The organism is Acuticoccus yangtzensis (assembly GCF_001927245.1).
Lineage (GTDB): Bacteria > Pseudomonadota > Alphaproteobacteria > Rhizobiales > Amorphaceae > Acuticoccus > Acuticoccus yangtzensis.
This window is the reverse complement of the sequence record NZ_MJUX01000005.1, coordinates 1-57,671: the sequence shown is the minus strand read 5'-3', so window position 1 is coordinate 57,671 and position 57,671 is coordinate 1. Positions and strand designations below refer to the sequence as shown.

Annotated in this window: 48 protein-coding genes and 2 tRNA genes (1 of these 50 running past the window's edge); 27 read left to right on the top strand and 23 right to left on the bottom strand. The window is 69.1% G+C overall.

The genetic code is table 11. The features are described from left to right. A protein-coding gene (gene gatB, locus BIX52_RS13680; RefSeq protein ID WP_083660262.1) for an Asp-tRNA(Asn)/Glu-tRNA(Gln) amidotransferase subunit GatB crosses the window boundary here: on the top strand, positions 1-527 show its 3' portion. The gene continues 1,003 nt to the left of window position 1, outside the view; only the last 527 of its 1,530 coding nucleotides appear in the window; its start codon lies beyond the left edge, outside the window; it ends in the stop codon at positions 525-527. 245 nt (positions 528-772) lie between these two features. Here gatB and BIX52_RS13675 read toward each other — a convergent pair whose 3' ends face one another. The 4 genes from BIX52_RS13675 to BIX52_RS13660 all read right to left on the bottom strand — a co-directional run bounded on the left by BIX52_RS13675 (position 773) and on the right by BIX52_RS13660 (position 4,387). Further along, positions 773-1,261: a hypothetical protein gene (locus tag BIX52_RS13675; protein WP_075221651.1), complete on the bottom strand. Its 489-nt coding sequence runs from the start codon at positions 1,259-1,261 to the stop codon at positions 773-775. 243 nt (positions 1,262-1,504) lie between these two features. After that, on the bottom strand, positions 1,505-2,503 hold the full coding sequence (locus tag BIX52_RS13670) for a LysR family transcriptional regulator (RefSeq protein ID WP_075221650.1): 999 nt from the start codon (positions 2,501-2,503) through the stop codon (positions 1,505-1,507). A gap of 106 nt (positions 2,504-2,609) precedes the next feature. Continuing rightward, complete coding sequence (gene mgtE / locus BIX52_RS13665; RefSeq protein WP_075221649.1) at positions 2,610-3,980, bottom strand: magnesium transporter; 1,371 nt, start codon at positions 3,978-3,980, stop codon at positions 2,610-2,612. A gap of 322 nt (positions 3,981-4,302) precedes the next feature. Next, positions 4,303-4,387: transfer RNA gene (locus BIX52_RS13660), tRNA-Leu, on the bottom strand. Positions 4,388-4,596: 209 nt separating this feature from the next. On the opposite strand from BIX52_RS13660, the gene lipB reads away from it, so the two are divergent. Together lipB and BIX52_RS13650 are read left to right on the top strand one after the other, a co-directional pair. Further along, complete coding sequence (gene lipB, locus BIX52_RS13655) at positions 4,597-5,289, top strand: lipoyl(octanoyl) transferase LipB (protein ID WP_075221856.1); 693 nt, start codon at positions 4,597-4,599, stop codon at positions 5,287-5,289. Positions 5,290-5,419: 130 nt separating this feature from the next. After that, on the top strand, positions 5,420-7,444 hold the full coding sequence (locus tag BIX52_RS13650; RefSeq protein ID WP_075221855.1) for an NAD(+) synthase: 2,025 nt from the start codon (positions 5,420-5,422) through the stop codon (positions 7,442-7,444). A 306-nt stretch (positions 7,445-7,750) separates the two neighbouring features. Here BIX52_RS13650 and BIX52_RS13645 read toward each other — a convergent pair whose 3' ends face one another. Genes BIX52_RS13645 through BIX52_RS23275 form a run of 4 tightly spaced genes read right to left on the bottom strand, consistent with a single transcriptional unit; the run spans position 7,751 to position 11,940 of the window. Continuing rightward, the gene (locus BIX52_RS13645; protein WP_075221648.1) at positions 7,751-8,413 is read right to left on the bottom strand and encodes a hypothetical protein; all 663 of its coding nucleotides are present in this window, start codon (positions 8,411-8,413) and stop codon (positions 7,751-7,753) included. Then, entirely contained in the window at positions 8,410-9,675 is a 1,266-nt protein-coding gene (locus BIX52_RS13640; RefSeq protein WP_075221647.1) for a glycosyltransferase, read from the bottom strand. The genes BIX52_RS13645 and BIX52_RS13640 overlap by 4 nt, the downstream gene beginning before the upstream one ends. Beyond that, complete coding sequence (locus BIX52_RS13635) at positions 9,672-10,637, bottom strand: glycosyltransferase (protein WP_075221646.1); 966 nt, start codon at positions 10,635-10,637, stop codon at positions 9,672-9,674. The genes BIX52_RS13640 and BIX52_RS13635 overlap by 4 nt, the downstream gene beginning before the upstream one ends. Further along, positions 10,627-11,940, bottom strand: coding sequence for a hypothetical protein (locus BIX52_RS23275; RefSeq protein ID WP_075221645.1), 1,314 nt, complete (start codon positions 11,938-11,940; stop codon positions 10,627-10,629). The genes BIX52_RS13635 and BIX52_RS23275 overlap by 11 nt, the downstream gene beginning before the upstream one ends. A gap of 240 nt (positions 11,941-12,180) precedes the next feature. On the opposite strand from BIX52_RS23275, the gene BIX52_RS23270 reads away from it, so the two are divergent. Next, complete coding sequence (locus BIX52_RS23270) at positions 12,181-13,935, top strand: hypothetical protein (protein WP_157956261.1); 1,755 nt, start codon at positions 12,181-12,183, stop codon at positions 13,933-13,935. Positions 13,936-13,967: 32 nt separating this feature from the next. On the opposite strand, the gene BIX52_RS13620 is transcribed toward BIX52_RS23270, so the two are convergent. From BIX52_RS13620 to BIX52_RS13595, 6 genes are all read right to left on the bottom strand, one after another. Next, entirely contained in the window at positions 13,968-14,519 is a 552-nt protein-coding gene (locus BIX52_RS13620; protein WP_075221643.1) for an NADPH-dependent FMN reductase, read from the bottom strand. Between the two features lie 235 nt (positions 14,520-14,754). Next, positions 14,755-21,642, bottom strand: a complete 6,888-nt coding sequence (locus BIX52_RS13615; RefSeq protein WP_108676576.1) for an autotransporter outer membrane beta-barrel domain-containing protein — start codon at positions 21,640-21,642, stop codon at positions 14,755-14,757. A 289-nt stretch (positions 21,643-21,931) separates the two neighbouring features. Continuing rightward, positions 21,932-22,006, bottom strand: a tRNA-Glu gene (locus BIX52_RS13610). A gap of 107 nt (positions 22,007-22,113) precedes the next feature. Then, a complete protein-coding gene (locus BIX52_RS13605; RefSeq protein WP_083660260.1) occupies positions 22,114-22,782 on the bottom strand; it encodes an N-acetylmuramoyl-L-alanine amidase in 669 nt (222 codons plus the stop codon). A 101-nt stretch (positions 22,783-22,883) separates the two neighbouring features. Further along, complete coding sequence (locus BIX52_RS13600; RefSeq protein ID WP_075221641.1) at positions 22,884-23,570, bottom strand: J domain-containing protein; 687 nt, start codon at positions 23,568-23,570, stop codon at positions 22,884-22,886. 39 nt (positions 23,571-23,609) lie between these two features. Further along, positions 23,610-28,199 carry an alpha/beta fold hydrolase gene (locus BIX52_RS13595; protein ID WP_139312773.1) on the bottom strand — a complete coding sequence of 1,530 codons (4,590 nt, stop codon included), beginning with the start codon at positions 28,197-28,199 and terminating at the stop codon, positions 23,610-23,612. Between the two features lie 143 nt (positions 28,200-28,342). Between BIX52_RS13595 and BIX52_RS13590 the strand changes: the two genes are divergently transcribed. Continuing rightward, positions 28,343-28,798 (top strand): Hsp20 family protein, encoded by a 456-nt coding sequence (locus BIX52_RS13590; protein ID WP_075221853.1) that lies wholly within the window; start codon positions 28,343-28,345, stop codon positions 28,796-28,798. 93 nt (positions 28,799-28,891) lie between these two features. Here the strand turns inward: BIX52_RS13590 and BIX52_RS13585 are convergent, their stop codons facing one another. From BIX52_RS13585 to BIX52_RS13565, 5 genes are all read right to left on the bottom strand, one after another. Further along, a complete protein-coding gene (locus BIX52_RS13585) occupies positions 28,892-29,962 on the bottom strand; it encodes a threonine aldolase family protein (protein WP_108676574.1) in 1,071 nt (356 codons plus the stop codon). Continuing rightward, positions 29,959-30,504, bottom strand: a complete 546-nt coding sequence (locus tag BIX52_RS13580; protein ID WP_075221639.1) for a DoxX family protein — start codon at positions 30,502-30,504, stop codon at positions 29,959-29,961. The genes BIX52_RS13585 and BIX52_RS13580 overlap by 4 nt, the downstream gene beginning before the upstream one ends. Before the next feature lie 73 nt (positions 30,505-30,577). Then, positions 30,578-31,357 (bottom strand): HvfC/BufC N-terminal domain-containing protein, encoded by a 780-nt coding sequence (locus BIX52_RS13575; protein ID WP_157956260.1) that lies wholly within the window; start codon positions 31,355-31,357, stop codon positions 30,578-30,580. Then, complete coding sequence (gene bufB, locus BIX52_RS13570) at positions 31,347-32,369, bottom strand: MNIO family bufferin maturase (RefSeq protein WP_245803199.1); 1,023 nt, start codon at positions 32,367-32,369, stop codon at positions 31,347-31,349. The genes BIX52_RS13575 and bufB overlap by 11 nt, the downstream gene beginning before the upstream one ends. 59 nt (positions 32,370-32,428) lie before the next feature. Then, positions 32,429-32,785, bottom strand: coding sequence for a BufA1 family periplasmic bufferin-type metallophore (locus BIX52_RS13565; protein WP_075221638.1), 357 nt, complete (start codon positions 32,783-32,785; stop codon positions 32,429-32,431). A 248-nt stretch (positions 32,786-33,033) separates the two neighbouring features. Between BIX52_RS13565 and pcaD the strand changes: the two genes are divergently transcribed. The 10 genes from pcaD to BIX52_RS13515 all read left to right on the top strand — a co-directional run bounded on the left by pcaD (position 33,034) and on the right by BIX52_RS13515 (position 41,784). After that, a complete protein-coding gene (gene pcaD / locus BIX52_RS13560) occupies positions 33,034-33,834 on the top strand; it encodes a 3-oxoadipate enol-lactonase (protein ID WP_075221637.1) in 801 nt (266 codons plus the stop codon). Further along, on the top strand, positions 33,827-34,228 hold the full coding sequence (pcaC, locus tag BIX52_RS13555) for a 4-carboxymuconolactone decarboxylase (protein ID WP_075221636.1): 402 nt from the start codon (positions 33,827-33,829) through the stop codon (positions 34,226-34,228). The genes pcaD and pcaC overlap by 8 nt, the downstream gene beginning before the upstream one ends. Before the next feature lie 14 nt (positions 34,229-34,242). After that, positions 34,243-34,980 (top strand): protocatechuate 3,4-dioxygenase subunit beta, encoded by a 738-nt coding sequence (pcaH, locus tag BIX52_RS13550; protein WP_075221635.1) that lies wholly within the window; start codon positions 34,243-34,245, stop codon positions 34,978-34,980. Continuing rightward, positions 34,980-35,582, top strand: coding sequence for a protocatechuate 3,4-dioxygenase subunit alpha (pcaG, locus tag BIX52_RS13545; RefSeq protein WP_075221634.1), 603 nt, complete (start codon positions 34,980-34,982; stop codon positions 35,580-35,582). Before pcaH ends, pcaG begins: the two co-directional genes overlap by 1 nt. Beyond that, complete coding sequence (locus BIX52_RS13540) at positions 35,582-36,667, top strand: 3-carboxy-cis,cis-muconate cycloisomerase (RefSeq protein ID WP_075221633.1); 1,086 nt, start codon at positions 35,582-35,584, stop codon at positions 36,665-36,667. Before pcaG ends, BIX52_RS13540 begins: the two co-directional genes overlap by 1 nt. A gap of 77 nt (positions 36,668-36,744) precedes the next feature. Then, a complete protein-coding gene (locus BIX52_RS13535; protein WP_075221632.1) occupies positions 36,745-37,785 on the top strand; it encodes a TRAP transporter substrate-binding protein in 1,041 nt (346 codons plus the stop codon). 12 nt (positions 37,786-37,797) lie between these two features. Beyond that, entirely contained in the window at positions 37,798-38,361 is a 564-nt protein-coding gene (locus BIX52_RS13530) for a TRAP transporter small permease (RefSeq protein WP_205647829.1), read from the top strand. Continuing rightward, positions 38,361-39,698, top strand: a complete 1,338-nt coding sequence (locus BIX52_RS13525; protein ID WP_075221631.1) for a TRAP transporter large permease — start codon at positions 38,361-38,363, stop codon at positions 39,696-39,698. Before BIX52_RS13530 ends, BIX52_RS13525 begins: the two co-directional genes overlap by 1 nt. Before the next feature lie 11 nt (positions 39,699-39,709). Beyond that, a complete protein-coding gene (locus BIX52_RS13520; protein ID WP_075221630.1) occupies positions 39,710-40,831 on the top strand; it encodes a 5-methyltetrahydropteroyltriglutamate--homocysteine S-methyltransferase in 1,122 nt (373 codons plus the stop codon). A 206-nt stretch (positions 40,832-41,037) separates the two neighbouring features. Next, positions 41,038-41,784 (top strand): sulfite exporter TauE/SafE family protein, encoded by a 747-nt coding sequence (locus BIX52_RS13515; protein ID WP_075221629.1) that lies wholly within the window; start codon positions 41,038-41,040, stop codon positions 41,782-41,784. Positions 41,785-41,903: 119 nt separating this feature from the next. Here the strand turns inward: BIX52_RS13515 and BIX52_RS13510 are convergent, their stop codons facing one another. Beyond that, entirely contained in the window at positions 41,904-42,143 is a 240-nt protein-coding gene (locus BIX52_RS13510) for a sulfurtransferase TusA family protein (protein ID WP_075221628.1), read from the bottom strand. A gap of 127 nt (positions 42,144-42,270) precedes the next feature. Between BIX52_RS13510 and BIX52_RS13505 the strand changes: the two genes are divergently transcribed. The 5 genes from BIX52_RS13505 to BIX52_RS13485 all read left to right on the top strand — a co-directional run bounded on the left by BIX52_RS13505 (position 42,271) and on the right by BIX52_RS13485 (position 46,977). After that, positions 42,271-43,167, top strand: coding sequence for a formate dehydrogenase accessory sulfurtransferase FdhD (locus BIX52_RS13505; protein ID WP_075221627.1), 897 nt, complete (start codon positions 42,271-42,273; stop codon positions 43,165-43,167). Between the two features lie 7 nt (positions 43,168-43,174). Further along, positions 43,175-43,798 carry a molybdenum cofactor guanylyltransferase MobA gene (gene mobA / locus BIX52_RS13500; RefSeq protein WP_075221626.1) on the top strand — a complete coding sequence of 208 codons (624 nt, stop codon included), beginning with the start codon at positions 43,175-43,177 and terminating at the stop codon, positions 43,796-43,798. Then, entirely contained in the window at positions 43,795-44,331 is a 537-nt protein-coding gene (gene mobB, locus BIX52_RS13495; protein WP_075221625.1) for a molybdopterin-guanine dinucleotide biosynthesis protein B, read from the top strand. The genes mobA and mobB overlap by 4 nt, the downstream gene beginning before the upstream one ends. Beyond that, positions 44,328-45,572: a molybdopterin-binding protein gene (locus tag BIX52_RS13490; protein WP_075221624.1), complete on the top strand. Its 1,245-nt coding sequence runs from the start codon at positions 44,328-44,330 to the stop codon at positions 45,570-45,572. Before mobB ends, BIX52_RS13490 begins: the two co-directional genes overlap by 4 nt. 82 nt (positions 45,573-45,654) lie before the next feature. Then, positions 45,655-46,977, top strand: coding sequence for an AmpG family muropeptide MFS transporter (locus BIX52_RS13485; RefSeq protein WP_075221623.1), 1,323 nt, complete (start codon positions 45,655-45,657; stop codon positions 46,975-46,977). Positions 46,978-47,025: 48 nt separating this feature from the next. On the opposite strand, the gene BIX52_RS13480 is transcribed toward BIX52_RS13485, so the two are convergent. Next, complete coding sequence (locus tag BIX52_RS13480) at positions 47,026-47,793, bottom strand: ABC transporter substrate-binding protein (protein ID WP_075221622.1); 768 nt, start codon at positions 47,791-47,793, stop codon at positions 47,026-47,028. 418 nt (positions 47,794-48,211) lie between these two features. Here BIX52_RS13480 and rplU point away from each other — a divergent pair, with 418 nt between their 5' ends. From rplU to BIX52_RS13450, 6 genes are all read left to right on the top strand, one after another. After that, a complete protein-coding gene (gene rplU, locus BIX52_RS13475; RefSeq protein ID WP_075221621.1) occupies positions 48,212-48,529 on the top strand; it encodes a 50S ribosomal protein L21 in 318 nt (105 codons plus the stop codon). A 77-nt stretch (positions 48,530-48,606) separates the two neighbouring features. Continuing rightward, positions 48,607-48,891 carry a 50S ribosomal protein L27 gene (rpmA, locus tag BIX52_RS13470; protein WP_075221620.1) on the top strand — a complete coding sequence of 95 codons (285 nt, stop codon included), beginning with the start codon at positions 48,607-48,609 and terminating at the stop codon, positions 48,889-48,891. Between the two features lie 252 nt (positions 48,892-49,143). Further along, the gene (obgE, locus tag BIX52_RS13465) at positions 49,144-50,172 is read left to right on the top strand and encodes a GTPase ObgE (RefSeq protein ID WP_075221619.1); all 1,029 of its coding nucleotides are present in this window, start codon (positions 49,144-49,146) and stop codon (positions 50,170-50,172) included. Beyond that, positions 50,160-51,320, top strand: coding sequence for a glutamate 5-kinase (proB, locus tag BIX52_RS13460; RefSeq protein ID WP_108676573.1), 1,161 nt, complete (start codon positions 50,160-50,162; stop codon positions 51,318-51,320). The genes obgE and proB overlap by 13 nt, the downstream gene beginning before the upstream one ends. Beyond that, positions 51,317-52,591 carry a glutamate-5-semialdehyde dehydrogenase gene (locus BIX52_RS13455; RefSeq protein WP_075221618.1) on the top strand — a complete coding sequence of 425 codons (1,275 nt, stop codon included), beginning with the start codon at positions 51,317-51,319 and terminating at the stop codon, positions 52,589-52,591. Before proB ends, BIX52_RS13455 begins: the two co-directional genes overlap by 4 nt. Before the next feature lie 35 nt (positions 52,592-52,626). Beyond that, positions 52,627-53,235, top strand: coding sequence for a nicotinate-nucleotide adenylyltransferase (locus BIX52_RS13450; protein ID WP_075221617.1), 609 nt, complete (start codon positions 52,627-52,629; stop codon positions 53,233-53,235). 32 nt (positions 53,236-53,267) lie between these two features. On the opposite strand, the gene BIX52_RS13445 is transcribed toward BIX52_RS13450, so the two are convergent. Beyond that, a complete protein-coding gene (locus BIX52_RS13445; protein ID WP_075221616.1) occupies positions 53,268-54,377 on the bottom strand; it encodes a PA0069 family radical SAM protein in 1,110 nt (369 codons plus the stop codon). 81 nt (positions 54,378-54,458) lie between these two features. Further along, the gene (gene moaB, locus BIX52_RS13440; RefSeq protein WP_075221615.1) at positions 54,459-54,989 is read right to left on the bottom strand and encodes a molybdenum cofactor biosynthesis protein B; all 531 of its coding nucleotides are present in this window, start codon (positions 54,987-54,989) and stop codon (positions 54,459-54,461) included. Positions 54,990-55,063: 74 nt separating this feature from the next. Here moaB and BIX52_RS13435 point away from each other — a divergent pair, with 74 nt between their 5' ends. Beyond that, positions 55,064-57,364 (top strand): NADP-dependent malic enzyme, encoded by a 2,301-nt coding sequence (locus BIX52_RS13435; RefSeq protein ID WP_075221614.1) that lies wholly within the window; start codon positions 55,064-55,066, stop codon positions 57,362-57,364. Positions 57,365-57,671 lie beyond the last annotated feature (307 nt).

The window sequence follows — 57,671 nt, the reverse complement described above, 5'->3', positions numbered from 1 at the left end:
GCCGCGCCCGTTATATCGACACCTTGGGCCTGTCGCCCTACGACGCTTCGGTGCTGGTGACCGACGTTGCCGCCTCCGCCTATTTCGAGACGGTGGCCGAGGGGCGCGACGCCAAAACCGCCGCGAACTGGGTGATCAACGAGCTGTTCGGCCGCCTCAACAAGGAAGGCACGCCGATCGAGGATGCGCCGGTGTCGGCCGCCCAGCTCGGCGGCATCCTGGATCTGATCGGCCAGGACGTGATTTCCGGCAAGATCGCCAAGGACCTGTTCGAGATCGTCTGGGCCGAGGGCGGTGACCCGGCGGAGATCGTCGAGACCCGCGGAATGAAGCAGGTGACCGACACCGGCGCCATTGAGACCGCGGTGGAAGAGGTGATCGCCGCCAACCCGGACAAGGCGGCGCAGGCGAAGGAGAAGCCGAACCTGGCGGGCTGGTTCGTCGGCCAGGTGATGAAGGCGACCGGCGGCAAGGCGAACCCGAAAGCCGTCCAGGGCATCGTGCGGGAAAAGCTCGGCATCGAGTAGGGCGAGTCCCGCGAACCGGAAGCAGGGTGCCGGGGGCATGACCCCGGCCTCGCGATTTTCACGAAAGCGATCCGGCGACCACCGTCTAGGGCCGCCAGCGACCTAGGCACTCGCGATAGCGTCCGCCAGCGATTTGGTCGCTCGAAGATGTTCACAGGCGCCTGTTCTTGGACGCCGGTCTACCCGCCGATGCCGATTTGCGGTCCCTGCTCGCAGGCCGCCGACCTCGACCGGACGGCCCCGCCTCAGCCCTTCAGCAGCAGGGCGGCGGCGCGGCTGGCGCGGGCCGCCGAGTTCTGGCCCGCGTAGGCGACGCGGCTGACCATCTCGGTGATGCAGGCGAGCTCGGCGCGGTCCATGCGGCGGCGCAGGCTCGCCGTCAGCGCGTCCACGGTCCGTACCGCGTCTTTCTCGGCGGCATCGGCGGCCAGGCGCTCGGCCTTGGTGATGGCGCGCGCGACGTCGCGGCGGTTGCCCACTTGGCGCAGCGCGGACACGGCTTCGTCACGCGCCTCGGCCCACCCGTCGGCCGACACCAGCCGCAGCAGCAGAGCCACCGTGTCGAGAGGACCTGCCAATGCGGCGAGAGGGTCGTTCTGCGGGGCGGCGGAGACCGCGGCGAAGGCGGGGCGGCGCGGCGCAGTGGCGGGGCCAGCCAAGCCGGCGGAGCGGCGCATCAGCCACGCAGCGGCCGCCGCGGCAACGACCAGCGAAACCAGCATGAACTCCTGCATCCCATCTCTCCCAACGCAGCGCACGGCACCCGGCCATGCCCCAACACAGCGCACGGCACGCGGCCATGCCCCAACACAGCGCATGGCACGCGGCCATGCCCCCGACGCCGCGCAAAGTGCGCGGTAACGGGCCAAGCGCGAGGCCGGAACATCGGGCCCCCGCATGGTCGAAGATAGAACAGCAATCTTGCGCGAGGTGTTCCCTGGCCCCGCTCATCGGTCGCAGGGCAGAGCGCGTTGGGGTCAGCGTGCCGGCGCTTTGGCGGCGGCGGCGCGCATCGGCATCGGGTCGCCCACCTTTGGGGGCACGGCCGCATCATCCGCATCTTCAGCGATGCCGCTCGCCAGCCGGTGCGCATCGCGCGCCGCGTCCACCAGCCGCGTCACGTCCCGGTACCGCTCACGCCCCGCGCGCACGATGACGTAGAGTTGCCGTCCTTCGGTCAAGGGCTGAAGCCGCGACAGGGACAAGCCCGCGACCGCCTCCGGAGCCCCGCGCGCATAGGGCTCGGGCAGGATCGTGTCGCCGATCCCTGCCCGCACCAGGCTGACGAGGGTGGCGAAGGAGGAGGGGCCGATGCGCGCCGGACCCGCGACATCGCACCTCAACTGCGCCCGGCGGATCGCGTCGGAAACCACCTCGCGGAAGCAGTGGCCCTCCTGCATCAGGAGCAGCGGCCGGCTGATCGCATCCAGCGACATCCCGTCCGGCAGCGGATCGCGCGACACGAGGACGAGGCTTTCCTCACCCAGCGGGATCGCGGTCAGCGCCCGCGCGCGGGGCAGCGTGGCCGTGATGGCGAAGTCCAGATGATCGGACGCCACGCCCGCCTCGAGCTGGTCCGTGCGGTCCTCCACGAAGGTGATCTCGTGCCCGTCGCACATGCGGCCGAGCGCGCCGAGGAAATGCGGCGCGAAGTAGGGTGCGATCGTCGGCAGCACGCCGAAGCGCATGGGGCGGCCGAGGATCACCCCGTCGCCCTTCGTCGTGCGCTGCACGCGGTGGAAGGCGTCCAGGATCTCGCGCGCGGCGGCCAGCACCTCGGCCCCTTCGGTGGTGATGGTGGTGGCCCCGTGGCGCCGCTCCAGCAGGGTGACGCCGAGGAGGTCCTCCATCCGCCGCACCTGGGCCGACAGGGTGGGCTGCGAGATGCCGCACGCCTGCGCCGCGCGCGAGAACGATCCATGCTCGGCGATGGCGATGAAATATTCGAGGTCTCGGATGCGCAACAGCCGCATCATGGCGCGGGGTTCCCCTTCATCCCCAACACATGACGCTTTGCGCGCCAAACGCCAAGCGCCGCCGTTGCATGTGTGTCGCCCGCGGCCGCGCCGGTCGCAGCCCCGCTCACCCCAGCGTGAACCACCAGCTCGCGATGCCGAGGAAGGCGAAGAAGCCGATCACGTCCGTCAACGTGGTGAGGAAGACGGAGGAGGCCACCGCCGGGTCCGCCCCGACCCGGTCGAGCAGCATCGGCAGCGTTGCGCCGAAGAAGCCCGCGCAGATGATGTTGACGACGATCGCCACCGCGATCACCCCGCCGAGCTCAATGTTGGCGAACCATATCGCCGCGATGACGCCCACGGACAGCGCCACCGCGCTGCCGTTCATCAGCGCCACGGCGATCTCGCGCATCACCACCTTGATGATGTTGCGCTTGGAGATCTCGCGCTGGGAGATCGCGCGCACGGTCACCGTCATCGCCTGGATGCCCGCGTTGCCGCCCAGCGCCGTCACCACCGGCATCAGGATCGCGAGCGCCACCATGGCGCCGATCGTCCCGTCGAACACGGCGATGACGCCGGACGCCAGGAACGCGGTCGCCATGTTGATCATCAGCCATGGGATGCGGGTGCGCGCGACGTAGAAGGGCGTATCGGACAGCTCAGCGTCACCGGCACCGGCGAGGGCGCGGATGTCCTCTTCCGCCTCCGCCTCGATGATGTCGACGATATCGTCGATGGTGAGGATACCGACGAGACGCGAAGAATCGTCCACCACCGCCGCCGACAGGAGGTCGTAACGCTGGAAGATGCGCGCGGCCTCCTCCTGGTCCTCCTCGGCCTGGATGGTGCGCGGGTCCTCGTCCATGATGTCGGTGATCTTGACGCGGCGCTGGCTGCGCAGAAGCCGGTCGAGCTTCACCGTGCCGAGGAGGCGGAAGGCGGCATCCACCACGAAGATCTCGGTGAAGCGGTCCGGCAGGTCCATCTCGTCGCGCAGGGTGTCGATCACCTGGCCCACGGTCCAGAAGGGTGGCATCGCGACGAAGTCCGTCTGCATGCGCCGGCCGGCGGACTCTTCGGGAAAGTCCAGGCTGCGCTTGAGGCGGTGGCGCATCGCGAACGGAAGCTGCGCCAGGATCGCCTCGGACTGCTCGTCCGGCAGGTCCTCGAGGATGTAGACCGCGTCGTCCGAATCGAGGTCCGCGAGGCCGTCGGCAACATCCGTCGGGGCGAGTTCGGAGAGGATGTGCAGGCGGACGTTCTCGTCCACCTCGGTGAGGGCGGTGAAGTCGAAGGCGCGGCCGAGGATGCGCACGAACTCGACGCGCTCGTCCGGCTCCATGCGCGAGATGAGTTCGGCGAGGTCGGATTCGTGGAGGTCCTCGATCGCCGCGTTGAGGCCGTCCCGGTCGTCGGCGGCGACGAGTTCGCGCACGCGGCCGATGAGGTCGTCGGTGACGCTGGCTTCGTCGTCGGTCAACGTGTCGGACATCCGGTCGCGTTCCCCTCGATCTTTGACGCTCGGCGAACGCCGGTCCCTCGTTTCGTTCTGCTGCCGGGCGTTCTGGTTCCGTGAGGGGCTCGGCCGCCGCACGGGTCCGCGGGTCCGTCAAGCCGGGTATCCGGACCAGAATCAAAGCCTAGGCTTGCGGTGTGTGCCACGGCTCAGCGCGGCATTCCACCCAAAAGGCGGATGCCTTTTCGGCAAACTTGTGCCGCGTGCGCTACAAATCAAAGGGGAGCTGAAGAGGGGATGGGGTGAAGGCTAAGCCTTCTCCATCCTTTGCTCCGGTGCGAGACCATCATCTGTGTGATGGTGCGGTCGAGAAGACTCGAACTTCCACGGGTTGCCCCACAGCGACCTCAACGCTGCGCGTCTACCAATTCCGCCACGACCGCGCCGGAGTGGTGGCGATGTAGCACCCGTTTTCCGGGGCGTCTAGGCCCTTGGTGGAGGAAAATCAGCGCCGGACCAGCCTGTGCAAAACTTTGGTGTCCGGCCGACCGTGCCGTCGTCTGACGCCCGTTCGCTCCACGCACCACAGACGCGCGCAAGCGGAGGGACGCCGCCGCTTGCATTGAACCCGCCCGTCGCCGACATTCGCCGCATGCCGAGCACCGCACCCACCGCCTGGATGATCTCCGACCAGCGTGTCGACTACGCCGCCGCGTTGACCGCCATGGAGGCGCGCGCCGCCGCCATCGCCGACGGGAGCGCTGGCGAGGCGGTGTGGCTTCTGGAGCATCCGCCGCTCTACACGGCCGGCACCAGCGCCCGGCGCGAAGACCTCGTCGACCCGGATCGCTTTCCCGTGTTCGATGCCGGGCGCGGCGGCCAGTACACCTATCACGGCCCCGGCCAGCGCGTCGGATACGCGATGATGGACCTGCGCCAGAGGGGGCGCGACGTGCGCGCCTTCGTCGCCGAGCTGGAAGGCTGGATCATCGACACCCTGGCCGCCTTCAACGTGCGCGGCGAGATCCGTGACGGTCGCGTCGGCGTGTGGGTCGTGCGGCCGGACGGGTCGGGCGAGGACAAGATCGCCGCCCTCGGCCTGCGCGTGCGCCGCTGGGTGACGTTCCATGGCATCTCCCTCAACGTCGAGCCGGACCTTACCCACTTCGACGGCATCGTTCCCTGCGGCATCCGCGGCCACGGGGTGACGAGCCTGGCCGCCCTCGGCCGCATCGTCTCCATGGAGGAGGTGGACATGGTGCTGCGCGAGACCTTCGAGGCCCGCTTCGGTCCCACGGCGGCGGCGCCGCCCCTCGTCGTCGAGGCTCCCGCCGAGCCCGCCTGAACGGCCCGCGCGGGAAGCATTTGCGGCGGCGGTGAAAATCGGCCACCACAGCGGTGACGCCGGCCGCCCTCTCGCGCCCGGCGCACGTCATGTTTCGGGGAGCCGCCGGGTGAGCGCCAACTTCTTCGCCATGCATCGCCACGGCTTCGTGCGCGTCGCCACCTCCACGCCGAACGGCCGCCCGGCCGACGTCGCCTTCAACCGCGACGCCATCCTCACCGAGGCCCGCCGCGCCAGCGCCGCCAACGTGGACCTCCTCATCTTCCCCGAGCTTTGCCTGTCATCCTATGCGATCGACGACCTGCTCCATCAGGCAGCGCTTCTCAGCGCCGTGGAGGACGCGCTGGGCGAGATCGCCTCCGCCAGCGCCGACCTGACGCCGGTGCTCCTGGTGGGCGCCCCTCTGCGCCACAAGGGCCGCCTCTACAACTGCGCCGTGGTGATCGCGCGCGGCCAGATTATCGGCGTGGTCCCGAAGTCCTACCTGCCGAACTACCGCGAATATTACGAAATGCGGTGGTTTGCCCACGGCCGCAACGTCACCGGCGAGACGATGACGCTGGGCGGCGAGGCCGTGCCCTTCGGCGTCGACCTCATCTTCGCCGCCAGCGACCTGCCGGGCTTCGTCGTCCACGTCGAGATCTGCGAGGACGTGTGGGCGCCGATCCCGCCGTCATCCTACGGCGCGCTGGCGGGCGCCACGATCCTCGCCAACCTGTCCGCCTCCAACATCACCATCGGCAAGGCGGACGACCGGCACGCGCTGTGCCGCGCCCAGTCGCAGCGCGCCGTCGCCGCCTATGCCTACTCCGCGGCGGGGCCGGGCGAATCCACCAACGACGTCGCCTGGGACGGGCAGGGCGCCATCTACGAGCTCGGCGACCTGATGGCCGAGGCCGACCGCTTCAGCTTGGAGCCGCAACTCGCCATCGCCGATATCGACACCGGCCGCATCGAGGGTGAGCGCATCTCCACCCCCACTTTCGCCGAAGGTGCCAACGAGGCGCTCGGCGGGCCGGGGGACTTCCGCTGGATCGCGTTCGCGCACCAGCCCACCGCCGCCGACATCGGCCTGATGCGCCCGATCCGCCGCTTCCCCTACGTGCCGAACCGGGAAAGCCATCTCGACCTCGACTGCTACGAGGCCTTCAACATCCAGGTGGAGGGGCTGCGTCAGCGCTATGAGCGCACCGGGTCCGGCAACATGGTGATCGGCGTCTCGGGTGGGCTGGATTCCACCCACGCCCTCATCATCGCCGCCAAGGTGTGCGACCGGCTGAGCGTCCCGCGCGAGCGCATCCTCGGCTTCACAATGCCGGGATTTGCCACCAGCGACACCACGAAGTCCAACGCATGGCGGCTGATGAAGGCGCTCGGCGTCACCGCGCAGGAGATCGACATCCGCCCCGCCGCGCGGCAGATGCTGGCCGACATGGGCCACCCCTTCGCGGACGGGGAACCCGCCTACGACATCACCTTCGAGAACGTCCAGGCGGGGCTTCGCACCGACTACCTCTTCCGCCTCGCCAACCAGCGCGGCGGCTTCGTCATCGGCACGGGCGACCTGTCCGAGATGGCGCTCGGCTGGTGCACCTACGGCGTCGGCGACCAGATGAGCCACTACGCCGTCAACACCGGCGTGCCCAAGACGCTGATCCAGTACCTCATCCGCTGGACCGTCCGCTCCAGCCAGTTCGATGCCGACACCAACGCCGTGCTGAACGACGTCCTGGCGACGAAGTTCTCGCCCGAGCTGGTGCCGGCGAGCGAGATCGAGGAGATCCAGGACACCGAGGCGAAGATCGGTCCCTACGAGCTGCACGACTTCTTCCTCTTCCACACCATGCGCTACGGCCACCCGCCTTCGAAGGTGGCCTTCATGGCCTGGCACGCCTGGCGCGACGCCACCGCTGGGCTGTGGCCGATCGACTTCCCCGCCGACGCCCGCCGCGAGTACGACCTGGACACGATCGCCAAGTGGCTGGAAGTGTTTATCCGCCGCTTCTTCGCCTTCAGCCAGTTCAAGCGCACCGCCATCCCGAATGGGCCGAAGGTGTCGGCCGGCGGCTCCCTCTCACCCCGAGGCGACTGGCGCGCCCCGTCCGACGCCTCCGCCGAGGTGTGGCTCGCCGAGTTGAAGAAGGTGCTGCCCTGACAAGGGGCACGGCCGCGGGGCGCTGACCGACGGCCGTCGGGTGGTGCGGCGCCGCAAGGGGCTCGGGTCCCACCAAGGAACAGTCGGCCCGCCTGTTCCCCGGATCCTGCCATCACCCTGCACCGCATGGCAGAGACGGCGGCCCCTTCCCAAGGACAAGCGGCTAAAGCCGGCCTGCGGCTCCTTGGCAAGGGACCACCGTCTCCGCCAAGGGATTGGGGCGACGGCAGGCTCCAGGGAACAGGCTGCGGCGGGGCGTGTGTTCGCCGCCTCTGCGCGGGGCCGGACGCGAAGGGGCAGTGTGGGTCAGGCCTTTTTCAGCATCTCGTCATAGAGCGCGTCGGGGCGCGGGTCGGCGGCGAGCGCGTCCGCCACGCTCTGGCGCGCCGCCGCCTTCAACCCGTCACGCCGCGCGTCCGGAACGCCGACACGGCGCAGCGCGTGCTCGCCGTGCACCTTTTCGGCGCGGGCGAGGTCGCGCGCATGCGCCTTCGCCGCGTCCGCCTCAAGGTCCGCCGAGAGCGGCAGCGGGCGCGCGAGGAGGGGGTTGAGGCGCGTCAGGAAGGCGTTGAAATCGCCCACGATCTCGTCGAACGTCGCCACCATGTAGCCGTCCCGCGCGGCAAGGCCGTCATAGAAGGCCACGTAGTCGGCGACGCAGTCGGCCACCGGGCGGCCGGAATAGATCTGGTAGGACAGGATCGCATCCGCCGGGCGCCGCACCAGGATCACCGTCGGCACCCCCAGCGCCAGCCCCAGCTCCACATGATCGCGCATGTGCGTGTGGTGTGCCGTGCGCCTGTGCCCGCCCGCGCCCTCCGACAACACGTTCAGCATGTCGATGGTGAAGGTGTTGGAGCTGCGTGGGTAGCCCTCCACCAGGAGTTCCGTCTCCGCGGTGCAGATCGGGTGCGTCGGATGCGTCGTGCGGAAGCGGGCGCGGATGGCGTCGAGATCGGGGGAAGTCACGTCCAGGAACCGGAGGCAGAGAGGAGGGAGACGGCGGGGGCGGCGGGGGCACCGGCGAGGCCGGGCGCGACCGTTCGCATGAATTGCGCCGCGATGCGAGCGGGGGCGTGCGCCTCGCGGATCGCCGCAGCCGCTTCGCCCCGCATGCGCCGCGCCGCAGGCGGCATCGCCCCGTCCAGCGCGTCCGCGAACGATGCGGCGTCGTAGGCCGCGGCGACGCTGCCGAACCCGAAGGCGCGGACGAACTCCTCGCACCCGTGGCCGGGGCCGACGATGGGATAGACGCCGTAAACGCCCGCCTCCACCAGGATGTTGGGCCAGTTGTCCTCCAACGACGGGGTCAGCAGGAGGTCCGCCCGGCGGTAGATGTCCGTCAGCACCGCGTGGTTGGCGATGCGCCCATGGGCCACCGCCTCCAGCCCCGTGCGCGCCATCAGCGTCGCCGTCTCCGGATCACCGGCGCCGACGAGGTCGACGACGAGCCGCGGCCCCTCGCGCCCCTTGAGCCGCGCCGCCAGGACGGCGAGGGACTCGAGCGCGAGGCGCATGTTCTTGCGCCTTTCCGACAGCGAATCGGCGATCAGCACCAGCCGCACCAAGCCTGGGTCGCGCGGCGCCGCCGATGCCTTCAGCGGCCTGTAGGCGTTGCGGATCACATGCGCCCGGTCCGCCGGCACGATGCGGCTCGCCACCGCCCCGTCGCGCACGAAATGGCTGGGCGCCGTCAGCGCCACGTTGGGGTGCGCGAACAGCGCGGCCTTGAAGCGGCGCGCCCGCGGCGGAACCGTCAGCGGTGCCAGCCCGCGGTCGAGCTGCGGGCAGGCGTGACAGCCGAGGCCGAGATGCGTGCAGGTCGCCGGATAGTGGCAGCCGCCCGTCACATAGTGGAAGTCGTGCAGCGTGAAGACCAGCCGCACACCGCGCCGCGCCAACGCCGCCAGCTCCTCCAGCGCGATCAGGCCCAGCGCCCAGTGGACGTTGACGATGTCGTAGTCCGCCAGCATCTCCACCAGCCAGCCGCGGCAGAAGCCGGGATACTCCACGGTGAAATGCGCATCGCTGATCGTGCGGTTGGAGAAGGAGCGGGATGGGCGCGCATCCTCCGGCACGCTCTCCCCAATCCCCGCGATGTCGATGAAGTCGGCCGCAACGCCCTCCGCCGCCAGCGCATCGGCCAGCCGGCGCGCGGCGATCCCGGCCCCGCCATGCGGCGCGCTGGAGAGGACGGCGACACGCGGCGGCCGGATGCCGAACTCCGTCATCGGCCGCCGATCCGGTCGCCGGCGCGCTCCAGCAGGAGCCGCTGCGTCTCGCGCTTCTCACGCGCCACGGCGGCGAGGCGGCGGGTGAGGAGCGCCGCATCGGTCCCCGCGCCCGCAGCGTCGGCGAGATCGTCCGCCGCCGCCTTGGCGTCGTTGTAGAGGGTGACGAGCTGGCCGAGCGTCACCCCCGCCTCCGCGAACCCGCCGTGACGGGCCTGCACCATCGCAAGCTCCGCCAGCGATTCGGCCCGCTTTTTTCGCGTCTTACACTCGGCATGGTAGACGCTGTAGGCAACGTCGAGCGGGACGTGACGGAAGGTGTAGCGCGCCGCCATGGCGAGGAAGAGATCCGCGTCCATCGCATAGTCCAGTTCCTGCTTGACCGGGCCGCAGGTGCGCCACGCCTCGCGCGAGAAGAACACGCTCGGCTGCACCAGATGGTGCATCGAATAGTTCAGGAGCTTGGCGAAGGTGAGCTGTTCCGGCGCGTAGGTGAAACGGTGGATCGGCGACAGGTCCAGCTCCGTGAGGTAGGCGTTCCCCACCACGACGTGCGTCCCCGGCGCATCGCGGAACGCCGCCCGAACCGCGTTCAGCCGGTTGGGCAGGATGAGATCGTCGCCGTTCAGCCAGGTGAGGATCGGCTTGGTCGCCTTCGCCATCCCCTTGTTGATGGCATGGGACTGCCCGTCGTCCTTCTCCGACACCGCCAGCGCAAAATGCTCGCGATAATAGGCGACGACCTCCATCGTCATGTCGCGGCTGCCCCCGTCCATCAGGATCAGCTCGCACCCGGTGAGGTCGTTCATCAAGAGGCTGCGGATGGTGCGTTCCAGATAAGGCCCGGCATTGAAGACCGGCATGACGATGGAGACGCCGGGGAGGTCGTCCGCCCCCCGCTCCATGCGGAAGCCGGACTCGAACGGCAGGACGGCGGCGGGGGAGAGAGGCTCAGGCAGCATGGCGGGTGATGTCGGCGGCGGGGTCCAGAAGCGTAAGGAGCGTGCGTTCGGCCGCGTTGTCGGCCGAGGCGATGAGGTGGGCAAAAAGGTCGGCGTTGTGGAGGCCGTGGCCGCCGCGCTCGGCCGCATAAAGGCGGGCGACGGCGCGGCGTTCGGTGGCGAAATCCTGCTCCCCCGCTTCGGAGAGGCGGCGCACGGCGCGGATGTGGCGCCCATCAGTGGCGCGGGGCGCGCGTGGCGGCGGGTCCAACCCGGCGCGGGCGAGGCGGGCGAAGAGCGTCGCCAACAGCGCCTCGCGGAAGGCGGCGTGCAGCCCTGCCCCGCCGTCGAACAGGTTGAGAACGCGCTCCATGTCGGCCCGCGCGCCCGGCGGCTCGCCGCGCAGATCGTCGGCGAGCGCCGTCAGCGCCGCGAAATTGACCACCGGCGCCGCAAACGGGGCGAGCGCCAGGAACTGGGCGACGACGCGGCGGGCCTGGGGCGTCGTCTGCGCCAGCGGCTGGCGATAATATTTCAGCCGGGCGAGGCGCGTGGCCGCGGCACTCATCCGGCACTCGTGCTCGATGCGCTGGTAGAACTGGTGCGCCGCCTCCGCCGCGCTCGGCCCCTCCGCCATTTTCAGCGCCGCCATCGCCGGAACGTAGGGAAAGAAGGCGTCGACGTTGGCGTAGGTCGGTCCGTGCCTCTCGTGCAGCAGCAGGCCGGAGTCCATGATCGCACCGCCCAGCGAGAGGGTGAGCGCGCCCATCAGATAGTCCCAGCCCGGAATGCCGAAGGCCATCAGTCCCGCCGCCTCGATGCCGGTCAGCGCATCGTTCAGCGCGGCGAGGCGCTCCGCCGTCATGGCGAACACGTCGAGGCCGCCGCGGTAGGGCGCGCGCGCTGCGAAGCTGGCGCTCTCGATGCTCGCCGTATCCTCGCGCACCAGGGCGGCGATGGGCGCCTGCGCCATGAAGAGGCCGATCACCCCGGCATCACGCGCTGCGGGGTAGATGTCCGAGTTGGTGAGGATGAGGCTGCGGCCGGGGAAGCGGGTCGCGCAGCGCGCCAGCAGCGGGCGGATCAGCGGCACAGGCTTGCCGTGCAGCACCGCGCCGCTGTCGTCCGTCTGCACGGTGAGGATGCGCTCCGGCGACAGTCCCGCCGCAACGAGCCTTTCGGCCTCCGCGTCCACGTTGGCTGTGAAGGTGTCGAGGCCGAGGTCGGCCCAGCGGTCGAGGCAGCGGCGCTGCAGGCCGAGTTTGGCGAAGGGGTTCAGCGAGGTCACCACGACCGGCCCGTCCGTCGCGGCGGGGTTGCCCAAAGCGCCGCTAGAGGCAAGCGTGGAAGGGGCTAGCGGGGAAGGGGCGGCAGACCCGGTCAATCGCGGTCTCCTCGAGGACGTCGCCATCGACCTTTCGGGCCAAAAGTCATCGGATGCAAGGGCGACCCACCACGGCGCCTTCCGACGCGGCGAGCGGGGCCGTCCGCGGTGCTGTACATTGTCGGCGTCGCTGCCGGGCTTTCGCTGGACGGCGCTCAAGGCACGGCCTATCAGCGAGGCATGTCTCAGCAACACGTCGTTGTCGTGCCGCCGCAGGGCGTCGACAGTTCCCGCGATATCAAGGATCTCGTCGAGCGCCTGCGCGACCGCGGTGCCGACGTGGCCGTGTCCACCGTGCAGCACGCCAGCGCCAGCCCCTATGAAGCGCGCGTCGTCTTTGTCTACCGCACCCTCGAAAGCGTGCTCTTGGAGGCGATGGGGCGCGGCGTGCAACCCTCCGGCTCCATCGGCCCTTGGGTGACGGCGGCGACGGCGCTTCTCGCCGAATTGCGGGCCCGGCAGGCGATCGGCAAGAGCGAAGGCGGCGAACACGGCGGGGCGCTGCTGGTCGACATGGCCGAGCTCGAACTGCACCCGTCGGCCACCGCCGACCGTGCCCTCGGCCGTCAAGTCGCGGGGGAGGAAGACGCCTGGCGCCAACGCGGCCGCCGGGTCATGCGCGGCGACCCGGTGCTGCGCGCTCTGGCGCGGGTGTGCGTGGCCGCGGCCCCCAAGGCGCGCAAGCTGAGCGCGGAGCTGGCCGAGGCGGCAGGGCAGGACACGACACCCGCCGTCGACGCCGACAGTGCCTTCTTGTACTACACCGGCATCCTGCAGCGGCGCGATCCGGGTGTGGAAGACCTCGCCGCGACCGCCCTCGCCGAGATCACCGCCGAACGTGACCGCGCCCGCGCCGAGACCGCGAGCCTGAAATCGGCGCTCGCGGCGCGGCAGAACGCTGCCGGCGTCACCTCCATCAGCTTGGGCGAGACCTTCACCCACCCCGCCTTCCACGGCTTCGAGCGGACGGCGAGCGGCAGGCCCTTCCGCTGGATGGGGCTTCAGAACGAGGCCGTCATCCCGACCCACATCCCCGCCATGGCCGCGCTGAAGGTGACGGTGGTGCTGGAGGTGGTGATCGACGGCAAGGCGCTCGGCGCGCTCGACATCGGCGTCAACGGCCGCTTCGCCACGCGCACGCAAACGGCGATGCTGCCGAACGGGCAGATCGCGAAGACCGCGATCGTGGAGATGCCGACCGCGGCCGACGGCACGCCCGAGGGTGACGATACGTTGTCGATCTGGCTGCGGCAGAACCACAGTGTGGACCTCAGCGCCACGGGGGACCCGCGCTGCGTCGGCTGCGGTATCTCCTACATCACCGTGGAGCCTGCCGCGCCGCCTCGGGGCAAGGCCGCGGAGGCGCCGCCGACCGATGCCGGCGCGCCTCAACCCGCCTCCGAACCTGCTCCCAAGCCGGAGCCCGAACCGGAGGCGCCCGCGCCTTACCGCGTGCCCGGCCTCGCAGGTCCGCTCGACATCACCCGCAGCCGCGATGACGAAGGCCGCGAAATCGTGACGCTGTTCGTCCGCGGTGCCTTCGACGAAACGGCCTTCCATCCGCTGGAGACCATGGAAGACGGCACATCCTTCGCCTGGATGGGACGTGCGCAAGAGCAGGCCTTCACCATCGTCATCCCAATCGACCGGCCCGTCGCGGTGGAGGCACACCTGCCGATGGTGCTGGACGATGCCGCCGTGGACGCTCTCGAGATCGAGTTCGACCAGCACTCGCCGGATGAGACGTCCGTCGCGCGGCTGGAAGGGTCGGCCGTGGTGAAGACGGCGATCTTTCCCGCCGCCGACGCCACGCGGCCTCTCGCCGAGGCGGTGGAGGTCGTCCTGCGTACCCCCCACACGGGTGATCGGAGCGACGAGGGTGATCCGCGCATCCTCTCCGTCGCTCTCTCGAAGCTCGTCGTCCGTCAACTCTGAGCGGTCGGGCCGGTTTGGGCGTCCGCCTCGCCTCAGGCGTGCTTGGCGACCCACGCCGCGAAGCTTGAAACGATCTTGCCGAAAAAGTCGCGCGTCCCGTCCGACGTCAGGTTCCCGTCTTCGCCGAAGAGCGTATGAACGGCGCCGATATAGGCCTCGGGCTGCTGCATCGCCGGCATGTTGAGGAACACCAGCGACTGGCGCAGGTGGTGGTTGGCACCGAACCCGCCGATGCCGCCGGGTGAAGCCGTCACCACCGCGCACGGCTTGCCGTTCCAGATGCTCGCCCCCATCGGCCGAGAGCCGACGTCGAGTGCGTTCTTGATGCTGGCCGGCATCGAGCGGTTATATTCCGGTGTCACGAAGAGGACGGCCTGAGCGCCCGCCATCGCCTCGCGGAACCGCGTCCAGGGGGCCGGCGGCGTGTCGGTGTCGAGGTCGGAATTGTACAGCGGCAGGTCGCCGATCTCGACAAAGCGGAAGTTCAGCGTGTCGGGGGCGAGCGCGACCAGCGCATCGGCCACCATGCGGTTGTATGACCCGCTGCGAAGGCTGCCGACGAGGATTGCAACATCGTAGCTCATGAGATGCACCTTGCGTGACCGACCCGAAAATGGGTGTTCCCGTCACATGGCGCCCTGGCGGGTGTGAGCGTCAATCCGCTTGAGGTCGGCGGCGCCGTGCGACTTCGTCATTTCGTGTGCACCGCCGGTTGGGGGCGGTAGCGTCGCCCCGCACGGCCGCCGCCTCACTGCCGCGCGATCGTGGCGCGATGGTGGGCCGCGGCGGCGAGGAATTGCCGCCACGGCGCCGTGCGCATCAGAAACGCTTCTCCAGGCGGATCGTGCCCGAGTGGCTCTGGTAGTCGTCCCCGAACGCGCCCTCATAGGCCGCGTTGAGGTCGAACCCGCTCTTGTGGCTGACCGCGATGCCGGCGCCGATGCGCGCCAGAACGTCGGCCACCGGCAGCGTCGTCTCGAACGTTCCCGTGCCGGACGGTGCCGCGTTGAGCCGGGCCTCGGTCACCCAGTCGTCCTCGGTGGAGAGGCTGACGCCCGCGGTCGCGTAGAGCCGCGCGTCCCACTCCATCGCCATCTTCAGCCGCGCGCCGACCTCCATGGCGGGGGTCGCCACGAAGGCGAACTGGTCTTGCGAGGACACCTTGAGGTTATAGAGCCCGGCACCGGATTCGGTGTAGCCGCCGGAGTGGGCGTAGATCGCGTCCACGTCCAGGAACGGGCGGACATAGCCGAAGTCGTTGGCGACGGTGTAGGCGACGCGCGCCCGTGCGCCGAGCGAGACGATGTCGTAATCGCCGCGCGCCGTGCCGGAGAAGCCGGGAGCCACGACGCCGCGGTCGACATCGTACCAGCCGTAGCTGCCGGTGATGGCGCCCGACAGCAGGAAGCCGCCGATCTGCCGCTTCAGCGCCACCGCCGCATAGACCGTGTCGCCGGTGGAGCGGGAGAAGCCGTCCGAGGACTTGTAGCGGGAGCTCTCATAGCCGCCGGCAAAGCCGACATACCATTCCGGCTTGAACTCCACCTGCGCGCCGCCGGCAAAGCCCCAGAGGCTGCCGTCGTAGCCGGGGGCGCCGCCCTGGTCCATCGCCGCGCCGCCAGCTTCGGTCCACGCGCACGAATCTTCGGTCAGCATCGCATCGCCGCGCTTGAAGGCGGGGCAGCTGAGCGCCTTGTCGAGCCGGCCCTGGGTCAGCACCGCGTGGGACGCGGCCGCGGCCTGGGACGCGCCCGGTGACAGCGCCGACAAGGCCAGCGCATAGTCACGCCCGTCCGCGTCCCCGCCCGCAAGGCGATTATAGTCGGCCAGAATCGCGGCATAGCGTGTGGCCCCGGCATCGAACAGCGCGTCGAGGTGCCCGCCCGCCGTGGACTGGTTCTTCTCCAGAAGGTCGAAGGCCGCGTTGAAGCGGGTGCCGGCGACGGTGAGGCGAACCTCGCCGTTCTCCACCACCGTCTCGAAATCCACCGCCGGTGTGTCGATGGCGGTGATGGTGCCGGTCATCGTGCCGCCCGCGGTGACGAGGGTGGGCGACGCGCCGCGTTGCAACGTTGTCGCGTCCACCTCGATCCGCCCGCCGAGACGAACGTCGCCGCCGACGGCGAGGGCCGCCGTCTCCCCCGCGGCAAAGTCCGCCACCGTCGCCAGCGTTCCCGCCCGCGACTGGCGGAAGTCGCCGGTGATGGTCAGCGTCTCGCCGGCGTCCGTGCCGCTTCCGACCACGAGGCGGCCATAGTTGTTCACGTGCGCCTCGTAGAGCGTCGCGCCGATCAGCGAGTTGGACGAGTAGTTGTTGACGGTGATCGCGTTGGACCCGTCGTCGTTGTTGCCCTGCATGTTGCCGGAGATGGTGCCGTAGTTGTCCACGGTGAGGGTGGAGCCCTCCGTCGCGCCGTCGACGCCGAAATAGCCGACCGCGTAGCCGCCGCTCCCGGCCGTGACTGTCACGCCCTCCGCCACCGTCAACTGGTTGGCGTTACCGTTGCTGACGAAGACGCCGTAGCCGTTCTCGCCGCTGCCGCCTGTCACGTCGGCGTTCGCGGTGACGGTGACTTTCGCGGTCTGATCGGGCGCATCGCTCTGGCCGAAGATGCCGATGCTGCCTTCGCCGCTCGCGTGGACGGAGGCGTTGTTGGTGATGTCCACCGTGCTCGCCGTCGTATAGGCGCCGTCCCACATGTTGCCGGCGAGGTTGACGCCGGACGAGTCGCCGCCGAGACCGCCGCCGCCGCCGATCGACTGGCCGATGATGCCGAACGCATAGTCGCCGGTGGTGCTGATCGAGGCGTTGGTGGTGACCGAGACGCTGCCGCCGTTGCCGTTGGCGCCGCCTGCGCGGTTCACGTAGGTCATCGGGCCGCTGCCCGCGTCGCCGGCGATGCCGCCGCCGCCGCCGATGGATTGGGCGATGATGCCGTGTGAGCCGCGCCCGGTGGTGTCGATGAAGCCTGAGGTGACGTCGACCGACACCGCTTCGCCGCTGCCGCCGGAGCCGCCTGTGGCGCCCAGATTGAGGCTGGCGATGTTGTCCGCCGAGCCGACGCCGCCGATACCGCCGCCACCGCCGATGGACTGCGCCACGATGCCGAAGGCGCGATTGCCGTACGTTCTCATCTCGGTGCCGATGTCGACGGTGACCTGGCCGCCATCGCCGCCCAGCCCGCCGCGCCCGCCGACCGCGATGTCGACGCTGTAGGAATCGTCGCCGCCCTCGGAGGTGTCGGACGTGCCCGCCCCGCCGATGCCGCCGCCGCCGCCGATCGACTGCGCCACGATGGCGTGCGAATCAGCCCCGTGGGTGGTCACGACGCTGTATCCGTTGACCTCGACCGTGTTGCCGGCGCTGGCGGTGCCGCCGCTTCCGCCGGCAGCTCCGCCGACGCTGAGCGAGCCTGTTGCCGTGTCCGACCCGTCGGCGCCCTGGCCGCCGCCGCCGCCGATCGACTGGCCGACGATCGCGTGCGCCATATAGCCGTTCGTGGTCACCGCCGACCCGGGATTGTCGTCGTTGAAGCTCATGGTGACGGTGCCGGCCGTGCCGCCGCTGCCGCCCTTGCCGCCGACGCCGACGTCGATCTGGCCCGTCGCGCCGGTGGAGGAAGAGAGGGCGGTTCCGCCCGTTCCGCCGCCGCCGCCGATGGATTGGGCCACCACGCCGTCGGCCCAATCGCCTTGGGTGGTGGTGTGACCGCGATGGCTGACCGTGACGGCACCCGCGCCGCCGCCCGTGCCGCCCGACCCGCCGACCGACAGCGCCAGCGAGACGTCGACACCGTCGTCGTCGTCATCATCCTCATCGGCGGCCGCAACATCGTCCCCGTCACCGTCGCCGTCACCGCCATCGTCGGCGATGTTGTCGGACGAGCCGACCGTCCCCGCGAGGCCGCCACCACCGCCGATGGACTGCGCCAGGATGCCGTCCGCGTCGATGCCGGAGGTGTTGATCTCGGCTCCCTCCATGGTGACCGTGACCGCCTTGCCGGCGCCACCCGAACCGCCCGAGCCGCCGAGCGAGACCGTCAAGGATCCGCAATAGGTGTTGGCGCCGGTAAGGCTCGAGCAGTTGCTGTCGTCGTCATCGTCCGAGGCGTCCGCCACGGCCGCATCACCCTCGCCCTGGGACTTGAACTCGGCGTTCATCGAAAGCTCGCCGCCCTGCACCGTGCCGCCGCCGCCGCCGACCGACTGGACGAGGACACCGCGCGAGCCGTCCCCGGTCGTGGTGATCTGCGCGTCCTCGTAGAGCGTCACCGAGGCGGTGCCGCCGTCCGCTCCGCCTTCGTCCGCGTCGAGGTTGGCCGCGCCCAGGTCCAGCGTGATGCCGAAATTGCCGGCGCCGGCGATGTTGTTCGTCGTGCTCGTCGGCACGCCGGAGTTGCCGCCGCCGCCGCCGATCGACTGCACCATCACGCCGTTGGCATATTGACCGTTGGTGGTGATGGTCGTCGGCGTGGAGCTGCCCCCGCTGGTGCCGACGACGGCCGATGCCGCCCCGCCGGTGCCACCATTGCCGCCTGTGCCGCCGAGCGCGGCGTCGATCGTCAGCGTATATTGCTCGGTGGAATCCGGGAAGGTCGTCGTCGCCGTGCGGGCGTCGCCGCCGGATCCGCCGCCGCCGCCGATGGACTGGACCAGCATGCCGTGCGAGCCGGCGCCGTTGGTGGTGAGGGCCGATCCGTTCTCCAGCGTTCCCGTGGCCGTGCTGCCGTCACCGCCGCTGCCGCCGGAGCCGCCGAGTGCGAATTGGGCGCTGAAGGACAGCGTATAGTCGGGGTCTTCGGGGTCGATCGGAAAGCCGGTGGTGAGCGAGGACGCCGTCGCCGTGCCACCCGTGCCGCCGCCGCCGCCGATCGACTGGATCAGCATGCCGATCGCGTCATAGGGATCGGAATCGGTGGTGGCGGTGCCGATGGTCATGTTCGTCATCGTGGCCGACGCTTCGGCGCCCGCGCCACCGTCGCCGCCTTTGCCGCCGAGCGCGAAGCCGAGCGATATGAAGCCGGCCGACGTGCTCGACGCATTGCCGCCCGAGCCGCCGCCACCGCCGATCGACTGCACCTTGACCGCGGCCGCCTGGCGCGCCCCCGTGGTGATGGAGCCGTTCTTCAGCGTCACCGACGCGTCGCCGGCGGCGCCGCCACCGCCCGAATAGCCGCCCAAGGTGAACTGCAGGTCGTCGACAAAGGTGTCGGCGGTCGCATCACCGCCCGAGCCGCCGCCGCCGCCGACCGATTGGGCGAAGACACCCGCCGCGCCGAGGCCGCTGGTCTGGACGTTGATCGGGTCCGGGTCGCTGATCGTCACCGTGCCGCCGTTGCCCGCGGACGAGCCCTGACCGCCGATGGCGACGGTGGGAACGTTGAGGATGCCGACCGAAAAGGCGTCGCCGCCGTTGCCGCCGCCACCGCCGATCGACTGGGCATGCACGCCGTGGGCATAGAGGCCGGACGTCGTCACGTTGCCGACATTACCGACCTCCACCTCGCCGCCGCTGCCGCCCTCGCCGCCGGTGGTGCCGAGGGTGAAAACGCCGTAGTCGGTGGAACTGCTGTCGGTGCTGGGCTTGCCCGACGCGCCGCCGCCGCCGCCGCCGATCGACTGGGCGTGGACGCCGATGGCCGCATCGCCGTGGGTCGTCACCGAGCCGGCATTGTCCACCGTCACCTTGCCCGGCGGGCTGGCGGCCGCGTTGCCGCCCGTGGCGCCGAGGGAGACGATCGCCGTGGTGACGCCCGCCGCGCCGCCCGAGCCTGTGATGGCCTGCGCCAAAATGCCGGCCGCGCCATAGCCGTAGGTCTCGATCGCCATGCCCGACTGAATTTCGACGTCCACGGTGCCGGTGGCCCCGCCGTCGCCGCCGCTGCCGCCGAGCGCCACGCCGACCGCGTCGGACACGCCGCCCGAGCCGCCGCCGCCGCCGATGGACTGCGCCAAGATGCCGTTGGCGTTGATGCCGTGGGTGGTGATCGACCCGCCGAGCTGGGTGGACACGCTGACGTTGGAGCCGGTGCCGCCTTTGCCGCCCGCACCCGATTCGCCGCCGAACAAGCCTTGGAAGTCCCCGCCGTCACCGCCGCCGCCACCGATCGACTGGGCGAGAATGCCGTGCGCGAAGGCGAGGCCGGAGTCCACTGAATTGGTGCCGTCGGTGCTGATGGTGGTGGTCGCTTCCAGGGTGATGTCGACGGTGCCGCCGTTGCCGCCTGTGCCGGCCGAACCCGGATTGCCGAAGACCGCGTTGCCGTCCGAGCCGCCGCCGCCGAAATTGCCCACCGACTGGGCGACGATGCCGCGGCCGGAGTCCGAACCCGCCGAAGAGGCCGCCGCGGTGATCGCGTTGTTGTCGCCCGAGCTGTGAATCACGACTTCGCCGGCATTGCCGCCGGTGCCGCCGGGCGAGTTGTTGGCGTTCTTCAGCCCGTCGCCGCCGACGCCGCCGCGGCTGACCGCGTAGAGACCGTCGACCGCGGTGCCCTGTGCGGAGATGTCGCCGCTCTCGTTGATGGTGACGGAGACTTTGGCGCCGTCGCCGCCCGTGCCGCCCGAGGTGCCCGACTGGCCGACGCCGCCGTCACCCCCTTCCGAGATCACCGCCACCGCCGCGCTTTGGATGCTGGAGGCGCTGGTGCCGGACTGGATCACGTTCACGTTGTTCGAGATCGTGGCGTCCGCCTCGCCGCCGTCGCCGCCGTCGCCGCCGGCGGTGAAATCGGAGTCGACGCCGACATCGTAGGACCAGCCGCCATCGCCGCCGATGCTGCCGGAGTAGATCCCGCGCAGCCGCCCGCTGGAGGCCTGGCCATGGACGGTGACATTGCCGCTCGTCACGACGTTGGTGTGGCCGCCTGCGCCGCCGGTGCTGGCGCCGCCGCCGCCCTCGGTCTTCTGGTTGGAGGAATTGTAGTTGTTGGGGCCGCGCCCGCCCGTGGACAAGGCCCACACGCCGTAGACGTCGGTGCCGACGATCGGATTGCTGCTCGACCCCACCGTGATGGTCCCGGTGTTCACGAACACCTCGCCGCCCGCGCCGCCGTCGCCGCCTTTGGGCGTATAGGAGACGCTTTCATTACCACGCCCGCCATGGCCGCCGGAACTGGCCGCGCGGATGCCCGCGACGGGTCCGTTCGCCGCCTGCCCGGTCAGCGTCGTGGTCAGCGTCACATTCTGCCCGAAGCCGAAGTAGCTGACCGAACCGCCCGCGCCGCCCGCGCCGCCGTCGCTGGCATCGTTGGTATTGTTGTCGTTGCCGTCGCCACCGGTGGAGGTGAAACGCCCGACCTCGATCTCATAGGCCGTGTCGTAATATTGCAGGATGTTGAACTGCATCGACGAGGGCGGGAAAGCGCTGATGGCACCGCCGGCGCCACCGGCGGAGGGGCCGCCCTCGGAACCGTTGCCGCCGATCGAGTTCACCCAGGTGGCGTAAAGGTAACTGTCGGTATTTCCGCCGCCCGGCAGCGAAACGTCGAGGTTCGAGCCGTAGATGAATTGGGCTCCCGTTCCCGCCGATCCGTTGGTGGACCCTGAGCCTGCGGAGCCGGTCGACGTGAACAGGTAGGGCGTGGAGGACGGGTTGCCGCCGCCGTAGAAATTGCACACGCCGACTTCGACATCGCAGCCGATGCTTTGCGCGCGGGCGCCGGAGGGGATCAGAACGACACCGGATGACAAGATCGTGGAGACCATCAAGGTCCGGTGGAGGAGAGGAGAAGTCTTGAATGAAGTCATTGCATCCGCCGTCTGATCCTGCATGCAGCATCGACCCGCGGAGCGAATCATCCAAGGTACGATTTATAAGTTTTTGCAATCGGCAAAGCGCCGTTGCAACCATGTGACACTAAAACTTATGCGCCCGGCGAGTCGAACGGATGTTTAGTCTTGCAGCGCGGCAAACAAAATTAGCCTGACACGGCAGAAAGCGCGACAGATTAAGCAACGAAAGGGGAGAGGGCCTTGCGGGGCAGCCAGCCTGACGTGGCACGCCCTAGGGGAATCGAACCCCTCTTTCCAGAATGAAAATCTGGCGTCCTAACCGATAGACGAAGGGCGCAGCGGCTTGTTGGGGGCGTTATAGGCAGGCTTCCGCGGGGACACAAGTCCCCATCGGCCGCTGCGACAGGCGAACGCGCCGCGCGGCGGACTTTTCCCCAGCCCGGCTCAAGGTGCGGCAACGGCCTTCGTCTTCATCTCCGCGTCGATCGCCGCGGCGAGGGCGCGCGCCACCTGCAACGAGGCTTCGGTGGGAGGAGCGCCCGTGAGGCTGGGGACGTGGCGGCGGTGAAAGGCGTCGACAACCAGGGCGGGGTCGGCGCCGGCCGCGAAGGTGTAGCCGCAGCGCGTCAGCGGCGGGATCAGAACCGCCGGATCCACCGGGGAGGCGGCACCCGGCGCGTCGGGGGCCGGCACGTAGATCGCGTGGCCGGCAGCGGCGAGGCGCTGCCAGGGGAAGGCCTCGCCCGGGTCGATCTTGCGGTGGGGGGCGATGTCGGAATGGGCGACCACGTTGCGCAGCGGTACCCGCCAGCGGCCGCGCACGGCGGTCAGCAGCGCCAGCAAAACCGCGATCTGCCGGTCCGGGAAGATCGGCGCGTCGGGGCGATGGCCCGGACTGTCGAGCTCGATGCCGATGGAACGGCTGTTGAGGTCGGTCGCGCCGAACCAGGCGCTCACGCCCGCGTGCCACGCGCGGCGGTCCTCCTCCACCATCTGCGTCGCCGTCCCGTCCGCGGCGATGAGATAGTGGGCGGACACCTTCGCCTCGGGGTCGCACAGGCGCAGGATCGCCGCCTCCGCGCTCGTCATGTCGGTATAATGGAGGACGATCATGTCCGGACCGCCGGCCGCGCATGCCCCCTCGCGCGCATTGACGTTCGGCGATGGACGCCAGCGGACCGGTGTTCCGTCCGGCAGAGCGGGAACGGTGGCGGTCACGATGCGCGGGCAAGGGCCGCATCATAGGCGGCGTTGATGGCGGCCAACCGATCGGTGGCGATGCGGACGAACTCCTCCGGAACGCCGCGTGCGATCAGCCGGTCCGGGTGATGTTCGCGCACCAGTTCGCGGTAGCGTTTGGTGATGGCGGCCTTGTCGGCCCCGGCGGGAAGGCCGAGGACGATGAGCGGGTCCGCCTCCGGCTGCAGATGCCGCGCCTTGATCCGGTTCCAGCGCACCCCCTCGATGCCGAAGATCTCGGCGACGCTCTCCAAAAAGGCGAGTTCGTTCTCGTGGATCACGCCGTCGGCGGCGGCGATGGTGAAGAGGATGTCGAGCGTGTCCTCGTGTACCGCCGTGTCCTCCGGGAACAGGCGGACGATCTGGCGGGCGTAGGCCTCGAAGCCGGCGACGTCGCGCTGGGCGAGGTCGAACAGGCGGCGGATGGAGCGGTGCGCGTCATCCGGCACGTCGAAGCGCTTCCAGAAGCTGGCGGCCTCGCTCATCGTGACCACGCCGTCGGCCTTCGCCATCTTGGCGGCGAGAGCGACGATGGCCATCGAGAACGCCGCGTCGCGGCCCTGCGTGCCGGTGCCGGTGGCGCTGCGAACGCGCTCCAGAACATCGGCCCCGGCGGCGCCGACGGACTGGAGGGCCGAGCCGATGGCGTCCCAAACGCCCATCTCAGGCCCCGTGTCCGGGGTGGGGCCGCAGACGGGCGCTCATGGACGGCGCCTCAGCAGGCGCCCCGGTCCGATCGGCATGCGCTTGCGGCGTTCTGGCTCGGCGGCGGGTGCCTCCGGCTCCGGCTCGCCCTCATCGGCCCGGTAGGGCTCCTGCGGCAGCTTGGGGTGCTGCTCGGGGATCGGCACCCACATGGTGGTGGTGGCGCCCGAGGCCTCCTCCGTGCCCCCGCCGAAGTTCAGCCAGTCCGTGGTGAAGAGGCCGTTGTCGGCATCCATTTGGCCGAGCTCGATCGGAAGGTGGTCCGTTGCGAAGGCGCCGCCTTCGATGGGGAGCGATTCGCCGGGTGCGGTACCGAGGCTCGCGGCCCCTGTCGGCGCCTGGCCCGCTGCTGCCGTCACCTCCGCGGGGCTGTGCGGGAAGGGTGTGGGGGAGGTGGTCCCGCCGTCGATCCGGCCCTCGACGGAGCCGAGTTCCGGCGCGGCGGGCTCTGCCGCAGCGCGCACGGCTTCGTCGACCGGCCGCACCGCTGCGACGTCGGACGGCGCCGCCATCGCTGGTGCGGGCCCCGCTGCGCGCTCGCGCTCGGCCGCCCCCTGCGCCGCGGGTGCGGGCTCGCCCTCGAGTGCCCCCGCCTCCGCGCGCGTCGGCTCGCCCTCGGCTCGCGTCGACGCCGCGCCTGCGGTCGCGGACAACGTCGGCTCGGCAGGTTCGGCCTCAGCTTGCCCGGGCGTTGTGGGTCCGGCTGCGTGTTCCGGCTCGGAGGCCTCCGCCGCGGGGGCTGTCGCGCCCTCGCGTACCACCGGCGCCGCGTATGTTGGCTCGTCCTCGGCTCGTGTCGGCGTCGCGGCTGCGCTCGCAGACGGCGCCGGATCCGCAGGGGCGGGCTCAGCTTGCTTGGACGTCGCGGCTGCGGCTGAGGGTCCCGGCACGGGGGCCTCCGGCGCCGCGGGAACCGTCGCGTCCTCGCGTACCACCGGCGCCGCGTGTGTTGGGTCGTCCTCGGCTCGTGTCGGCGTCGCGGCTGCGTTCGCAGACAACGTCGGGCCTATGCCGGCGCGATCAGCTCGCGCGGGCGTCGTGGCTGCGGGTCCGGGCTTGGGGGCCCTTGGCGCCGCGGTGGCGGTCGCTGACGGCGTCGGCTGTGCAGGGACGGGCCCGGTCGGCCTCGGCTGTGCAGGTACGGGCGCGGTCGGCCTCGGCTGCGCGGCTATGGGTCCGGACGGCGCCGGTCGCGCCGGTTCGGCTGTGGGGCTGCGCTCGATCGGCGGCGGTGTAGCGGCGGGGGGTGCTGGGCGATCGGTCGCAGTGTCCGCGGCGGTGGCGACGGAGGGGCGCGCGGCCGCGGCCGGGCTGGTGCCCACCACATGAGCCGGCGGGGTCCCGGACGGCCTGGTCTCCGACGGTGTGGAGGCAATCGGCCTATTGGGGCTTGGGGCACCGGCCTGCGGCGTCTGATGCACGGTGGAAAGAGCCGCAGCGGGACCGGCCGAGAGCGACTTCGGCTTGGCGGTGAAAATGGGACGCTTGGCGGGAGGAACCTCTGCGGCGCGCGGGGTGCCGGGACCGCCGCGCAGTCTGGACCAGACGCCGCGGCGCGGCCGCGCCGGCTTTTCGTCACCACGCGGTGCGGCCGTGGGCGGGACGGCGCCCGGCGCCTCGGTGGATCGGCGCGTGCGTTCGGTATGGCTCGACGTACCGTTTTCGGCGCCCTCGGGCGCAGGCGGGGCCCTGTGGGCGGTGGGATCGACCTCCCGGGGCGCCGCGGAGGCCGCCTTTCGCTCCGTCGAGCTGTTCGCCGCGGGGATCGACGACGGGGCATGCTGCGCTTCATGCCGCATTCCGGCCGCGTCCGACACATCGGCCGCAGCGGGGCCGGTTTGTTGCTTGGGACACGATGCCGTCTCAGCGTCGCCCGCCGCCGGCTCCGAATGGTTGCCGCGAGGCTGTTGGGCGCTTTGCCGGTCGTGCGGCGGCTCCGGCGCTCTCGGCGCTGATCGTGGCGCCGGCGTGGACGCAATCTCGCGCGCGGTCTGCGCCGAAGCGGACGCCTGTGCGATGTCGATGGCACCTTGTGCTGCGTCCGCCCCCCGTTCCATCGCGCCAGCGGCGAGGCCGGGCGACCTGCGGCCGGCCGGAGCAGGGTTCACTTTCGTCGCCGCGTCTGCCTCGGGCTCCGAGTCTGCGTTAGAGCCCGCGCCGGCCTCGGTCGCTGGGCCGAGCTTGGACTCTGCGCCAACCTTTGACTCTGAGCCAGCCTTGGTCGCCGCGTCGTCCTCGGGCGCCACATCTGCTTGGGGTGCCGGGTCGGCCTTGGGTGCAGCGGCCGCCAACGGTGCCGCCTTGGCTGTGGACGTTCCGTCTGGTGCAGACGCGACGTCGGCCGGTGGCGTTGGCTTTGGCTCGAGCGGTCTGGCCGCGGGCAACGCTGCTGCCGGTGGGGCGGTATTCTCCTCAGCCGGGGTGCCCGAAGTGGCGGCGGCGTCGGGGTGCGCTGGCGTCTGCTTTGCGATGGCCGGTTGGCCGGGCGCAACTGGCGCAGTCTTGTGCGGCGCGAAATCCGAAGCAGTCGCCGATCCTCCGGTCGTGGGTCCGGTAGACGGGGAGACGGGCGCGGCGGCATACCGGCCGGGTGACGGCGAGACGCCCGTGACGTGCGGCGTCTCGAGTGCCGCGTTCGCCAAGCGCGCGGCACTCCTCGTCGCGGCGGCGTCTTCTGTCTTGACGGCCCCCTTCGTCGCGGCGGTACTTTCTGCCTTGGCGGCGCCCTCTGCACTGGCGGCGCCCTCTGCCTTTGCGGACCGCTCGGCCTTGGGTGCCTCAGGCTTTGCGTTGCGGTCGATAGGCGACGCGGGAGGATCGACGGGCTCGCGCGCATCGGCGGTTGAGCCGTTGGCCGGTGGCGTCGGGCGGCCGGACGCTTTGGCCCGGCGTGCGGCACGCGCTGCCTCCCGCCGTTTGCGTGTCGCCGGGTCGAGAGGCAGAGGCGAGCCTACCTGAGGGGTCGCCCGTGCCGGGGTACGTGGCCGGCCGGCCTTTTCGGTATCGGCTGCGGCTTCGGCCTGTTGCTTCGGCGGCGATGGTCGATCGCGCTCGGGGGTGCCGGGCTGCTCACCTTCCGTCGCTTGGGACGCGGGATCGGCGATGATTTGAAGCGTTGCCTTGACGACGTCGTCGATCGCCCGGTCGGGCTCGCTTTGCGGGTGCGCGTCCTGCCCGGCGCGGGCGGGGGCTTCCGATTCTGGCGCGGCTCCGTGCGGCTGAACCGGGCTCTCCGCGGGGGCGCGTGGCGCCGCGGGTGTCCCGGCAGTGGGGGCGGGCGGGTGGCCCGAGGCGGCGGCGGGAGCCTCGCTCGCGGATTCGGTCTCGCCGGAAATCCTCGCGCTTCGGCCGGCCAGCCGCTTGCGCAGTCGCGTGGCCCCGGCGCCGCGGCCTGCTTCCGCGTCCCCTGTGTGGGCGGCGCCCGTGTGAGCTGCCGCCGGGTGGGGCGCTTCCGATTGGGGAGCTGCCGGCGGGGCCGCCTTCGGTTCGACCGCCTCCGACTGGGGCACCGCCGTGTGAGCCGCTGCCGGCGGGGCGGCCGCGGGGACAACGCGGGGCAACGGTCGCACAGGTAAGCGGCCCGTGCCGCTGGACGGTGCGGCCTCGAAGCGAGGGGCGCGACCGATCCGCGGCGGCACGCTGCGCGCACTCTCGCCGAGGTCGGCGTGGGTGATGAACGCGTCGATCGCCGCGAAGGCGAGATCGCGCAACTCGTCCCGCTCGAGAAGGAGATGGTGGCGCGCTCCGGGAATGAGGACGCCCCCGCTCCCCGGCGCAGACCGCGCAAAACGGTCGATCACAGGCGTCGACACGATCTCGTCGCGCCCGGCCGCGATAAAGAGTGCCGGTACCGGAAGCGGCAGTCCCGTGCCTTTCAGCACCCGCCGCCCGGCGGTGATCGTGGCGCGGACCCAGCCGAGGGTGGGCGCGCCGACGGTGAGGTCCGGGTTCCCGTCTGTCAGCCGCGCCAGTGTCTCATAACGCGCGGGATCGCTGGTGATGCGGTTCTCTGCGAAGGGACGCGCGCGCGTGTCTGCCGGGCCGACGCGCTTCTTGTCGAACCCGGTCAGCCCGGCGATCGTCGTCGCCGCCAGGATCATGCCCGCCGATGCCGGAAGCTGTACGAGGTGAAGCGGCGGGGCGATCAGCACCATGCGCGCCACTTCGCCCGTCAGCCGGGGCGCTGCGACGAGCGCCGTCAGCGCCCCCATCGAATGGGCGACGACGTAGAAGGGGCGCGGCAACCCGAGGTGCGCCGCATGCCGCACGACGCCGACGAGATCGTCCGCATAATGCTTGTAGCCGGCCACATGACCGCCGCGCCGCAATCGCCGCTGCGATCCCCCCTGGTCGCGATGGTCATAGGTGACGACGGCAAAGCCCCGCCGGCAGAAATCGGCGATCGTCTCACCGTAGACTTCGATGAATTCGCCGCGGCCCTGGACGAGGAGAACGGTGCCGGGACCGTCCCCCGACGCGGCCCCCTTCGTCGTGCCCGGCCAGTGCGCCACGCGCAGCTTCGCCCCGGCGTGCAAGGTTCCGATCGTGCCGCCGAGATCGACCGATCCCCAAGTCGAAGCTGCCACGCTCACTCCGCACAAAAAACACTTGAAGCGGACACCAAGGCCCCCCAAATCTCTCGAGCGGTCGCCACAACGGGGCCGCACGAAGACCTCGGGATACTGGCCAGTCGGCAGTGTCTCAATCGTTGCTTCTCACGGAGGACATCATGCGTCAATTCGATCTCACCCCCCTCTACCGCTCCACCGTCGGTTTCGACCGCCTCTTCTCCCTGCTCGACAATGCGCAGGCCGCGAACCAGAGCCAGACCTATCCGCCCTACAACATCGAGCGTACCGCGGATGACGAGTACCGGATCACCATGGCCGTCGCCGGCTTCGCCGAGAATGAACTGACCGTCGAAGTGAAGGAGAACTCCCTCACCGTCACCGGCCAGAAGACCGAGCCGGAGGGTGACGGCGAAAACTTCCTCTATCGCGGTATCGCCACCCGTGCGTTCGAGCGCCGCTTCCAGCTCGCCGACCATGTCCACGTGACCGGGGCGAGCATGAACCACGGCCTGCTCCACGTGTCTCTGAAGCGCGAAGTGCCCGAGGCCAAGAAGCCCCGCACCATCGCCATCGAGGCCGCCGGGCAGCCCAAGGCGATCGACGCCGCGGCCTGATCGCGGCATCGGCGACGGCCGCCCGACCGGCGGCCGAACCGACACTTGCCTGACGATGGGGCGCCTCGGGACACCGGGGCGCCTTTTTTGCGTTCAGGCGCCGGCGGGAGCGTTGGTGCCGAGGGCGACGGCCAGCGCGGCGACGTCCTCGGCCGTGGTGCGGAAGCTCGTCACGAAGCGGTAGAGGCCGGCGCCCTCCGGCCCGCTGGGGACGAAGGCGGAGCGCATGTCGTTCCACGGCGCGAAGGAGACACCCGCCGCCTTCAGCCGCGCCGCCGTCTCGCCGGGGAGCCACGCGAACACCTCGTTGGCCTGCGGCGTGAAACCGAGGCCCATGCCCGCCGCGGCGAAGGCGTCCGCAAGCCGCACCGCCATCGCGTTGGAATGGCGGGCGAGGTCCAGCGCGTGGTCGTCCTCCAGAAGGGCGCACACCTGCGCCGCGGCGAAGCGGTTCTTGGAGATCAGCATCGCCGCCTGCTTCTGGCGGTAGCGGGTGTCCTCGGCGCGGTCGCCGTCGAACTGCACGACCACCTCGGCGCACCAGGCGCCGACCTTGGTGAGGCCGAGCGACAGGGTGTCCACCCCCGCGCGCCAGGTGAGATCGGCCGCCGACACGCCGAGGAAGGCGAGCGCGTTCATGAACCGCGCCCCGTCCATGTGGACCGCCGCACCCGCCGTCTTCGCAAGCTCCGCGATCCTCGCCACCTCGTCCGGGGTGTAGCACTGGCCGAGCTCGTTGGCGTTGGTCAGGCTGACGGCGGCGGGCCGCCCGTCGTTGACGTTGCCGGCGGCGTAATCGTTCAGGCGCCGGGCGAGACGGTCGGGGTCGATGAGCCCGCGCGGCCCGTCCACGCCCTCGATCATCTGCGGCGCGAAGAGGATCGGCGCACCGGCTTCGTCGCGAGCGATGTGCGCGTCGGGATGGCACAGCACCGCGCCGCCCGGACGGCTATAGGCCGCGAGCGCCAGAGCGTTGGCCCCGCTCCCCGTGGCGACGAAGAAGGCCGACACCTCACGCTCGAAGAAGGCGTCGAGGGCGTCCTTCGCCCGCCGCGTCCAGATGTCGTTGCCATAGGCCGGGGCCGCGCCCGCGTTGGCCTCGGTAAGGGTCGCCATGACCCGGTCGGACGCGCCGGCCCAGTTGTCGGAACCGAAGATGCTCAAGAGTGCCGCCTGCGGAAAAGCCGGTCCAGCGAAAGGGGGCCTGGCCCCTTGAGGACGAGCGTGAGGAGAAGGAAGATCCACAGCGGGCGCTGGTCGGCGATCGCGGCGGACGGACTGTTGTCGAACCAGGTGCCGATCGTGGTCGAATCGACCCCGTGTCCGGTGATGTCGACATAGGTCATGACGGCAACGAAGCCGATCATGCCGAGCGCGGCAAGCCGGGTGAAGAGGCCGACCACAATCATGATCGGTAACAGGATTTCGGCATAGGTGCCGAGATGCACGATGACCACCTGCAGCGTCGTCAGGGCAGCCTTGTCGTAGCCCGCCGCCTCGAAGGCCTGGGGCAGGATCTGCACATAGGCGCCGTCGCTGAGGGCGAAGAGGCCGCTGAGCCCGTCGCCGAGCTTCGTGCGCGCGCTGTCCAGGAAATAGACGAGGAGCACTCCGGCGAAGATGGCCCTGCCGAGGGTGCCGAGGAGCCAGGCGCCGAAGATGCGGTCGACGAAGGCGAAGGCGGCAGCGTGAAGCCGAGACAGCATGGCGGTGTCCTGATGATGAACGACCCTGCCGGCGCCGAGGGGTCCGAACCGGGCGCCGGGGAGGGAACGGCGGCTAGGGAAAGGTGGCGAAGGCGCCGCAGGACAACAGGACCGCCAGCACCTTGGTGAGGTCCAGACCGTCGACCGCCGCCGCCTCGCCGAGCGGCATTCCGGCGAGGAGGCGCCGGGCGAACCGCGCCCCCGGCTCCATCAAGGGCGACACCAGAACATCCATCCGCGGGCGCGTGACGACGACGGCGCGGGCGATACCGGGTTGACCGTCCCGCCAGGCGCAGTAGCCGCCGCCGGGGGTGGGGATGAAGCTGGTCGCCGGGTGCGGCGTCAGCACCAGACGGTCGAGCTGGCCGGGGGCGAGCCCGAGCCGGCCCGGGTCGAGAGGTGCCACGTCCGCCGCATGAAAGGCCTGGACGCGGGCATATTCGATGCGGGCACACTCGGCCACATAAGGAGCCACGTGGCCGCTGCGGATCAAGAAGTCCGGGAAGCCGGCGCCATAGCGCGAGAGCACCGGGGAACGCGGCTTCACCGCCACCGCGAAGGCCACCGCAGCGCCGCGAAAGTCGTCCTCCCCCATCAGGCGGGCGGTCGCCGGGAAGGTGGCCGCCAGCGCATCGGCCAGCGAGGCGACGATGGTGTTGCGGTAGACGTCGAGACGGTCGGCGGCCGGCCGGCCGGTCCCGTCGACGATACCGGCCAGAGGACGGCCCGGCGTCGTGACCGCGTCGGCGAAGGCGTCAGCTTCCGCCCCGTTTCGGGCGGGTGCGGCAGGGTGTCCGCGGCGATGGTCGGCGGCGTAGACGGGTTGGAAGGGAAGGGCGCCGTTATCGGGCATCGTGCGCCCCCGCGTTGCGCAGAGCCGCCTCGGCCCGGTCGGCTTCGGCCGCCAGCGTGGCGAAATCCGGCACATTCGCGTCCCACTCGATCAGCGTCGGGACGGGGCGGCCGATGTGCTGCAGCGCCGTCTCATAAAGGGACCAGACAGAGGTGGGGACGGGCCCGTCGTGGGTGTCGATCAGGAGAGGCGCGCCGGCGGCGTCACGGTCCTCGGCATGACCGGCGAGGTGGATTTCGCCCACCGCCTCCAGCGGGAAGGCCGCGAGATAATCCTCCGGCCGCGTGGCAAGGTTCACGGCAGACACGACGACGTTGTTGATGTCGAGGATGAGGCCGCAGCCCGTCGCCGCCACGATGCGGCGGATGAACGTGGTCTCGTCCATGGTCGAAGCTTCGAAGGCGACGTAGCTGGACGGATTTTCCAGCAGCATCGGGCGGCCGATCGCCTCCTGCACCTGGTCGATGTGCCGGACGACGCGGGCGAGCGTCGCCTCCGTGTAGGGAACGGGGAGGAGGTCGTTGAAATAGGCGCCGTCGTGGGTGGACCAGGCGAGGTGCTCGGACACCAGGCCGGTCTCGTAGCGTTTTGCCAGGGCGGCGAGGCGGGCGAGGTGCGCCCGGTCGAGTGGCGCCTCGCCACCGATGGACAGTCCCACACCGTGCAGCGAAATGGGCAGAACGTCGCGGATCGCCGCGAGGGCCCGGTGGGGCGGCCCGCCATCGCCCATATAATTCTCGGCGTGGATCTCCACGAAACCGATGCGTCCGGGATCGGCCAGGATCGCGTCGACATGGGACAGCTTCAGCCCGACGCCTGCGCGCGCCGGGATCGCCGACGCCGCGGCGAAAGCGTGCGGCGCCTCGCCTTCGCTGGACGTCGCGGTGCCCGCTACATCGCGGCGCCACTCGCCGGGCGGCGCGCCGTCCTCGGACCGCGAGGATGGCGCGGTGCCGTCACGCGGCGCGATGGGCGAGGCAAAGGGCGGGTGCAGCATCGCCGTTCGGTCCATCGGGGCCTCCCTCACGAGGATCGGCCGCCCCGGCGCGGCCGATCCTTGCGCAATTCCTGTCAGACGGGTTTCAGTCCAGCGGTATCGGTACCGGCGGGAAGATCGCGCGCCAGTCCATCGAATCCTTCCGATTTGAGCGCGTCGGCGGTGGCGCCATGGCGGCCGCCCGGTAGCTCCATCGTCGCGCAGGTGCCCGCCGGCACCAGGGACCAGGCATTGCCTTGATAGTCCACCGTCGACGTTGCGGCGCAGGTGGTACCGGGGCCGGCGGCGCAGTCATTCTCGCCAGCGAGCGAAACCCCGTAGCATTTTTCCTTCGCCTGCGCCTCGGCAGGGAGCGACGCCATCGACGCTGCGGCGGCGACAGCCCCCGCGAGGGCGGCCAGAGACAGAGAATTGGTCCGGTTATGGCTCATGCGATCTCTCCTTCGGCGGCGGGCTGTCGTTGGCGTGTCGGCTCTGCCGCCAAGCAGAAATAAAAACGCATCCTGTCACGCCATAATAAAGTCCTCGCGAGTATGAAGACACCCTCGAACACCGCGACGTGATCGAGCCGCGCCCGTCGTCGCCTACAGGCCAACGGGCAAAGCCAAGGGCGTGGATCATAAAGTCGTTTCAAATCTCGGGAATTGCGTGGCAGTCTCGGGCGCACTCGGGAGGAACCATGCGCTTCATAAGAACCAACGGCGCAACGCTGCATATTGACCACCGCCCCGCGGCGGAGGGGATGCCGACCATCGCCTTCTCCAACTCGCTCGGCACCGACTTTCGCATCTGGGACGGTGTGGTCGCAGCGCTGCCGGCCGGGCTCGGCGTCCTCAGGGTCGACACGCGCGGCATGGGCCTGTCCCCGCTCGCCCCGGCCGAGAAGGTCGCCACCCACGCCGCCGACCTCGCCGGTCTGGCCGATGCGCTGGGGCTCGACGCCATCGTTCCGTGCGGGCTCTCCATCGGCGGGCTCATCGCGCAGAAATTCGCGCTCGATTTTCCGGACCGCACCCGGGCGCTGATCCTGTGCTGCACGGGCGCGCGCATCGGCAACCGGCACGATTGGGAGGCGCGCATCGCCACCGTGCGGGCGGAGGGGATCGAGATCATCGGCGATGCCACCATGGCGCGCTGGTTCTCGCCCGCCTTCCACGCGGCGGCGCCGGACACCGTGGCCGCCATGCGGGCGATGGTGGTGCGCCAGTCCGTCCCCGGCTACGCGGCGCTGTGCGCGCTCCTGCGCGACACCGACCTCACCGCCGAGCTCGGCGCCATCACCGTGCCCACCCTCGCCATCGCCGGCGGGCTGGACCAGTCGACGCCGCCCGCCTTGCTGGAGGTGGTCGCCGCCGGGGTCGCGGACGGCACCTTGCGCGTGTTCGACCATCTCGCCCACATCCCGTGCGTGGAGGAGCCGGAGACGATCGCCGCCGCCATCGCCGGGTTCCTCGCCGAGAAGGGGCTGACCCATGGCTGAGGACGACGCGGCCCCCGGCCGCAGCGCGATCTACGACACGGGTATGGCCACCCGCCGCAAGGTGCTGGGCGATGCGCACGTCGACCGTGCGTCCGCCAACGTGACCGCCTTCGACGAGACCTTCCAGACGATGATCACCGAGGCCGCGTGGGGTCGCACATGGGCGTCGGACCGGCTGACCCTGCGCGAGCGGTCGATGGTCACACTTGCCCTTCTCGCCGGGCTCGGCCAGTGGGAGGAGTTCAAGCTCCACCTGCGGGCCACCCGCAACACCGGGGCGAGCGCGGAGGACATTGCCGAGGTGATGATGCACGTTGCGATCTATGCCGGCGTTCCGGCCGGCAACCACGCCATCAAGCTGGCCAAAGCCACCCTGGCCGAAGACCCGTCCTGACGAGATCGACAGCGATGCGTAACCACAACCCCGTCCACCCCTTCGTGCCGCGCAATCTGGGCGAGCACCCGCCGTCCTACGCGCCGGGCTACAAGACCAGCGTGCTGCGCTCGCCGCGTCAGGCGCTGCTCTCCTTCTCCAACTCGCTGACGGAGGCGACGGGGCCGGTGTTCGGCCACAACCTTCTCGGCCCGAACGACCATGACCTCACCGTCAACTATGCCGCGCCTGGGACAAGCGCGATCGGTGAGCGGATCATCGTCCACGGCTACCTGCGCGACGGGGAGGGGCGGCCGGTGCCGGGCGCGCTGATCGAGGTGTGGCAGGCCAATGCGGGCGGGCGCTATCGCCACGTGCGGGACGGCTACCTCGCCCCGCTGGACCCCAATTTCGGCGGCTGCGGCCGCGTCATCACCGACGAGAACGGCTACTACTGGTACCGCACCGTGCGCCCTGGCGCCTATCCGTGGCCCAACAATCCGAACGACTGGCGCCCTGCTCACATCCACTTCTCGGTGTTCGGCTCCGGCTTTGCCCAGCGCCTGATCTCGCAGCTCTATTTCGAGGGGGACCCCATGATTGCCATGTGCCCCATCGTCGGCACCCTGCCGGACCCCGACGCCGCCGCGCTCCTCACCGCGACGCTCGACATGGACAACACCATCCCGTTCGACGCGCGCGCCTATCGCTACGACATCACCGTGCGCGGCCGCCGCTCCACGCCGTTCGAGAACAAGCTGGAGGGCAATTGATGCCGACCTTCCGCGAGACCCCGTCACAGACGGCGGGGCCTTATGTCCACATCGGCTGCGTGCCCACCTTCGCGGGCCTCACCGGCCTCTATCCGGAAGATCTCGGCTCCGGCCCGCTCTACATGGACGGCGTGAAGGGCGAAACGATCACCATCCGCGGCCGCATCATCGACGGCACGGGGACGCCGATCCTGGACGGCGTCGTCGAGGCCTGGCAGGCGGACGCGGAGGGGCTGTACAACTCACCCGCCGAGCCGCGCGGACCGGCCGACCCGAAGTTCAAGGGCTGGGGCCGCGCCGCCACCATGGAGGGCGGCGTCTTCACCTTCGAGACGATCAAACCCGGCCGCGTGCCGTGGCCGGACGGGCGCATGCAGGCACCGCACATCGCGCTGTGGATCGTCGCGCGCGGCATCAATATCGGCCTCAACACCCGGCTCTATTTCGCCGACGAGGCGGAGGCCAACGCCGCCGACCCGGTGCTGAACCGCATCGAGCAGAAGGTCCGCCGCGACACGCTGATCGCCCCGCTGAAGGACGGCGCCTACATCTTCGACATTCATCTGCAGGGGGACGCCGAGACGGTGTTTCTCGACATCTGATGTCCATCAGCGTCTTCCAGGACCCGCTGCTGTCCGGCCTCTTCGGCGACCCGGACGTGGCCGCCGCCTTCGCCGCCGCGCGCACGGTGGAGCGTTATAATCAGGTCGAGATCGCTCTGACCCGCGGGGCCGAAGCGTCCGGCCTCGTCCCCAAGGCCGCCGCCGACGCGATCTGCGCCATGCTGGCGGATTTCACGCCCGACATGGCCGCGCTCGCCGCCGGCACGATGAAGGACGGCCTGCCGCTGCCGGCCTACGCGGCGGCGATCAAGGCCGCGGCGGGGGACAATGCGCGCTACGTCCACCTCGGCTCGACGAGCCAGGACATCATGGACACCGCGCTCGCCCTCACGCTGGTCGAGATCAACAACATCTTCGACGCACGGCTGGTGGAGATCGTCGCCCGGCTGCAAACGCTCGCGAAGGCGCATGGGCGGCGCGTCATCATGGGCCGCACGCGCATGCAGGCGGCGCTCTCCATCACCGTCGCCGACCGGATCCGCGAGTGGCAGCTCCCGCTGGAACGCCAGCGGGACCGGCTGGTCCGCCTTCGTCCGCGCATCGAAATCGTGCAGTTCGGCGGCCCCGTCGGCACGCGGCGCGGCTGGAACGGCAACGGCGACGCCATCGCCACCCACATGGCCGGAACGCTCGGCCTGTCCGACCCCGGCGCCTCGTGGCACACCGCGCGCGATGGTCTCGGCGTCTACGCCGGGTGGCTGGCGCAGATTTCGGCCGCGCTCGGCAAGATCGGCGAGGACGTGGCGCTGATGGCCCAGCAGGGCATCGGCGAAATCCGCCTCGCGGGGGGCGGCGGCTCCTCGGCCATGGCACACAAGAAGAACCCGATCGACGGTGAGCTTCTCGTCACCCTGGCGCGCTTCAACGCCGCCCAGCTCGGCGGATTCGCTCAGTCGCTGATGCATGAGCAGGAACGGTCCGGCGCCTCCTGGGCGCTGGAATGGATGATCCTGCCGCAAATGTGCGCGGCCTGCGGCGCCTCCCTCTTGACGGCGACGCGGCTTCTGTCAGCGATCGAGCAGATGGGCGCATCGGAGGGGACGATCCTCGACGGCGCGACCTGAGAGGGAGCGGCCGCGAGCGGGATGCGGCCATTCACGGCACAATACCGGACGACACAACAACAAGAGCGGGAGGAAGAATGATGAGAAACAAGGCTTTGATCGCGGCGCTCGCCGGCATGGTGATGGCAGGGGCGGCGACGGGACAGGCGGCCGCGCAGGAGGTGACGCTCACGCTGCATCACCTCCTCGGCCCCAAGGCTCCGGCCCATTCGCAGATGCTGGTGCCCTGGGCCGAACGCATCGAAAAGGCCTCGGAAGGGCGCATCAAGATCGACATCTACCCGGCGATGTCGCTCGGCGGCACACCGCCCCAGCTCATCCGCCAGGTGCGTGACGGCGTGGTCGACATCATCTGGACCGTCAACGGCTATACGCCGGGCCTCTTCCCGCGCTCGGAGGTGTTCGAGCTTCCCACCGTCTTCACCAACGACGTCGCCGCCACGAACCTTGCGATGCGCGACATGTTCGCCGAGGACCTTTCCGCCGACTACGAGGGCATGCACGTCCTCTGGAACCACGTCCATTCCGGCCAGGCGCTGCAGACGCGTGACAAGCTCGCCCGCTCGCCTGCCGACACCGCGGGCATGAAGCTGCGCGTTCCCGGCCCCACCGGCACCACGGTGGTGGAGGCGCTGGGGGCGACGCCGGTCAACATGCCGGTGCCGGACCTGCCGCAGTCGCTGTCCACCGGCGCTGTCGACGGGGCGCTGATCCCGTTCGAGATCATCCTGCCGCTGCAGCTTCAGGAGGTGACCCAGTACCAGATCGAGGGGCCGGACATGGAGCGCTTCGGCACCACCGTCTTCCAGGTGTCGATGAACGAGGACCGCTGGAATTCGCTGCCCGACGATCTGAAGGCGATCATCGAGGAGAACACCGGGCCGGAATGGCTGAACGAGGTGGCCGACGTTTGGGTGAACTCAGACAAGCGGGCCATCGGCATCGCCGTCGAGCAGGGTAACGAGCACATCGTCCTGACGCGCGAGGAGATGGACGCTTTCAACGCCGCCATGGCGCCGGTTGTGGACCAGTGGATCGCCGACCATCCCGAGTTCGACGGGGCGGCGCTGGTGGAGAAGGCGCGCGCTGCGATCGCCAAGCACTCCGGCGGCTCCTGAGGGGAGACGGGATTGCCGAACAACCATGCAGGACCGGGCGCGCATCGCCCGGCCGGCGGGGCCGCCACGGCGGCCCATATCGTCGCCGTTCTGGTCCGTCTTTGGGCGATCCTGGGCGGGCTGATCGCCACCGGGCTCGCAGTGATGACGGCCGCCAGCGCGGTCTCCAACCTTCTGTTCGCCGCGCCCTTCGCGGCCGATCATGAGCTCATCAAGCACCTCGTCGCCGTCGTCATCTTCATGTTCTTGCCCTACTGCCAGCTCTTCGGCGCCAACGTGACGGTGGACATCTTCACCGAGGCCGCGGGCCCGCGCACCAAGGCGCTGATGGCCGCCTTCGCCGCGCTCTTCGCCGTCGCCTTCTCGGCGCTCCTCGTGCGCCAGATGAGCCTCGGCATGGCCGACTATATGGACTATGTCGAAGTCACCCCGGTGCTGAAGCTGCCGCTGTGGACCGCCTTCCCGCCGATCCTCGTCTCGCTCGCGCTGCTTCTCGCCGCCGCGATCATGACCTTCGCCGACAGCCTGCGCGCCGTCGCCGGGCGAGCGTCCTGGTTCGCCGAGGAGGGGCGGTGATGGACAATCTCGTCCTCGGTTTCGCGGGGCTCGGCGCGCTCTTCGCCCTCATCGCGATCAGGGTGCCGATCGCCTATGCGATGATCGCCGTCGGCCTCACCGGCACCGTGCTCGCCATGCCCAAGACGGAGCTCGGCCTCCGTATCATCTTCAACCAGCTCAAAGACCTCGGCTACGCGCAGTTCTCCAACTACGACCTCTCCGTCCTGCCGATGTTCATCCTCATGGGCGGGCTCGCCTCGCGCACCGGGCTGTCCCGTGCGCTGTTCCGTGCCGCCAACGCCTGGCTGGGGCGGATGCGCGGCGGGGTGGCGATGGCCGCCCTCGTCGGCTGCGCGGGGTTCGGCGCCTTGTGCGGTTCGTCCACCGCGACCGCGTCCACCATGGGCCAGGTCGCGCTGCCCGAGCTGAAACGCTACCGCTTCTCCAACCCGCTCGCGACGGGCACGGTGGCGGCGGGCGGCACGCTCGGCATCCTCATTCCGCCGTCCGTGGTCCTCATCGTCTACGCCATCATCGTCGAGGCGAACATCGTCACCATGTTCGCCGCCGCGCTCATTCCGGGTCTGATGGCGCTCCTCTTCTTCATGGGCGCGGTGGCGGTCTATGTGCGCCTCTTCCCCGGTTCCGGGCCGTCCGGCGGCCCGGTGGAGCGGGCCGAGATGGTGTCCGCCACCCTCGGCGTCGTCCCTGTGGTGGTGATCTTCGGCATCGTCATCGGCGGCATCTATGCCGGCATCTACAATCCCACCCCGGCGGCGGCGATCGGCGTCGTACTCGTCGGCCTCTACGGCGTCGTCTGGGCCGGTCTCACCCGCGCCGCCTTCGTCGACGCGCTGCTCGAGACCGCGCGCACCACGGGCATGATCTACCTCATCCTCTTCGGCGCGGAGCTTCTGAAGATCTTCATGGCGCGGGCCGGGGTGCCGCAGGCCGCGGCCGAGTGGATGATGAACTCCGGCCTCGGCGCCTACGAGATCCTGGCCCTCATCATCATCGCCTTTCTGATCTTCGGGTGCCTCATGGATTCGCTCTCCATGGTCATCCTCGCCATCCCCTTCTTCTGGCCCGTGGTGGCGGGGCTCGACTTCGGCCTGTCGCCGGCCGACACCAAGATCTGGTTCGGCATCGTCATCCTCATCGTCGTGGAACTGGGGCTGATCACGCCGCCGGTGGGGCTCAACGTCTTCATCATCAACCAGATCGCGAAGGATGTGCCGATGCGCCAGACCTTCGCCGGGGTGATGCCCTTCTTCGCGTCCGAGATCGTGCGCGTGGCCCTTCTGGTGGCCTTCCCGGCAATCACCCTGTTCCTTCCGCGCCTTCTGTCCAACTAGCGAGAGCACCCATGCCCACGCCTCCTTACCGCGCCGATCATGTCGGCAGCCTGCTCCGCCCGCCCGCCGTCCAGGCCGCCCGTAAGCGCGTCGCCGAACATCCCGCCGATGCCGAGGCGCAGGCCGCGCTGCGTGCGGCCGAAGACACCGCCATCAAAGACCTCATCACGCTGCAGGAAGATGTGGGGCTGATGGCGGTGACGGACGGGGAGTGCCGCCGCTCCTTCTGGCACTTCGATTTCATGGGCGAACTGACCGGGCTCGACATGGTGTCCTCGTCCGAGGGCATCCAGTTCGCCGGGGTGCAGACCAAGGCGATCCGCCCGACGATCGTCGCCCCGCTGGACTTCCCGGAGGATCACCCGCACCTGGAACACTTCAAGTTCGTCGCCGCGAACACGAAGGTGACGCCGAAGATCTCCATCCCCGGCCCATCCTGCGTGCACTTCCGCACGAACCCCGAGGATATCCACGTCGCCGAATACAAGGACGTGGACGCCTTCTGCGCCGCGATCGCCGAGACCTACAAGAAGGCCGTCGCCGGTTTCTACGCGGCCGGCTGCCGCTACCTGCAGATCGACGATATCTTCTTCGCCTACCTGTGCGATCCGAAGCAGCGTCAGGTCCGCGCCGACATGGGCCAGGACCCGGACATGCTGATCGACAAATATGCGTGGATGATGCACGAGGCGATCAAGGACCGGCCGGACGATCTGGTCATCGGCATGCACATGTGCCGCGGCAACTTCAAGTCGACGCACGTGGCCTCCGGCGGATACGACCCTGCGGCAGATGCGATCTTCAACAAGACCGGCGTCGACATCTTCTTCATGGAATACGACACCGACCGCGCGGGCGGGCTGGAGCCGCTGAAGCTTCTTCCGAAGGGCAACCAGCGCGTCATGCCGGGCTTCATCACCACCAAGACCGGCGCGCTGGAAGACCTCGACGCGCTGAAGGCGCAGTTCGAGAAGGCGAGCCAGTTCTGCGACATCGGCCAGCTCGGCATCGCGCCCCAGTGCGGCTTCTCCTCCACCGAGGAAGGCAACACCATCACCGCCGACGACCAGCGCCGCAAACTGGAGCTTGTGGTGAAGACCGCCGAGGCGGTGTGGGGCGGCGTCGACGCCTGAGGCGCCGGGGCCGAGCCTGACAGGGCAGGGGACGAACCGCCCCCACGGGCTTGATTCGCTGGCCCGTTAGCGAACTGATGGGGGAGCCCCGCCGCCGACGATGCGGGGCACCACCTTCCCGGACCGGACCCGTCCGCCCGGCGCCGCCTCAGCGCGGCGTCCCCGCGGCCGGGCGGCCCTCAGCTTTCGCCGAAAGGCCGCCCTTCGTGATCACCGACGCGCCGACGCTCGCCTTCATCGGCCTCGCCTTCCTTGTGTCGGGCATCATCAAGGGCGCGACCGGCCTCGGCTACGCCACGTCGTGCATCCCGATGCTGACGCTCGTCATCGGCATCAAGGCCGCGCTCCCCCTGGTGCTCGCACCCTCCGTCGCCTCCAACGTCACGCTCCTCGTCACCACCGGGCCCATCGGCGCCACGGTGCGCCGCTTCTGGCCAATGCTTCTCGCCGCGCCCATCGGCGTCTTCATGGGGGCGACACTGCTCAGCGCGGTGAACGGGGCGACGGCGGGGGCAGCGCTGGGCCTTGCCCTCATCGCCTGGTGCCTCTTCGCCTTCCGCAGGCCGGACTGGCGGCTGGCACCTCATTGGGAAAGCCCGCTGGCCCCTCTGGTCGGCCTCAGCACCGGCGTCGTCAACGGGCTGACGGGGAGCCAGGTGATGCCGCTCGCCCCCTTCGTCATGGCGCTCGGCCTGACACCGGCCATGCTGATCCAGGTGATGAACCTCTCCTTCACCCTCTCCAGCGCGGCGATGGCGACGGCGCTCACCCGCATCGGCCTGATGACCACCCATGCCGCGCTCATCTCCCTCGCCGGGGTGGTGCTGTCGGTCGCGGGGGTGCGCTTCGGATCCAACGTGCGCCACCGCCTGCCGGAGGCGACCTTCCGCCGCGCCATCCTTCTCGTCCTGATGGCCGCCGGCATCGCGCTCCTGGTGAAAGGCGCCTTTTGATCGACCCGGCGCTGATCGGGCCGCGCGCGTTTCGTCCTTCTTCTTCGCCGCTGGTGCTCGCTCCGTTCGGTCTCAGAGCGGCGGCCGGCGCTCGACCGGCTCATCCTCCGCGCCCGCCCTCAGCCCTTCGCGATATAGAAGGTGAGCACACCGCCCTTGTCGTCGCTGCTGATGAGGCCGTGCCCGTCCTCGCGGCAGAAGTTCGGCACGTCGATCGCCGCCAGCGGATCGTCGGCGACGAGGCGCAGGATGGTGCCCGGCGGCAACGGCTTCATCCGCTTGCGCGCCTTCATCACGGGCAGCGGACATTTGAGACCGCGCGTGTCGCAATCGACGTCGAAATTCACCGGTTCGCCCATCAATGGCTCTCCTTGCGCCTGCGCCCCGCTTGCGGCCATCCCCCGCATGTATCAGCAAGAGGGGGGACGCCATGTCACGCGTCATGTGGCACTTGGTTCTCATAACAGGAACGGAAAGGACGGCGTGATGGGATTCGAGGAGGATGCCCTTCTGGCGGAAAGCGGCCTCATCATCGCGCCGGACCCAGAGAGTGCGCGCCTGACACGCACCATCACCGGCACCGACCAGACGGGGGCGGCGCGCGACATCCGCATCGTCGAAGAGCGGCCGCTCACGATCTTCCTCAACAGCCGCGAGATCGTCACCACCATGACGATCGGCGATTTCCCCGACTATCTGGCACTCGGCTTCCTGAAGAACCAGGGCATGCTGCGGCCGGGCGAGAACGTCACCGCGATCGACTATGACGACGAGCTCGAAACCATCGTCGTGCGCACCGACCAGCCGACCGATTTCGAGGAGAAGCTGGCGAAGAAGACGCGCACGTCCGGCTGCGCGGTCGGCACAGTGTTCGGCGACATGATGGAGGGGCTGGAGGGGCTGACCCTTCCCGCGACGCCGGTGCGCACCTCCTGGCTCTACGCCCTGGCGCGGACGATCAACACCATGCCGAGCCTCTATTTGGAGGCGGGCGCGATCCACGGCACGGTGCTGTGCCGCGAGGACCGGCCGCTCGTCTACATGGAGGACGTCGGCCGTCACAACGCGGTTGACAAGGTAGCTGGCTACATGGTGGCGACGGGGACGGACGCGGCCGACAAGATCCTCTATACGACCGGCCGGCTGACCTCCGAGATGGTGATCAAGACCGCGCTGATGGGCATTCCCGTGCTCGCCTCGCGCTCCGGCTTCACCGCATGGGGGGTCGAGATCGCGCGTGACGTGGGGCTGACGCTGATCGGGCGGATGCGCGGGGAGCGTTTCATGTGCGTGTCGGGCGAGGAGCGGCTGGTGCGCGATGCGGACCCCGCCGCCGTCGCCGCCGAGGACCCGCGTTCGCGCCGAAAGGGATCGCGTGACTGAGGTGGCTATGCCGATCGAACGTCCCGTCGCCGTTCCGGGTGTGGTGCTGGCGGGCGGCCTGTCGCGCCGGATGGGGGGCGGCGACAAATGGCGCCTTTCGCTGGGCGGACGGCCGGTGATCGACCATGTGGTGACGCGCCTCGCCCCGCAGGTGAGCCGCATGGCGGTCAACGCTAACACGGAGCCCGCCGCGCTGCCGGTCGACGCGGCATGGCTCGCCGACAGCGTGGACGGGCGCCCCGGCCCGCTCGCCGGCATCCTCACCGCGATGGAGTGGGCGGCGGGCGAGGGCGTCGACCACGTCGTCACCGTCGCGGGGGACACGCCCTTCTTCCCGGCCGACCTCGTGGCCCGGCTCTGCTCCACCGCCGAGGCGACGGGCGCCCCCATCGTCCTCGCCGCCACCACGGCGGACGGGCGGCGCCATCCCACTTTCGGCCTCTGGTCGACGGCGCTGGCGGCGGACCTGCGTGCGGCGCTGCAGGACGGCACACGCAAGATCGTCGCCTGGACCGACGCCCACGGCGCTGCCGAAACCGCGTTCGACGGCGACCCCTTCTTCAACCTCAACACGCCGGATGATTTTGCGGCGGCGGAGGCGATGATCGCGCGCGGCGAGGTGACGGCGTGAAGCTCTACGGCGTGGTCGGCTGGAAGAACGCCGGCAAGACGACCCTGGTGGAGCGCCTGGTGGCCGAGATCGCCGGGCGCGGCTTCAGCGTGTCGACGGTGAAGCGCGCCCATCACATGGTCGACGTCGACCAGCAGGGGACCGATTCCTGGCGCCACCGCCAGGCCGGCGCGCGCGAGGTGGTGCTCGCCTCCGCCACCCGCTACGCCATCATGCACGAGCTGCGGGACGAGGCCGAGCCCGCGCTGGAGACGCTGCTCGGGCAGATGGCGCCGGTGGATATCGTCATCGCCGAAGGGTTCAAGCGCGGCACCCACCCCAAGATCGAGGTGCGCCGGGCGGACACCGCGGGGCCGCTCCTCGCCGCCACCGACCCCGCCGTGCGCGCCATCGCCAGCGACACCGCCCAGCCGGACGCGGGCCGTCCCGTGCTCGACGTGAACGACATCGCCGCCATCGCCGATTTCATCCTGGCCGAGACCGGGCTGGCGGCGACCGCGACCGCCACTACGAAGGCCGAGGGGAGGGCATGAGCGAGCGCCTCCCCTTCGACTGCTTCGCCCTCCCGTCCGGCGTCGACTGGTCGCCGGTGGACGAGGTGCTGGGACGGCTGGAAGCGCGCCTGAAGCCGGTCGTCGGCGTGCGCACCGTCCCGCTGGCCGAGGCGGCCGGGCACTATCTCGCCGAGGACGTTGCGGCGCTGCGGTCCAATCCCGCCGCGCCGAATTCCGCCGTCGACGGTTACGCCTTTGCTGGAGCCGCCGCCGCGCCCGAGATGACGCTCCTTGCCGGACGCGCCGCCGCCGGGGCGCCCTTCGCCGGGGCGGTTCCGCCGGGCGCCGCCGTGCGCATCCTCACCGGCGCCGTGGTGCCGGAGGGCGCCGACACGGTTGCAATGCAGGAGGACGCCACGGTGGACGGTGACCGGCTGACCCTCGCCGCGCTTCCCAGAAAGGGCGCCAACACGCGCCTTGCCGGGGAGGACGTGAAGGCGGGCGAGGCGGTGCTTGCAGCTGGCCATCGCCTCCGCCCGCAGGACCTCGCCCTCCTCGCCGCCTGCGGCCACGGCACCGTCACCGTGCGCGAGCGGCTGCGCGTCGGCGTGCTGTCGACCGGGGACGAGATCCGCGCCCCCGGCAGCGAAGCCGCGCCGCATCAGGTCTACGACGCCAACCGTCCCATGCTGCTCGGCCAGGCGGCGGCGTGGGGGTTCACGCCCGTCGACCTCGGCCACGTGCCGGATGATCCGGATTGGGTCCGCGATGCGCTGAACGACGGGGCGGCGATGGCGGACGTGATCCTGACCTCCGGCGGTGCCTCAGCGGGTGACGAGGACCACGTGTCGGCGCTCCTGTCCGCGGAAGGAGCGCTCGCCACCTGGCGCGTCGCGGTGAAGCCGGGGCGGCCCTTGGCGCTGGCGATGTGGAACGGCGTGCCGGTGTTCGGCCTTCCTGGAAATCCGGTGGCGGCCTTCGTCTGCACACTCGTTTTCGCCGCGCCCGCCTTCCGCCGTCTCGCCGGCGGCTCCTGGCGCTTACCGGCGGGGGTGACGGTTCCCGCCGCCTTCACCAAGCGCAAGAAGCGCGGGCGGCGGGAATATCTGCGCGCACGGCTGACGGCGGACGGCGCCGCCGAGGTGTTCCGCTCCGAAGGGTCCGGCCTCATCAGCGGCCTTGCCTGGGCGGACGGCCTCGTCGAGCTCCCCGACGCCGCGATCGACGTCACCCCCGGAACGCCGGTCCGCTACATCCCCTACACCGCCTTCGCGCCCTGAGCGGCCCGGCCGGGCGTGCGGGCGGTGGATGGGGCGCCGCGCCACCTTTCGCCCCGGCCCGCGCCGGTTCAACGATGGTCCGATGAGCGAGCACACCACATCGACGGCCCCCGCCACCGGGGGCGGCTGGCGAAATGCCCTCGGCGTCTACGCGACGCGGCGGCAGCTCGTCATCTTCCTCATGGGCTTTTCCAGCGGGCTGCCGCTGCTCCTCGGCTTCTCCACGCTGTCCTTCTGGCTGCGCGAGGCGGATGTCAGCCTCGCGGCCATCGGCGGGCTTCTCACCGTAGCGACGCCCTACAGCCTCAAATTCCTCTGGGCGCCGCTGCTCGACCATGTGCACCTGCCGGTGTTGACGCGCTGGCTCGGCCTCAGGCGCGGCTGGCTGCTCCTGGTGCAGATCGGGCTCATCGGCGCCATCATCCTCGTTGGCCAGGCCGAGCCGCCGGGCGATCTGGGCTTCCTGGCGCTGGCCGCCCTCATCATGGCCTTCATGTCGGCCACGCAGGACATCGTGGTCGACGCCTACCGCATCGAGATCCTGGACGATCACGAGCAGGGGGCGGGCGCGGCGATGACCCAGGCGGGCTACCGCGTCGGCATGCTGGCGTCCGGCGCGGGCGCGCTGGCGCTGGCCGACTTCATCGCCTGGGACGGTGTCTATGCGGTGATGGCGGCGCTGGTCGGCATCGGCATCCTGGGCACGTTTTTGGCGCGCGAACCCGTCAGCCGCCGCCCGCCGCCGCCGGCCGAGCCGCTCGCCTTCCTGCGCCACGCCACGCTGGACCCGCTCAAGGATTTCGCCACCCGGCGCGGCTGGGTGCTCATCCTCGCCTTCGTGCTCCTCTACAAGTACGGCGACTCGGTGGCGGGGGCGATGGCCAACCCCTTCTACGTCGATCTCGGCTTTTCCGGGGTCGAAATCGCCAGCGTCACCAAGGTGTTCGGCGTCGTCATGACCATGGTCGGGGTGTTTGCGGGCGGAACGCTCGTCGCGCGCATCGGCATCCTGCCGGCGCTGGCGATCGGCGGCATATTGCAGGCCGTCACCAACCTCACCTTCGCCTGGCTCGCCGTGCGCGGCCACGACATGACCGCGCTTGCGATCGCGGTCGGGGCGGACAATTTCACCGGCGGGCTCGGCTCCGCGGCCTTCGTCGCCTACCTATCCTCGCTGTGCAACGTCGCCTTCACCGCCACCCAATATGCGCTTTTGACGTCGCTGATGGCGTTCGGGCGGACGATGCTGGCCGCCTCGTCGGGCTGGCTGGCGGAAGGTCTCGGCTGGCCCGGATTCTTCGCCGCGACGGCGCTTCTTGCGATCCCGGCGCTGGTGCTGCTCTGGTTCCTGTCCCGCCTCTACGCGCCGCCCAAAGCAGCGGCGCAGGAGGGCCCGCCGGCCTGAGCCGCGACCGACGATGGCCCGCCGGCTTGAACCGGCGGGCGGGGCGCGTCAGTCGCCGTAGACGTCGAAGTCGAAATATTTCGCTTGGATCTCGGCGTAGGTGCCGTCCTCGCGGATCGCGGTGATTGCGGCGTTGAACTTCTCGATCAGCTCCGCCTCACCCTCGCGCACGGCGATACCCGCGCCGGGGCCGTTGATCTCAGGATCCGGGGCCAGCGTCGTCAGGATCTTGCAGCAGGCGCCATCCTCCGTCTTCAGCCAGTCCGACAGGACGACGACGTCGTCGATGGCGGCGTCGATGCGGCCGGACGCGAGGTCGAGCTTATATTCCTCCGGGGTGCCGTAACGGCGCAGTTCCGTGTCCGGGAAATATTGCGCCGCATAGTTGGCGTGGGTGGTGGAGCCCTGCGCGCCCATGATGATGTCGGAGAGGGCCTCGGGCGTGGCTTCGCTGAGGTCGCTGTCTTTGGGGACGGCGATCGCGGGCGGGGTATTATAGTACTTGTTGGTGAAGTCCACGACCTCGTCGCGTTCCGGCGTGATCGACATCGAGGCGATGATGGCGTCGTATTTTCCGGCGATCAGGCCCGGGATGATGCCGTCCCAGTCCTGGGCGACGAAGCTGCACTCGGCGCCCATCTCCTCGCAGAGCGCCTTGGCGATGTCGACGTCGAAGCCGATCAGGTTGCGGTCGGAATCATAGTAGTTGAACGGGGGGTAGGCGCCCTCGGTCCCGATCTTCAGGGTCAGCGGCTCCTGCGCGAGGGCCGGACCGGCAACGGCTAGCGCCGTCAGCGCGATCAAAATCCGTTTCATGCATCCTCTCCTTATCGTGTCCGCGACGGACGCGGCAGCGGTGGCGCGACATCGTGGTGGCGTCGCTCGCGCTGCATGATGGCGGTTGGTTGGAGTGATGCAAGCGGCGTGACAACATGCGGGAAGAACGGGGCGTTCGGCGCGAAGGCGATTCGCATTGCGCGATTCGCTGCTCTATGATTCGGGCTGCGGCGCGATTACGGCGATGTCACGCCGATGCTGACCGACCCGAACGTGCATAAAATCGCACGCTTCGGCCCTGCGGCTTGGTTCCGGGGGCACGTGATGCTTGACGGCGGCGCCTCGACACCGTAAATGCACGCCTCCTAAGTCCTGTTCCCGCATGCGCAGCGAACCGTTTGACGACGTGGCGCAACGCGGGTCATTGCGCGTGGCGCGGGTCGAACGAGAGGGAATAATGTTCGCGGTAATCAAGACCGGCGGCAAGCAGTATAAAGTGTCGCCCGGGGACGAGTTGAAGGTCGAGACCGTCGTTGGTTCGGCTGGTGATTCGATCTCCTTCGATGATGTCCTCATGGTCGGAGATGGCGATCAGCTCTCCGTCGGCGCGCCGTCCGTGGCGGGTGCGTCCGTGAAGGCCGAGATCGTCGACCAGACGCGCAACCGGAAGATCATCATCTTCAAGAAGCGCCGTCGTCAGAACTCGCGTCGCCGCAACGGTCACCGCCAGCAGCAGACGCTCGTTCGCATCACCGACATCCAGGCGACCGCCTGATCCTATTCGTACGCGGCGCTGTGAAGCGCCGGTCATTGTCCTGGGGCATCGGCCCCGCAAAGTTACAAGAGATCGACATGGCTCATAAGAAGGCTGGCGGCTCCTCGCGCAACGGGCGCGACACAGCCGGTCGACGCCTCGGGTTCAAGAAGTTCGGCGGTGAAGCCGTTCAGCCCGGCAACATCATCGTGCGTCAGCGCGGCACCCGCTGGCATGCTGGCGAGAACGTGGGCATGGGCAAGGATCACACCCTGTTCGCCCTGACCGAAGGTTACGTCGCGTTCCGCAAGCGCCTCGGGCGCACGTTCGTCACCGTGGCGGCCGAGCGATCCACCGGCCCCGTCCCGGCTGCGGCCGAATAATCGCGTCGACGTTTCACATTACGCATCGGGTGGAGCGGCGGCTGAGCCTTTAGGGCTCGACCGCTCCATCTTCAGGGCCGCCATCGGCGCACATGCGTCGGCGGGTGCCTCTTGCTACGGCCACAGCGGCCGGCGTTTCGTGTGCGCCGGGCCGCTTATTCGTGCCGGATCGGTCGCGGGTGGCGGGCCCCGCCTTTTTCATGGGCGCCGGCTGAGCGAACAGCCGTTCGCGCGCAACTCGGGTCGACGGGCATGAAGTTTCTCGATCAAGCAAAAGTTTACATTCGCTCCGGACATGGCGGAAACGGTGCCGTGTCCTTCCGGCGCGAAAAGTTTGTCGAGCATGGCGGACCCGACGGCGGCGACGGCGGCCGCGGCGGCGACGTCTGGGTCGAGGCCGTCGAGGGCCTCAACACCCTGATCGACTTTCGTTATCAGCAGCACTTCCGCGCCGCTGCCGGCGAGGGCGGCGCGGGTCGCAACAAGACCGGCGCGAACGGGGCCGACGCGGTCCTGCGGGTCCCGGTCGGCACCGTCATCCTCAACGAGGACAAGTCGCGCGAGCTCGCGGACCTGACCGCGGCCGGACAGCGCGTGCGCCTTCTCAAGGGCGGCAACGGCGGGTTCGGCAATCAGCGGTTCAAGTCGTCCACCAATCAGGCCCCGCGCCACGCGAATCCCGGCCTTCAGGGCGAGGAAATCGCGATCTGGCTGCGGCTGAAGCTGATCGCCGACGCCGGGCTGGTCGGCCTCCCCAATGCTGGCAAGTCGACCTTCCTTTCGGCGGTGTCGGCCGCCAAGCCCAAGGTGGCCGACTACCCGTTCACCACGCTCCATCCTCACCTCGGGATCGCCACCATCGACAGCCGGCGGCTGGTCGTCGCCGATATTCCGGGGCTCATCGAGGGCGCCAGCGAGGGGATCGGGATCGGTGATCGGTTCCTCGGCCACATCGAACGGTGTGCCGTCCTCCTCCACCTGGTCGACGGGACGTCCGAGGACGTGGCGGCCGATTTCCTCACGGTCGACCGCGAACTTGCCCTGTATGGTGAGGGTCTCGCCGACAAGCCGCGCGTCGTCGCCTTGTCGAAGGCTGATGCGATCACCGATGCCGACGACAAGCTGGCCGCCCTGAAAGAGGCGTCCGGCGGCGAGGTGATGCTGATCTCCGCCGCGTCCGGACAGGGGATGACCGAGATGCTGCGCGCTCTTTCCCGCGTCGTCGTGGCCGCGCGCCAAGAGGACGATGCGCCCGAAGAGGCTCCCCAATGGCGACCCTGAACATGACGGATCTTGCCGTCGGCACGGGCCGGCTCACATCTGCCCGGCGCATCGTCATCAAGCTCGGATCGGCATTGATCGTCGGGCCGGACGGCGTGCGCGCGCCGTGGCTCGCCACCGTCGCCCAGGATATCGCCGCGCTTCACAAGGCATCCGAGGTCGTCATCGTGTCGTCCGGGGCCATTGCTCTGGGCCGCGGGCCGATCGGATATGGCCTTCGCCCGCTGCGTCTGGAGGAAAGCCAGGCGGCGGCGGCGGTCGGGCAGATCGCGTTGGCGGCCGAATGGTCCGCCGCACTGGGCGCGGAGGGTGTGCGCGCGGCGCAGGTTCTCCTCACCTTGCGCGACACCGAAGAGCGCCGCGCCTATCTCAACGCCCGCAACACGATCCACGAGCTCCTGCGGGCGGGCGTGGTGCCGGTGATAAACGAGAACGACACGATCGCCACCAGCGAGATCCGCTACGGCGACAACGACCGGCTCGCCGCCCGCGTCGCGTCCATGATTTCCGCCGACTGCCTCGTTCTCCTGTCCGACGTCGACGGGCTCTATACGGCGCCTCCATCGCTCGACCCGGCCGCGACCTTCATTCCCGAAGTCCCGCATTTGACCGAGGACATATGGGCGATGGCCGGTGACGCTGGATCCGCCTTGTCGCGCGGCGGCATGAAGACCAAAATCGACGCCGCCCGCATCGCCACCGAGGCGGGGGTGACGATGGCGATTGCGTCCGGACATATCGAGCATCCTCTGCGTGCTGTGGACGAAGGGGGGCGGGCCACATGGTTCTGGCCGCGGTCCGACCCGCAGACCGCGCGCAAAATCTGGATTGCCGGCTCGCTCCACGCGACAGGCGCACTCTGGTTGGACGAGGGCGCCGTAGCGGCGGTGCGGCGCGGGCGCAGCCTGCTCCCCGCCGGCGTCACCGCGGTCGAAGGCGACTTCGCGCGGGGCGATGCAGTCCGGCTCCTCGCGCCAGATGGGCGCGAATTCGGGCGCGGCCTGATCGCATATGACGCCGCCGACGCCCGGCTGATCGCCGGCCAGAAGACCGAAGCGGTTGCGGAACGGGTCGGCCCCCGGATGCGCCGAACCATGGTACATCGAGATGATATGGCGTTGGATGCAACGCCACCGGAGGCCCTGTGACCGTCCTCTCTCTTGCGCGTGACACCGACACCGCCGACCTGATCGCGGAAATGGGGCGCAATGCCCGCGCCGCACAGCGCCTCATGGCTCTGGCCTCCACACCGACCAAGCGCGCGGCCCTCAACACGATGGCCGCCTTCGTCCGCAGCCGAAGCGAGGCCATCCTCGCCGCCAATGCCGAAGACTTGGCGGCCATGGCGGCGGAGAGCGCCTTTCGTGACCGCGCCCTGTTGACGCCCGAGCGGCTCGCGGCGATCGCCGCCGCCATATTGGCGGTTGCCGCGCTCGACGACCCGGTCGGCCGCGTCTTGGCCGCCTGGGACCGACCCAACGGGCTCGCCATAGAGCGTGTCGCCACGCCCCTTGGTGTCATCGGCGTGATCTACGAGAGCCGACCCAACGTCACCGCCGACGCGGCAGCATTGTGCCTGATGGCGGGCAATGCCGTCATCCTTCGCTCCGGATCCGAGACGCTGCGCAGTGCCCACGCCATCGTCGAAGCATTGCGCAGTGGTCTTGCGGCCGAGGGTCTCCCCGTCGACGCGGTTCAGCTTGTTCCCACACCGGACCGGGCTGCCGTCGGCGCAATGTTGGCCGGCGCGAACGGTGGACTTGACGTCATCGTTCCGCGGGGTGGCCGTTCGCTCGTGGAGCGGGTACAGGCCGAGGCGCGCGTTCCGGTCTTCGCGCACCTTGAGGGCATCTGCCACATTTATGTCGATCCGACCGCTGATGTCGACATGGCCCGCGACATCGTCTTGAACGCCAAAATGCGCCGCCCTGGAATCTGCGGTGCCGTGGAAACTCTGCTCGTCGATAAACGGTGCGCCGAGACCCACCTTCCTGTCATCGCCGCGGCGCTGACTGCTCATGGGTGCGAACTTCGCGGCAGCTCCAGCGCGCGCGCCATCGTCCCGATGGGGGAGGCGACCCCTGAAGACTTCGCCACCGAATACCTTGCCCCCATCCTCTCCGTCGCGATCGTCGACGGACTCGATGCGGCGCTGGACCACATCGCGACCTATTCGTCGCACCATACCGATGCGATCGTCACCGCCGACCCCGCCGCAGCAGAGCGCTTTTTGTCGGAAGTCGATTCGGCGATCGTCATGGTCAACGCGTCGACGCAATTTGCCGATGGTGGTGAATTCGGCATGGGCGCCGAGATCGGTATTGCGACAGGGCGCATGCATGCGCGCGGGCCTGTTGGCGTGGAGCAGCTGACGACCTTCAACTACCGCGTTCGTGGGACCGGCCAGACGCGGTCGTGACGCTGTCCGGCAACCATCTGGCATCGGCCGAACCGATGGACAGGACGCATTTGCAGATCCCCCAAGCGGGCGCCGGACAAGTGGTCGGCCTCTTCGGGGGGTCATTCAATCCGCCTCATGACGGCCACAGGCTGGTTGCCGACATCGCCCTTCGACGGCTCGGCCTGGATTGGATCTGGTGGATAGTCACGCCCGGCAACCCGCTGAAGTCTAAGCGCGAACTGAGGTCTCTGGACGAACGGGTTGCGTTGGTATCGGCCATTGCACGGCATCCACGTATGGCCGTCACGGCGCTCGAAGCCGCGGCCGGCACACGATATTCGGCGGACACCATCGCCTATCTTCAACTTTGCCGACCTCATCTTCGATTCGTCTGGCTGATGGGTGCGGACAATCTTGCCACTCTTCATCATTGGCAGGAGTGGCGCACCATCATGAACCGCCTCCCGGTGGGGGTCGTCGATCGTCCCGGCGCGTCGCTGTCTGCTGCGTCTTCCCCCGCTGCTCGGACCTATAGGGCCGCCCGTCTCCCGGAACACGACGCACGGCGATTGGGTCACATGAGCGCTCCTGCATGGTGCTTTCTTCATGGTCCCCTCAATCCGCTAAGTTCTACAGCCCTTCGCGCAAACCTTTCGGCCTGAGCCCAAGCGGTCTTCAGTCGAAGCGGGACGGCTCAGCCAAACAGCTCGAGCTGAGGTGATACGCCCCGCGGGCTTCGAAAGAGATCCGTTCTGAGCCTCACCGTCCCAATCGTCAGATTGTGGCGTTTGGATGCCAATGCGAACCGCTCAGCAATCATCGTGGCGAACGGCCCCTCGCCGCGCTGACGCAACCCCCAGGTGGCGTCATAGTCCTTGCCACCCCGCATCGATTGCATGATCGACATCACGCGCCGCGCCCTGTCGGGGAAGTAACGTGCGAGCCAGTCGCGGACCACATCTTTAACCTCGTGCGGCAACCGCAACAGTACGAAGTTGACATGGGTCGCTCCGCGACTGGCGACTGCACCCAAGATGCTCTCGATCTCGTGGTCGTTGATCGACGGAACGATCGGCGCGACAAGGGCGGACACCGGCACCCCCGCCGTTGCAAGCCGCTCGATCGCCGACAGTCGCTTCTCGGGTGTCGGTGCACGTGGCTCCATCGTACGTGCCAGGTGCGGATTAAGTGTCGTCACCGAAAGTCCAACTTTGGCTAAGTTGTCCGCCGCCATTTCGGACAAGATGTCCAAATCACGCGTCACAAGATCCGACTTGGTGACAATTCCCACCGGATGACGCGTCTCTTGCAACACCTCGAGGATCTGACGCGTGATCAGACGTTTGCGTTCGATCGGCTGGTACGGATCAGTATTGGTCCCGATCGCAATGGAGCGGCAACGATAGGTCGGAGCGGTAAGCTCCCGTCTCAACAGCGCTGCAGCGTCAGGCTTCGCGAATAACTTCGTCTCGAAATCGAGCCCCGGAGAAAGGCCCAAGTAGGCATGGCTCGGGCGCGCGAAACAATAAACGCAGCCATGCTCACAACCGCGATAAGCGTTGATAGACCGATCGAAACCAATGTCGGGTGAATCGTTGCGCGTGATTATGCTCTTGGCACGCTCGTCCGTCACCTGCGTGGCAGGAGGCCTGGGATCCGTCTCAGACCATCCATCATGCTCGTCTGTCCGGTGATGCGGCTCGAACCGAGGGGATGGCTGAACCGTTGCTCCGCGCGATGGACGCTTAAGCGTCGTCCCGCCCGCTCCCTTCTTTGGAACATATAGTGCCTCTAACACGAACACACTCCCGCTGTTCGCAGCACGATACGCCGTTCCCTCCCCGCGTCAATCTCGTTTTGTTCTTTTCTGGCGGCTCGATCTGTGTCATGTTTCGGCAAGCCTGGGCATGATCTCAACGAAATTGCAGGGACGGTGTCTGATGTCGAACTGGTCTTTCAGAATCTTGTCCCATGCATCGCGGCAGGCTCCCGGCGACCCGGGAAGGACGAACACGAACGTCGTACCAATTCGGCCTGCAGTACAGCGCGATTGGATCGTCGACGTGCCGATCACATCGTATGAAAGGCGATGGAAGAGGGCGGAAAACCCATCCATGCGCTTGTCGAAAAGGGGCTCGACGGTCTCCGGTGTCACGTCTCGCCCGGTAAATCCCGTACCGCCGGACGTGATGATGGCTGCGATCTCGGGATTGGCCGCGGCCGCTTCGACAGCACGGCGAATATCCTCGGGCTCATCTTTAACGATTAAGCGTGACACCAGGCGGTGCCCCGCCTCGGTAATGCGCCTCTCAAGAAGATCGCCCGACTTGTCGGTCGACGGCTCTCTCGTGTCGGACACGATGATGACCGCGAAGCCGACGGGCCGAAAGGGGATGGAATCGTCGATCTTTGGCATGAATGGTCCCGGAGCGGCGTTCGGTTGTTGCTGGCGTGTCCTGCTGGGCTTAATCCAGTGGCGACGGAGGGCCCATGACCGACGAACCGACTGCCGGCGAGGACGCAGCACTCGCCTACCACAAGCTCAATCCCCCTGGAAAGCTGGAGATAAGAGCGACAAAACCTCTCTCGACGCAGCGCGATTTGTCGCTGGCCTATTCGCCAGGCGTCGCGGTGCCGTGCCTGAAGATCGCCGAAGATCCTTTAGCGGCCTACGACTACACCGCGCGTGGAAACGTCGTTGCGGTGATTTCGAACGGGACCGCCGTGTTGGGTCTCGGCGCGATCGGCGCGCTGGCATCCAAGCCGGTGATGGAGGGCAAAGCGGTGCTCTTCAAGAAGTTCGCCAATGTAGACGGGATCGATATAGAGGTCGACGAGACCGACATCGACAAGTTCGTGGATGTTGTGGCGGCGCTCGAACCTTCGTTCGGCGGCATCAACCTCGAGGATATTCGGGGTCCCGATTGCTTCGCCATCGAGGAGAAGCTGAAAGCGCGGATGGCGATCCCCGTCTTCCACGACGATCAACATGGAACGGCGATCATCGTTTCAGCGGCGATCCGAAACGGGCTACTGATCCAGAACAAGTCGTTGGGAGACGTCAAGATCGTCACCGCGGGGGCGGGGGCAGCGGCCTTGTCGTGCCTCAACTTGCTCGTTTCCCTCGGCGCGAATCCGGAAAACATCATCGTGACCGATATCGACGGTGTCGTTCACTCCGGCCGCAATACGAGCATGGATCCCTGGAAGGCCAAGTTCGCCCGCGATACGCCGCTCAGAACGCTCGGCGAGGCGATCGAGGGCGCCGATATTTTCCTCGGCCTGTCGGCTGCGGGGGTTCTCAAGCCGGAAATGGTCGCTTCCATGGCTCCCAATCCCATGGTGCTGGCGCTCGCGAACCCCAATCCGGAAATCATGCCGGAGATCGTTGCCGAGCTTCGGCCAGACGCCTTGATGTGCACCGGGCGATCCGATTATCCCAACCAAGTCAACAATGTGCTCTGCTTCCCGTACCTGTTCCGCGGCGCACTAGACGTTGGGGCGACTGGGATCGACGAGTCCATGAAGAAGGCGGCAGTGGAAGCGATTGCCAGCCTGGCGCGCGAACGGCCGACCGAGGAAGTCGCTCATGCCTACGGCGGCATCGCAAAGACGTTCGGGCCCGACTACCTCATTCCGGCCCCGTTCGACCCGCGGTTGATCCTGCGAATCGCACCCGCCGTCGCGCAGGCCGCGGAGAAAGCGGGTCTCGCGCGTCGGCCGATTGCTGATATGGACGCCTATGTCGACACCTTGAACCGGTTCGTGTTCCGCTCCGGATCGATCATGAAGCCCGTTTTCTCCAAGGCGGCTGGTTCGCAATGCAGGGTCGTCTATGCGGAAGGCGAAGACGAACGGGTGTTGCGGGCGGCGGAGATCGCTTTGGAAGAGGGGCTTTGCTCACCGATTTTGATCGGGCGCAGGCGTGTCGTGGAGCATCGTGCCAAACGAGCGGGGCTGAAGCGGGTGCCCGACGCGGTCGAGATCATCGACCCGGAGGACGATCCTCGTTACCGCGAATATGTCGACACTTACTTCGGATTGGTGGGCCGACGCGGCATTACACCCGAGGCTGCACGAACGGTTGTTCGCACCAACGCGACGGTGATTGCTGCGCTGGCGGTCAAGCGGGGCGAGGCAGATGCGATGCTGTGCGGTGTGGAAAGCCCGTTCAGTCAGCATGTGAGGGCCGTGCGCGACGTCATCGGAACCGCCGAAGGGGTAACCGAACTGGCGGCCCTATCGTTACTTCTGGGAGATCGGTCGACGCTCTTCCTGCTCGACACGCAAGTCTGCACAGAGCCGACGGCCGAACAAATCGCCGAGATGACGGTTCAAGCAGCCGATCAGGTGGCGGCCTTCGGCATCACCCCCAAGGTGGCGCTCCTTGCAGCCTCCCGCTTCGGGTCGCGCGAAACCGAATCGGCGCAACGTATGCGGGCTGCTCTGGCGCGTCTCGGCGAGATGGCGCCGGACCTCATGGTCGACGGCGAAATGACCGGCGAAGATGCTCTGAACGAGGTGGTACGCCAGCGTGCGATGCCGGACAGTGCTCTGCAAGGGGAAGCCAACCTTCTCGTTTTTCCGAATATCGACGCGGCGCATATCGCCATGACGCTCCTGAAGGAGGTGACTGGCGCGCTGCATGTCGGGCCCATGCTGTTGGGAACAGCGCTGCCGGCGCACATTGTCACTCAGTCCGCGACTGCGCGAGGTGTTCTCAATATGACGGCAATCGCGGTCGTCGATGCTCAGAGCCGCGGCCGTATATCCGCGCAGGGCGGCGCCTGAGCGAAACATACCTCTGGACGCTAAGGAGCTTTGGAGGGGCGGCCCGGTCTCGGGCCGCCCCTCCAAACGCGCCTCGTGTGATGTCCCGCTCCCTCGGCGGTACCCGGCGTGCTCCGCTCGAGGAAGGACGCGGTCTCGTGGGCTTGTCGGATTTGCACGGCGCCATCACCAACTCGGCCACTGACGTCGCCCCCGAAGTGTCCCCACTCATAGCTGGACTATGTTCGTGTTGTGGTCCTGCCCGGACCGGGTTGCAAACTCGTTCGGAGTGAGGCCGCCCAGGCTGGTATGCGGGCGGTCGTGATTG

Coding starts and splice junctions, on each gene's coding strand:
- pcaH (WP_075221635.1), top strand. CDS start 34,243: ATGCGTAACCACAACCCCGTCCACCCCTTCGTGCCGCGCAATCTGGGC.
- BIX52_RS13670 (WP_075221650.1), bottom strand. CDS start 2,503: ATGATGCGGCTGTTGCGCATCCGAGACCTCGAATATTTCATCGCCATC.
- BIX52_RS13510 (WP_075221628.1), bottom strand. CDS start 42,143: ATGGGCGAACCGGTGAATTTCGACGTCGATTGCGACACGCGCGGTCTC.
- BIX52_RS13480 (WP_075221622.1), bottom strand. CDS start 47,793: ATGAAACGGATTTTGATCGCGCTGACGGCGCTAGCCGTTGCCGGTCCG.
- BIX52_RS13485 (WP_075221623.1), top strand. CDS start 45,655: ATGAGCGAGCACACCACATCGACGGCCCCCGCCACCGGGGGCGGCTGG.
- pcaC (WP_075221636.1), top strand. CDS start 33,827: ATGGCTGAGGACGACGCGGCCCCCGGCCGCAGCGCGATCTACGACACG.
- bufB (WP_245803199.1), bottom strand. CDS start 32,369: ATGGACCGAACGGCGATGCTGCACCCGCCCTTTGCCTCGCCCATCGCG.
- moaB (WP_075221615.1), bottom strand. CDS start 54,989: ATGCCAAAGATCGACGATTCCATCCCCTTTCGGCCCGTCGGCTTCGCG.
- BIX52_RS13605 (WP_083660260.1), bottom strand. CDS start 22,782: ATGATCGTCCTCCATTATACCGACATGACGAGCGCGGAGGCGGCGATC.
- BIX52_RS13505 (WP_075221627.1), top strand. CDS start 42,271: ATGGGATTCGAGGAGGATGCCCTTCTGGCGGAAAGCGGCCTCATCATC.
- pcaG (WP_075221634.1), top strand. CDS start 34,980: ATGCCGACCTTCCGCGAGACCCCGTCACAGACGGCGGGGCCTTATGTC.
- BIX52_RS13580 (WP_075221639.1), bottom strand. CDS start 30,504: ATGCTGTCTCGGCTTCACGCTGCCGCCTTCGCCTTCGTCGACCGCATC.
- BIX52_RS13615 (WP_108676576.1), bottom strand. CDS start 21,642: ATGGTCTCCACGATCTTGTCATCCGGTGTCGTTCTGATCCCCTCCGGC.
- rplU (WP_075221621.1), top strand. CDS start 48,212: ATGTTCGCGGTAATCAAGACCGGCGGCAAGCAGTATAAAGTGTCGCCC.
- BIX52_RS13540 (WP_075221633.1), top strand. CDS start 35,582: ATGTCCATCAGCGTCTTCCAGGACCCGCTGCTGTCCGGCCTCTTCGGC.
- BIX52_RS13535 (WP_075221632.1), top strand. CDS start 36,745: ATGATGAGAAACAAGGCTTTGATCGCGGCGCTCGCCGGCATGGTGATG.
- BIX52_RS13635 (WP_075221646.1), bottom strand. CDS start 10,637: ATGCTGCCTGAGCCTCTCTCCCCCGCCGCCGTCCTGCCGTTCGAGTCC.
- BIX52_RS13520 (WP_075221630.1), top strand. CDS start 39,710: ATGCCCACGCCTCCTTACCGCGCCGATCATGTCGGCAGCCTGCTCCGC.
- BIX52_RS13490 (WP_075221624.1), top strand. CDS start 44,328: ATGAGCGAGCGCCTCCCCTTCGACTGCTTCGCCCTCCCGTCCGGCGTC.
- BIX52_RS13565 (WP_075221638.1), bottom strand. CDS start 32,785: ATGAGCCATAACCGGACCAATTCTCTGTCTCTGGCCGCCCTCGCGGGG.
- mgtE (WP_075221649.1), bottom strand. CDS start 3,980: ATGTCCGACACGTTGACCGACGACGAAGCCAGCGTCACCGACGACCTC.
- BIX52_RS13675 (WP_075221651.1), bottom strand. CDS start 1,261: ATGCAGGAGTTCATGCTGGTTTCGCTGGTCGTTGCCGCGGCGGCCGCT.
- BIX52_RS13435 (WP_075221614.1), top strand. CDS start 55,064: ATGACCGACGAACCGACTGCCGGCGAGGACGCAGCACTCGCCTACCAC.
- rpmA (WP_075221620.1), top strand. CDS start 48,607: ATGGCTCATAAGAAGGCTGGCGGCTCCTCGCGCAACGGGCGCGACACA.
- BIX52_RS13600 (WP_075221641.1), bottom strand. CDS start 23,570: ATGGGCGTTTGGGACGCCATCGGCTCGGCCCTCCAGTCCGTCGGCGCC.
- BIX52_RS13590 (WP_075221853.1), top strand. CDS start 28,343: ATGCGTCAATTCGATCTCACCCCCCTCTACCGCTCCACCGTCGGTTTC.
- BIX52_RS13640 (WP_075221647.1), bottom strand. CDS start 9,675: ATGACGGAGTTCGGCATCCGGCCGCCGCGTGTCGCCGTCCTCTCCAGC.
- pcaD (WP_075221637.1), top strand. CDS start 33,034: ATGCGCTTCATAAGAACCAACGGCGCAACGCTGCATATTGACCACCGC.
- obgE (WP_075221619.1), top strand. CDS start 49,144: ATGAAGTTTCTCGATCAAGCAAAAGTTTACATTCGCTCCGGACATGGC.
- BIX52_RS13575 (WP_157956260.1), bottom strand. CDS start 31,357: ATGCCCGATAACGGCGCCCTTCCCTTCCAACCCGTCTACGCCGCCGAC.
- BIX52_RS23270 (WP_157956261.1), top strand. CDS start 12,181: ATGTCTCAGCAACACGTCGTTGTCGTGCCGCCGCAGGGCGTCGACAGT.
- lipB (WP_075221856.1), top strand. CDS start 4,597: ATGCCGAGCACCGCACCCACCGCCTGGATGATCTCCGACCAGCGTGTC.
- BIX52_RS13650 (WP_075221855.1), top strand. CDS start 5,420: ATGCATCGCCACGGCTTCGTGCGCGTCGCCACCTCCACGCCGAACGGC.
- BIX52_RS13450 (WP_075221617.1), top strand. CDS start 52,627: ATGGACAGGACGCATTTGCAGATCCCCCAAGCGGGCGCCGGACAAGTG.
- proB (WP_108676573.1), top strand. CDS start 50,160: ATGGCGACCCTGAACATGACGGATCTTGCCGTCGGCACGGGCCGGCTC.
- BIX52_RS13525 (WP_075221631.1), top strand. CDS start 38,361: ATGGACAATCTCGTCCTCGGTTTCGCGGGGCTCGGCGCGCTCTTCGCC.
- BIX52_RS13620 (WP_075221643.1), bottom strand. CDS start 14,519: ATGAGCTACGATGTTGCAATCCTCGTCGGCAGCCTTCGCAGCGGGTCA.
- mobA (WP_075221626.1), top strand. CDS start 43,175: ATGCCGATCGAACGTCCCGTCGCCGTTCCGGGTGTGGTGCTGGCGGGC.